The following is a 55406-nucleotide window of genomic DNA, read 5'->3' on the forward strand; positions in this document are numbered from 1 at the left end:
CACGACTATCCTGGTGGTCACCCACGACCGGGCCCTGGCAAACAAGACCGACCGGCGTTTCCGGCTGCAGCAGGGCAGGCTGACGGAAGAGCCGGTCCTCGGCCGGGCAGTTGCCGCCACCGTCTGACGTGCGCGAAAGGGGCCAAAGGTACGGGCCACACCGTCCCGCCCTTGGCCCCTTTGAGGTTTCCTTCCCGCCCCCCGCCGCAAGTTCCGTAACCCTGGCACGCCCCTGTGACAGGATTGCAGCTATGACTGCTCCCATCGCCACGCCATGGCTTTTCAGCCAGCCTGACCAGGATCCCCGCTCCGCCACCGGGGCTCCCCTGCGCTGGGGAATCATTGCAACGGGCGGCATTGCCCGTGCCGTTTCGGAAGATCTTGCGCTGCTTGAAGACGCCGAGCTGTATGCGGTCAGTTCCCGGGCGCAGGACAGCGCGGACGCCTTTGCCGTGGCTTACGACTTCGCAAAGGCCTACGGGGACGACGGCGGTGTGCCCGGCTACCAGCGGCTGCTGGCCGATGAGGCCGTGGATGTTGTCTATGTCGCCACGCCGCACGCACAGCACCACGAGATCGTTCTCGCGGCACTGAACGCCGGCAAGCATGTGCTCTGCGAAAAGGCCTTTACCATCAACGCTCGGGAAGCAGCGGAGCTCATCGACGTCGCGCGCCGCAAAAAGCTTTTCCTGATGGAGGCGGTCTGGAGCCGGTTCCTGCCCTCGATGCAGCGTGCTTTCGAGATCGCGGCCTCCGGTGAACTGGGCGACATCCATTGGATCACGGCAGACTTGGGCTTCCCGGCGCCGTACTCCCCCACAGCCAGGCTGTGGGCGCGGAAGGACGGCGGAGGCGCCTTGCTGGACTTGTCCGTCTACCCGCTCCTGTGGGCGCTCGGCACCCTTGGCTTTCCCCAAACAGTCAGTGCCACGGGCTTTGTCAATGACGAGGGCGTGGATGCCCAGAATGCCATGACCCTTGGCTACGGCCACGCGGCCCAGGTCCAGCTGACCTCTTCCCTCCTGGCCCACGGACCCCGCACTGCCACCGTGGCCGGAAGCATGGGATTCCTGCAGAGCGTGGGTTCCATCAACAACCCCCGCGAACTCGTCATCGCCAACGGGTGGGAGGAGCGCCGGACCGAAACCTTCGACGTTGCGGGCAAGGGCTACGCCTACGAACTGCGCGAAGTGATGCGGTGCGTCCAGCAGGGGCTGACTGAAAGCCCGGTAATGCCGCTTGAGGACACGTTGAACACCATGCGCCTTTTCGACGGTGTTCGCGCCCAGCTGGGTGTGACGTACCCTAACGACGGTCACTAGCGGGAACAGCCCACCAGCGGGACGTTCCAGGGGACACGACGGCGGTGTTGCGGCTTAAACGGTTCGGTCAAGGATGTGACGGCTCTCCTTTCCCCTTGACCCTTCCCAAGAATGTTGTCGCCTTTTTGTAAAATCCCTTTAGCGGAGTCTGGACTTCCGGCAATACTCGGTCTTAGGCTTTAGCCAGCATCGATTGCAACCGGTCACTGGGGGGTGGTACGCATGGCTCGAATTAGTTCGCCATGGCGCGCTGTGCGCCCAGCGCTTCTTGCCGGGGTAGCAGCACTTAGCTGGATGACGCTTTCGTCAACGGCTGCGTCTGCTGACGCGGGGCCGGATTCTTCGTCCCTCCTCGGCAATGTCACCAGCCCGGTTTCTTCTTTGACCCATGATCTTGCGGATGCGGTTCTGCCGTCTCCTGCCGGCTCCCCCTCCGGATCCGCTGCAACTCCCGGGCTGCTGCAGCCTCCAGTAACGCAGGTTTCCGGACTGGCGGATAACCTTCTAGCCGCCGTTCCCGTGACGGCCGGAGTGGTGCAGGTTGTTGTAGCCCCTGTCACCGAGGCAGTTCCGGTTCTCGATCCGGCGCTCCAACCGGTTTCTGATCTTTTGACCGGCGCTGCTCCGCTGCCTGTCCCACCCATGGGAGCCGTGCAAGCGGAACTTCCTGCCGTACTAACTCCTGCTCCGTCAGGGGCTCAGCCTGCAGCTTTGGAAACGACAACGGTTGCCCTCGAAACGGCACCGGAACCGGACCCGAATGCGGCGGCACTGCCCAGCGCATCGACTGCCGGCAGCAACGCAGGCCTTGAAACTGCACGGACTGCAGTCCTGGTTGGCACATCCACTCCGCAGCCTGCCGCGTCTGATCTTGCTAATACTGCTTCGGAGCAGACCCTTCCCCTTGGCCCATCGCCGCTGCCTGCCCAGGTTCCTGCCGCACCGGGGTCCGGCACGGGCAGCGGCGGAGCATCCGGCAGCCCGTCCGGTGCCGCGGCATGGCTTAGCCCCTTTGACTTTGGCTTTGAACGTCCCGGTGCTGTTCACGCGGGTGAGACCTCTGAGCACGCCCCTGCACCGGTGTCCTTCGACCCCGGTTCTTCTCCTGACTAGTTGAGGCCGCCTGCCTTTTTACGGGCAGCACGTGGCTCTACGGGCAGCTGACCAGCGCCCCAACAACCTCAACTTTTCAGGAGTAACCACCATGAACTGCACCCTTCGCAGGGGGCTGCTTAGCACCCTCTTTGCCGGCGGCCTTTTGGCCTTCGGCTCCGCTGCCGCGAACGCAGCGGACACCACCAGCGGGACGGACCTTTCCGCCTCCGCCCTTATCTCGGCGGCGGCACCCGCTGACTCGACGTCGTTGGGCCTGCTGGGTGACCCAACGCCGGCCAGCTCAACAGGTGTCGCCGCCGCAGTGGACGTCAGCCTCGGACTCGGTGACATCACCAACGGCACCGGAACCACGGCAGACCTCGCCGTCGATGCTGCCGTAAACCTGGGCCTCGGCGGCCTCACCACCGGCACCACTGACGTGGCAGCGGCAGCAGCCGTAGACCTCGGACTCGGCGGCATCACCAACGGCACCGGCACCACCAACGGCACCACGGCAGATCTCGCCGTCGATGCAGCCGTAAACCTGGGCCTCGGGGGGGTCACCACCGACCCCGGCACCACTGACGTGGCAGCGGCAGCAGACGTCAACCTCGGACTCGGCGGCATCACCACCGGCACCGGCACCACCGACGGCACCACGGCAGATCTCGCCGTCGATGCAGCCGTAGACCTCGGACTCGGCGGCAACACCAACGGCACCACTGACGTGGCAGCAGCCGTAAACCTGGGCCTCGGCGGCATCACCAACGGCACCGGCACCACCGACGGCACCACGGCAGATCTCGCCGTCGATGCAGCCGTAAACCTGGGCCTCGGGGGGGTCACCACCGACCCCGGCACCACTGACGTGGCAGCGGCAGCAGACGTCAACCTCGGACTCGGCGGCATCACCAATGGCACCGGCACCACCGACGGCACCACGGCAGATCTCGCCGTCGATGCAGACGTCAACCTCGGACTCGGCGGCATCACCAACGGTGAGACGGCTAGTGGGGTCGACGCTGGTGTAGACGTTGGTGCTGATCTGGGCACCGGAACCGTAGGCAATGGCGGGCTGGATGCTGTTGTGGACCTTGGCATCGACCTGGGTATCGGACTCGGCGGTGACAGCGGCACCGGCACCCCGGGTACGGACACACCCGGCACCACTGACCCGGGCACCACCACCCCGGGCGACGGCACCACCGGAGACACAGGCGCCCTTGATCCCGGGACCAGCAGCCCGGGCTCAGACAACCCCGCAGGCAACGGCGGCGGTACCAACACCGGCGATGATTCCACCGGCCTCAACGACGCCACCGGCACTACAGGCACCGGCAACTTCTCGGCAGCACCCGCCGGCTCCACCGCAGTAAGCGGAGCCATCGCCACCGTGACAGCACCCCGCAGCACCCCGGCCAACGGCAACTCTGCCCTTGCCAACACGGGCGCTGCCCACACCGGCCTGGCAAACACGGGCTGGGACGGAACGCTGGTTCCCGTGGCCCTGCTGCTCCTGGCCGCCGGACTCCTGATGCTCCGCAAGCGCAAGGTGTCGTAGGGACCTCAAGGCAGAACGTAAGCGCCCGCGCATGTGCGCCTGAAGCGGCGGCACCCTGCGGGCTGACGGAAGGAGGACGGCAGCCCCGAAACGAAACAACCATACAAAACATGTCATCAGCACACATGTCCTTGTAGCCAATGGTCCGGCGGCGAAAGAGTTTGAAATCGCCGCCGGACCGTCGGCGTGTCGAAACGCGAAAGCCTAGGTCAATCCCTTCTTCCGCCGCGCCGCCCGTATAATTTGAGGTACGACAGTGCCGCAGCGCACCGGGAGGAACGGTCATGGTGGCGGAATCGCCTAGCTCCATCAAGAATGAAGTTGTCGGCGGTCGCTACCGTTTAGCTGATGTAATAGGCCGCGGCGGAATGTCGTCGGTGTACTGTGCGCGTGACGAAAACCTGGGCCGTGATGTGGCGTTGAAACTCTTCGCCCCGCAGGCTCCGGACGCGGACGAGCTTAAGCGGCAGGAAGCCGAGATCCAGCTTCTTGCCACCCTGAACCACCCCGGCCTGGTAACGCTCTTCGATGCGGGCATCGATGACCGCATCCCAGACGAGCCACGCCCCTTCCTGACCATGGAACTCGTGGAGGGGCAGGACCTGCGCGGCCGGATCCGGCACAGCCGGGTGCCACTGGAAGAGCTGTCCGTCATCGGTGCAGGCATCGCCGACGCGCTGGCGTACGTGCACGGCCTGGGTATCATCCACCGCGATATCAAACCGGGCAACATTCTCCTGGTCCAGATCCGCCCGGGCGAGTCGCTGCGTCCCAAGCTCACGGACTTCGGCATCGCCAGGATCGTGGATTCCACCCGGCTCACGGCCACGGGCACCATGGTGGGTACGGCCGCTTACCTCAGCCCGGAGCAGGCCCTCGGAAAACCCCTGTCTTCGGCCACGGACATTTACTCGCTGGGACTGGTGCTGCTGGAGTGCATCAAGGGCACCGTGGAGTACCCCGGCAGTGCGGTGGAGTCCGCTGTTGCCCGTCTGCACCGCGCCCCGGAAATCCCCGACGACGTCCCCTCCGAATGGGCAGACCTCATCCGTTCCATGACCGCCATCGAGCCGCTGGAAAGGCCGGCGGCCGCGGATATTGAAACGGCACTGCGCCAGGCCTTGGTCTCCCCGGCCTCGACTCCCGGAGAACTGGCACCGGAAACCACGCGGGTACTGCCTGCCATGCCCTTCCACCCTCCCTCCATCACCGCCGAAGAATCGGTGGACGAAGTGCGGGAGGCGGCGGAAGCCATTGGGGCCGACCCGGCATCTGTTTCCGGACGGGCAGCGCACCCGGCCGCTACCAAGGCTTCCCGCAGGCCCCGCCTGTCCCGGAGCCAGCGGACTTGGCTGGCCGTCGTGCTCGGTGTCCTGGTGCTTGCCGCAGCCACCGCTGCGGTGCTGATGAGCATCTCTGCCAGGCCTGCCGACGTCGTCCCGTATCCCACGGTGACCGGCGTCCTGGGCGACCATCTGAAGGAACTCCAGAAAAGCGTAGAGCCGTGACGTTGGGCCAGGCTATCCCGGGCCGGCTGTTCCTGGCCTGCTCAGCCGCTATCCTGACGGCAAGTTTCCTTGGCGCATGCGCCTCACCCGGGAACGCGCTGCACCGCGAAGCCGCAACACAGCTCCAGGCAAGGGTGCTGGAAGTGACCCAGGCGTCGTCCCAGAACGATACCGCATCGGCGCTGAAGGCGTTGGAGGGTCTTGAAGCGGACCTCTCGGCAGCGCAGGCGAAAGGCCAGGTGTCCGAGGAACGGACCCGCAGCATAACCACGGTGGCCACCGCAGTGCGGACGGACCTCAAGGAAGCCGTGGCGGCTCAGCAGGCGGCGGCCGCGAAGGCTGCCGAAGATGCCCGTATTGCCGCCGGCCAGGCGGCGCCAAGCCCCTTCCCCACACCGGAAGCACCCGCTTCACAGGCAGCTCCTGCGCCAGCACCGGCGCAAGGCAATGCGGCCGGCAACGGCGCGGACGCGGGCAAGAACAACAGCGGCGACAAGGGCAAAGGCAAGAACTGAGCCTGCGCCAAAACACAAAAACGCAAAAGAAGAGGTGCTCCGGTGAATACCGGAGCACCTCTTCTTTATGCCAAAACGGCCGGTACTAGGCCAGGCCGGCGATGACCTCGTTCAGGGTGGCGGAAGGACGCATCACGGCGGAGGCCTTGGCGTCATCCGGGCGGTAGTATCCCCCGATGTCCACGGGCGAGCCCTGGACCTTGGCCAGCTCGCCCACAATCGTTTCCTCCTTGGAGGACAACTCGTTGGCGACCGCGCTGAAGGCGGCGGCCAGCTCGGCGTCGTCCGTCTGCTTGGCCAGCTCTTCTGCCCAGTAGCGGGCCAGGAAGTAGTGGCTGCCACGGTTGTCCAGCTCGCCGGCGCGGCGGCTCGGGGACTTGTTCTCCAGCAGGAACGTGCCGGTGGCGCGGTCAAGGGTGTCGGCCAGGACCTGCGCGCGGGCGTTGCCCGTGGTGGTGGCCAGGTGCTCGAAGCTGACGGCCAGTGCCAGGAACTCGCCCAGGCTGTCCCAGCGGAGGTGGTTTTCCTTGAGCAGCTGCTGGACATGCTTCGGGGCGGAACCGCCGGCACCGGTCTCGAAGAGTCCGCCGCCGTTCATCAGCGGAACAACCGAGAGCATCTTGGCGCTGGTGCCCAGTTCCAGGATGGGGAACAGGTCTGTGAGGTAGTCGCGGAGCACGTTGCCCGTGACGGAGATGGTGTCCTCGCCCTTGCGGATGCGCTCCAGGGTGAAGGCGATGGCCTTGACCGGGGACATGATCTGGATGTCCAGGCCCTCGGTGTCGTGGTCCTTGAGGTACTCGTTGACCTTGGCGATGAGGTTGGCGTCATGGGCGCGTTCCTCGTCCAGCCAGAACACGGCAGGGGCCTGTGAGGCGCGGGCGCGGGTGACGGCCAGCTTGACCCAGTCGCGGATGGGGGCGTCCTTGGTCTGGCAGGCGCGCCAGATGTCGCCCACGGAAACCTCGTGTTCGATCAGGACGTTGCCTGCGCCGTCCACGATCTGCACCTTGCCGGGCTCCTGGATCTCGAAGGTCTTGTCGTGGCTGCCGTATTCCTCGGCCGCCTGCGCCATGAGGCCAACGTTCGGCACGGTACCCATGGTGGTGGGGTCGTAGGCGCCATTGGCGCGGCAGTCATCGATGACAACCTGGTAGATGCCGGCGTAGGAGCTGTCCGGCAGGACGGCCAGGGTGTCCGCTTCCTTGCCGTCGGGGCCCCACATGTGGCCGGAGCTGCGGATCATGGCAGGCATGGAGGCGTCCACGATGACGTCGCTGGGCACGTTCAGGGTGGTGATGCCCTTGTCCGAGTCCACCATGGCCAGGGCGGGACCGTCCTCCAGGCCCTTCTTGATCAGGTTCTGGACGCCGTCCCGGACATCCGCCGGCAGATCCTCGAGGCTGCTCAGGATGGCGGCCAGGCCGTTGTTGGGGCTGATGCCGGCTGCTGAGAGCTGCTTGCCGTAGGTGTCGAACAGTTCCGTGAAGTATGCCTTGACCACGTGGCCGAAGATGATCGGGTCCGAGACCTTCATCATGGTGGCCTTCAGGTGGGCGGAGAACAGCACGCCTTCTTCCTTGGCGCGGGCCACCTGGGCCTTCAGGAATTCGTCGAGGGCGGCGGCGCGCATCACGGTACCGTCGATAACCTCGCCGGCCAGGACCGGGAAGGCCTTCTTCAGGACCTTCACCGAGCCGTCTTCGCGGACCAGCTGGATGGCGATGGTGCCCTCGGACTCGATGACTACGGACTTCTCGTTGGAGCGGAAGTCGTCCTGGCCCATGGTGGCCACGTTGGTCTTGGAGTCAGCACTCCAGGCGCCCATGGAGTGCGGGTTCTGGCGGGCGTAGTTCTTGACGGACAGCGGCGCCCGGCGGTCCGAGTTGCCTTCACGCAGGACCGGGTTCACGGCCGAGCCCTTGATCTTGTCGTAGCGCGAGCGGATGGCGGTTTCCTCGTCGGAGGAGGGGTTGTCCGGGTAATCCGGCAGCGCGTAGCCCTGGCCCTGCAGCTCGGCGATGGCGGCCTTCAGCTGCGGGATGGAGGCGCTGATGTTGGGCAGCTTGATGATGTTGGCTTCCGGCGTCTTCGCCAGCTCACCGAGTTCAGCAAGGGCGTCACCGATCTGCTGCTCCGGGGTGAGGTAGTCACCGAAAACGGCGATGATGCGGCCGGCGAGCGAAATGTCGCGGGTCTCCACCTCCACACCTGCGGTCGAAGCGAACGCCTCGATGATGGGCAGGAACGAATAGGTAGCCAGCATCGGCGCTTCGTCGGTGTGGGTGTAGATAATCTTGGACATGCGCGGGCGTCTCCCTGTGGGTCGGCTTGGTTATGAAATCTTTGTCTATTTCACCAACTACAAACTTACCCGAGGACACCGCTTTGAACCGTACCGGAGCCCGAGCGTTACCCCCGCGGTGAGCAGGATTACAGCGATGGAGAACGGCCGACGGCGGCACGCACCCAGGTGCCGGGCCGACGTCGCGCTTTCCCTCCCCGGGGGTATAGGGCGCGGCCGCGCGGGACGCTACATGATACGTCACTACTATTTACAAGCTTGTCATATGACGGTAAGTTTGGTACGTCACTCCCTACCCGGGCCCAACCCCGTTCAGACAGGACAACAATGACTCGCACCCGGTTCCTGGCTTCCGGCCTCCTGAGCCTCTCAGCAGCCGCCGTGCTGGCGCTGACCTCAGCCGGCGGAGCTTCCGCCGCCCCGACCCCATCCGATACAGACTCGAATCCGTCCGTCGTCAGCGTCAACGTCGACGCCGCCGGCGCGGCCGACTACTGGACCGCCGAGCGCATGCAGGGTGCGGTGCCCGGCGACGCCCTGGCCGGCAAAGCCCTGGAACGCGGCAACCGCTCCAGCACCGCCGTCGTGGAGAAAGGCAAGCCTGCTTCCACCAAGGCGACGAAGGGCAAGGCCACCACCACTACCGCCCAGAGCGAGAAGCCGGTGAGCCATATCGGCAAGGTGTTCTTCACCCTGGGTGGCGCAAATTACGTCTGCTCCGGCAACGCCGTGGCATCCACCAACGGCAGCACGGTAGCCACGGCCGGACACTGTGTGAACGAAGGCCCCGGCGCGTACGCCACCAACTTCATTTTTGTGCCGGCCTATGAGAACGGTGCAGCCCCCTACGGCAAGTGGTCTGCACGCGCCCTGTATGCCCCGAGCCAGTGGGTCTCGAACGGCGACATGACCTACGACACGGGCTTTGCCGTCGTGAACCGCAACGCGCAGAAGCAGACCCTGACGTCTGTGGTGGGCGGGTCCGGCGTCGCGTTCAACCAGGCCCGCGGCCTGACCTACAAATCCTACGGTTACCCCGCCGCTGCACCGTTCAACGGCGAGACCCTCAAGAGCTGCGCCGGCACGGCAACCAACGATCCGAACAACCCCCAGTTCGGGACCCAGGGCATTCCCTGCGACATGACCGGCGGCTCCTCCGGCGGGCCGTGGTTCATCGGCACCAGCTCCGGTGGCGTGCAGAACTCCATCAACAGCTACGGCTACAACCGCTCCGCGGTTATGTATGGTCCGTACTGGGGCTCCGTTATCCAGGCCACGTACAACAGTGCAGCAGTCTCCTAAGGAACCGACGCCGGCCGAGGACGCCGTCAGCCACGTTGAACTGAACCAGACACACGAGGACATACTCGAGTACTGGACAAAGCAGCGGATGGCTGAAGCCAAGCCCCGGGAGATTCAACTTCCGGAGCCCGGCCCGCGTCCAACTGACCAGGACTAGGCACAATGCCGACGGCGCCCGTCCCCTTTGCAGGGGGCGGGCGCCGCTCGTATATTCAGGGGCCGGTGTGGTCCGGCCGGTGGATCAGTGGAAGAAGTGGCGGGCTCCGGTGAAGTACATGGTGATGCCGGCCTCGTTCGCTGCCGCGATCACCTCTTCGTCGCGGACGGATCCGCCTGGCTGCACCACGGCACGGATGCCGGCGTCGATCAGGATCTGCAGGCCGTCGGCGAACGGGAAGAACGCGTCGGAGGCGGCCACTGCGCCACGGGCCCGCTGGGGTGCGCCGGCACCGCTGGCGTTCGAGGCACCGCCGGCACCTTCGACGTCGGACTCCACCTGGACGCCCAGCGTGTTGGCCCGCTCCACGGCCAGCCGGCAGGAATCGAGCCGGTTGACCTGGCCCATGCCGATGCCCACCGCGGCGCCGTTCTCGGCGAGGAGGATGGCGTTGGACTTGGCGGCCCGGCAGGCGGTCCAGGCGAAGGCGAGGTCCGCGAGGGTCTTCTCGTCTGCGGCATCGCCGGCGGCGAGGGTCCAGTTAGCGGGGTTGTCGCCTTCGGCGTCCACCTTGTCGGACACCTGGACCAGCATGCCGCCAGATACCTGGCGGAATTCCGTGGGGTAGCGGCCGTAGCCCTCGGGCAGGGCCAGCAGGCGGATGTTCTTCTTCTTGGAGAGGATCTCCACGGCTTCAGGTTCGAAACCAGGCGCGATGACGACCTCGGTGAAGATGTCCTTCACGGTGTTGGCCATGCCTGCTGTCACGGTGCGGTTCGCGGCAATGACACCACCGAACGCCGAGACCGGGTCGCAGGCGTGCGCCTTGGCATGGGCGTCCGCGATGGGGTCTGCGGCGTCCTTGGAGCCGACGGCCACACCGCACGGGTTGGCGTGCTTGATGATGGCGACGGCGGGTTCGCTGAAGTCGTAGGCAGCGCGCAGGGCGGCGTCGGCGTCCACGAAGTTGTTGTAGCTCATGGCCTTGCCGTGCAGCTGGTCCGCCTGGGCGATCCCAACCGGCGCAGCCTTGTCCACATACAGCGCAGCCTGCTGGTGCGGATTCTCGCCGTAGCGCAGGACCTCTGAGCGTTCCAGGGACAGGCCGGCGTAGGCGGGCCAGTCGATGACTCCGTCGCCGTCCTCATCCAGGAACTGGCTGGCGGTCCACGTAGCCACGGCGTTGTCGTAGGCGGCGGTGTGGGCGAAGGCCTTGGCAGCGAGGCGGCGGCGGGTCTTCAGGTCGAAGCCGCCGGCCGCGGCAGCCTCCACCACCTGGCCATAGAAGGACGGATCCACCACAATGGCGACGGCGGCGTGGTTCTTGGCGGCCGAGCGCACCATGGCGGGGCCTCCGATGTCGATCTGCTCCACGACATCGTCCTGCGCGGCACCGGACTTGACGGTCTCCACGAACGGGTAAAGGTTCACCACCACCAGGTCGAAGGCTTCGATGTCCATGCTGGCAAGGGTTTCCATATGGGCCGGAACCCGGCGGTCCGCCAGGATGCCGCCGTGGACGCGCGGGTGCAGCGTCTTGACGCGGCCGTCCAGCATCTCGGGGGAACCGGTTACCTCCTCCACCTCCTGCACGGGGATGCCCGCGGCGGCGATTTTCCTGGCCGTGGATCCGGTGGAGACGAGCTTCACGCCCGCTGCGTGCAGGCCCTGGGCGAGCTCCTCCAGGCCGGTTTTGTCGTAAACCGAGATCAGGGCCCGGCGGATGGGTACACGGTCGATGGATACGCGCTCATGCTGCGTGAAGCTCACAAATGTCTCCGTCTTATCTCGCGGAACAGGGCCGCGGTTGGTGGGGATAGGGCCAGTTTATCGCGAAGGGCGCGGTTGCCGGGCGTGCCCGCCGGAGTGTGAACGGCGTAGTGCCGGGCTAAAGTTTTGGACAGGAGGCGGCGATGAATACTTACACCACTGTGCCCAGCGGCGAACAGGTGGTCCAGGAACTTCCCTGGCGATGGAAAGTCCAGGGCAGGATCTTTTTGATCGGGGGCCTCGGCTTCATGTTCGATGCCTGGGATGTGACCCTGAACGGCATCCTCATTCCGTTGTTGTCCAAGCACTGGTCGCTCTCCGCCGGGGAGGCGGCATGGGTGGGCACGGCCAACCTGATCGGCATGGCCCTGGGTGCCTTCATCTGGGGAACCATCGCGGACACCCTGGGACGCAAGAAAGCCTTCACGGCCACCCTGCTGCTGTTCTCCGTGTTCACGGTGTGCGGCGCGTTCGCCCCCGATTTCGCCTGGTTCTGCATCTTCCGGTTCCTGGCCGGATTCGGGCTTGGCGGCTGCATTCCCGTGGACTACGCGCTGGTGGGTGAATTCACGCCGCGGAAGCAGCGCGGCAAGGTGCTCACCGCCATGGACGGGTGGTGGCCGGTCGGCGCCGCCCTGGCAGGGTTCGTGTCAGCCGGACTGGTGGCCCTCTACGGCGACTGGCGCCTGACCATGCTGGTGATGGTCCTGCCCGCACTGCTGGTCTTCTGGGTCCGGCGCAGTGTGCCCGAGTCCCCGCTGTTCCTGATCCGCAAAGGCCGGAGGGAGGAAGCGGCCCGGATCATCGACGGGCTGGTGGAGGCCACCGGGGCAGAACAACGCGCCTACAGCCTTCCTGATGCCAGGGACGTGCCCCGGCTCTCCGCCGGCAGCGCCTGGACGCAGCTGCGGTCCGTATGGCAGTTCAACTGGAAGATCACCACTGCGGCCTGGGCGCTTTTCTTCAGCATCCTGCTGGTGTACTACCTGTCCCTGACCTGGATGCCGAAAATCCTGATCGGCGCCGGGTTCGCGGAGTACAAGGCATTCGTCACCACAGCCTCTATGGCCGCGGTCGGGTTCCTTGGCGTGGTGGTGGCAGCCCTCCTGGTGGAGCGGGTGGGCCGCAAATGGATCCTCGCCATTACCGGTCCACTGTCCGCCCTGACCCTGGTGATCGTGGCCTTCGTGGTGGACATCCCCACGGCCGCGGTGTTCTGGCTGCTGGTGTTCGGGTTCGTGGTGCAGGTAGCCATCCCCGTGCTGTATGCGTACGTGTCCGAGCTCTATCCCACCGAACTGCGGGGCACCGGGTTCGGCTGGGCGTCCACGTTCTCCCGGCTGGGTGCCGGCTTTGGGCCGCTGATTTTCGCCAACTACTTCTGGCCGGAGCTCGGGCTGGCCACGTCGTTTGCGCTGGCGGGAGCCCTGGTGCTGGCGTCCGTGCTGTGGATGGCGTTCTTCTCCCCCGAAACCCGCCAGCGCCGCCTGCAGTAGAGGGCTTGGGGCCAGGACTTCAACCGTGCAGGCTGGCTGCTGGTGAGGATCTCTCCTCGCGGGCGATATCCCTAACGATCTGTTCAGCCTCGGAATGGGCCCTCGCCATCGTATTCCACCGCAACCCTGTTTTCGGATAGCCAAGGTCAGGCTGGCGAACGACCCCGGGGAGCAGTTCGATGTGCACGTTCAGAACCGGGTCAGGCAGGCCCGCCGCATTTATAGCCAGCCGGAGCCGCGTCTCCGGCGCCGAGTCCGAACCCACCCGCGCCAGTTCAAGGGCAAGGGACAGTTGTTGTCGTTTTGAAGGTTCAAAACGACAACAACTGTCAGCTAGTTGGGAGGGATTAGGGGGCTAGGAGTACGAGGGGTCTGCGGCGAGGGCGGCCAGGGTGGAGACCAGGAGCCGTCGCTCCACCACCTTGATGCGCTCATGCAGGGTTTCCTCGGTATCGGAGTCCTGGATGGTCACGGCCTCCTGGGCAATGATGGGTCCAGTGTCCACGCCGGCGTCCGCCCAGTGCACGGTGCATCCCGTTACCTTCACCCCGTACGCCATCGCGTCCCGCACTCCGTGGGCGCCCGGGAATGCCGGGAGCAGCGCGGGGTGCGTGTTGAGGTACCTGCCATTGAACGCGTCGATGAAGCCCGGGCTGACGATCCGCATGAATCCGGAGGAAACCACCACATCCGGTTTGTAGGCGGCCACGGCTTCAGTCAGCGCGGCATTCCAGTCGGCACGGTCCGGGAAAGCCTTGAAGTCCACCACGAACGTGGGGATTCCCGCCGCAGCCGAGCGTTCGACGCCGTACGTTCCTTCGCGGTCGGCGCCCACCGCAGCGATCTTCACGTCGAGTTCGCCCTCCTTGACGGCGTCGATCACTGCCTGGAGATTGGACCCGGTGCCGGAGACGAGGACGACGATACGCATTGGTCCAGCTTAGGTGCAGGCTCGCGTACGCTGGAAAACATGAACACCGAACCGGGCCGGAGCGGGCGGGTCAAGCCACCGCTCAGCGAGGCGGCTAAAGCGTCCCTCGCCAGGACCCACACCCTGTTCCGGATGTTTGTGGTCTCGGTGCTCGGTGCGTTCTTCGTGTACCAACTGGACGTCGGCTACCTCTGGCTGACAACGGTGCTCACTGCCGCGAGCCTGGTTCTGGGGATATTCCTGCTGGTACGGGCAGTCCGGTTCAAGGAATCCAAGATGGTTCTCTTCGGCACCATTTCAGGGCTGGTGGTGGCGGCCGTCATGGTGCTGCTGATTGTCACCACCATGGTCCTGTTTGACCAGGTGCGCGAGTATCAGGCCTGCCTTGGCCGGGCGCTGACAGACCGCGCCACCCATGCCTGCATGGTTCAGTTCCAGGACGTCCTGCCCACCAAGGTGCGCTGACCCTGCACCGCGTCCTAGTGGACCAGTTGCGCGTCCTGTTCGGCGGCATCGGTTCTCTCGCGTTCCAGCCATGGTCCGGCCGCGTAGCCAATCACGACGCCGGCGCCCACCTCGGCAGCCACCCACAGTGCCGTCCATAGCGGGTCGGGTCCGATGGCGGTCAGGCGGCCAAGGCCGGCTGAGCCCCTGGCAAGCCAGGCGAGGCACAGGGTCACCAACCCGGCGGACAGCCCGGCCAGCACGCCAAGAACCAGGGTGGAGACTGTCGCCGTGAACCAGCGGGCATGGACCTTGATGGCGAGCCACTCGTCAAAGTGGTTTTCTCCCTCCCGGAGGAACCACCAGCCTCCCATGACACCTGCCAGCACCGGAACGATCATGGCCACAAAGGCATAGTCCAGGGGCCCCGACGGGATGGCCGCGAGGACAGGTATGGACGGAAGCGGCCCGACGGCGGTGCCCATCGGACCCACCTGGGAACCCACACCCATGGCGAAACCGGCGCCCGATGTCCACGCGAGGGCGAAGACCACAAGGTTGGGCAGGAAGCCGAGCTGCGCGAGGGTGAGGGCGGCACCTCCCACCGGGCCGGCGTCGAGCGCTTCATAGACGGACACCACAAGGTTCCAGTGGATGAACAGATCAACAGCCAGCAGCGCCGCCGCCAAAGTCAGCGCGGAAACCACCGCCACGAATCCTGCCTTCGCCGCCGATGCGAAGTACGAGCCCGCCCAACGGGAATGCTGGCTGGTGCGCGAAAGCCAGTCCACCGCGTCGACGCCGATGAGCCGGCTCCAGGAGCCTGCTTCCCTGCGCGCGCCAATCACCATGCCGAGCCCGTATGGGACCAGGGGAATGAGCATGGCGTACCAAAGATTGATGCCGACGTCGGCGTTGCGGCAGACGAATCCGGTGGCCGCGCCGAACGCTGCATAGACTGCCCACGAGCCCAGCAATGCCTGCCAGAGCTGGTCAGTGTAGGAGGCGCGGGCCAGCCGGCGCCCCGCGCGCCAGGCCAGCAGGAACGGGATCAGGGTCAGCCCCAGTGGAATCAGGCTCAGCACGCCGAATCCACCGTGGCTGGCCTGCTCGGGTCCCGCTCCCGGAAGCTCCAGTGGCACGCCGTGGACCAGGAGCCAGGACTGGCCTGCCAGCCGCGCCAGGACCTCGAACTGCCCGTTCTGGAAACCCGCAGTGGCCCAGACCGCAACGATGGGGGCCACCACCGCCAACGCGGAAATGATAGCCGCCTGCGCAGTTTCAAGGGCACCTTGCATCCACAAGGGCATGGGAAGGCCATGGTTTCCGGTCTGATCAGCGCGCAGTTTCATCGTGTTCCATGGTGTCACGCCGGGTGCGCCCTGCCCGCGAACGACAGGCTCCGCGGCGGTACCGGTGAACAATGCATTGCCCGCCAGCCGGCGCTTTTTTCACTGCCCCGCCGTAAAATTGGTAAAAGCCAACACCCGCCGCCCGCCGAGGGCTTACTGCGATTTCTGCTGGCCGGAGTGATCAGCGCCAGCCGAGGACCCGGATTCCGTAAACCGGGAAAACAGGAGCCGCGAATGAGAGATGAACCGTAAGTTCTGAAGATATTCGTCCTACTGGCTGGTGCAGTCACGGCCTTCATCGCGGCTGCACCAGCGTTTAAAACACTGCGGCGCCGGGATCCCCCCAAAGGAGGCTCCCGGCGCCGTTCACCGTGTCAGTGCCGCTGATTCACTCAGCCTGGCAGCAGAACTGGTGACTGAACCGATCAGCGGCGGTTGTCACCGTCTGTTTCGATGTTCTCCTTGCGGACTTCCTCGTTGACCGTGACATCGTCGCGGACAACTTCCTTGTCCAGGCGGACCCGCTCCACCGGAACGGCTTCCTTCTCCACTACCGGACGCTCCTCGTGGAGGATCACTTCGTGCTCTTCTTCGCTGATGTCCGGTCCGTTAAGGGCCGCACCGCGGTTGCCGTCCGTGATGGGCTCACGTTCGATCCGGACTTCTTCGCGCTCCACCGGGATGGTCTTGGTGACGTTCTCGGTGGTGACATACTTGCGCAGCCGTGCCCGGCCTGTGGCCTCGCGTTCCGTGCCGACGTGCAACTGCTCCTCGGACCGCGTCATGGCGTCGTCCGTGGTGGGGCCGGAGGTGTCGTGGCCAACCGTTCCGCGTGCGCTGGTGTCCCGGTCGACGGTGTCACGATCACGGCTGATGCCCGCCGTGGGGGTGCCGGCGTTCAGGTCGGCGTCGCCCTGCAGGTCAACGTCGCCGGCGGTTCCGGTGCGTGCCTCGGTGTAGGTCCGTGCGCCACGTTCGTAGTACGTGTACAGCCGGTCCTCTTCTTCGGGGGTGAGGTGGCCGTCGGCATCCACCCGGGGCGCGTCCTTGACGTGCTCCTTCGTGAAGGGAACCACCAGGTCTTCACCCTGGTTGTGGGCGCCCTCAACCGGCACAAAGGATTCGGAAGTACCGAAGAGGCCCGTCTTTACGGTGACCCAGGTGGGCTCACCCGTGTCGTCGTCTGCGTACAGCTGACCGATCGAACCGATTTTCGTGCCGTCGGAACCGACGACGTTGCCGCCCTTGGTGAGCAGGTTTTCAAGGTTTTCCCTGTTAAGCATGACGTCTCCTTGGATTGTCGTTGCACTGGGTCTGCCAGCTATGGATAGTCCGGGCCGGACTGTGTCCGGCGTCCAACTTCCGCCCCGGCTGCTTGAGGCTCTGCGCTGACTGCCCCACTACCGTAAGCATGCTTAGCATCGAATGCAAAGCCTGCTTAGTAATTTTTTTGGCAGCCGGGGCAGCTGTTCACCCGGCATTCTCCTCCGGGTAACGCTTTCTCCCCCGCCATTTCAGGGAAGACGGCCACGGTTGAGGGGTGCGCAATCGTTGCCGAATCATTTCACCGCTCATGAACGGCGAAACCCCTTGGAAGGCATGTACCGGGTCAAGCGAATCCTTGCCGAGTACATAACGGATGAGGTAAATCCTGCCCAGCTACGCCGCCCTGGAACCGGGCGGAGAACATATCGGTTTCCTGGTCGGCGGGGACATGGCCAGGGCGGTGGCATCCTTCGATCTGTCAGTCGGCAGGCTGATCCCCTTCATTCCAGGAGCCCCAACTCGGCGAAGGCCAGCGCAACACCGCCACCGGCCGGTCCTGCTGTGGTCCTGTCCGCCACGGCCAGAACGCTGGGGTGGCCGCCTTCCACCGCAATGCCCACACCTGCGTACTCCAACATTTCAATGTCGTTGGCGCTGTCACCGATGGCCACGATGTCCGCCCTGTCGAGGCCGAGCCGGGCCTGCACCACCTGGATGCCCACCGCCTTGTGAGTGCCGGCCATGAAGATCTCCCCCGCCCGGTCGCCCAGCGCCGAAAGGGAACTCGGGATCAACCCCACCTCCGGGCCGAAGGACTCCGTCAGGCGGGTCAGCGGCACCGGCGAGTCGAAGACGGAGATTTTGGCATAGGAGATAGCGCGGAGGTCATCGCTGTACTGCATCGGCCCCAGGATGTCCTCGATTGGATCCACGTCCGTGCTGAGGACTCCGTCGTGCTGGGGACGCCCGGCGAAGATGGGGCCCAGCACCTCCCTCAACCGCCGGTCCACGCCGGTGCGCCCATGGAGAGCCTCGGGCGCCTCCAGGATGTAGGCGGCGCTGTGGGCATCCAGGGTTTCCACGATGCGTGCCGCCAGGTTCGGCTCGAAACGGGCATCCCTGAGGATTTCACCCTTGACCTCCACCCTGGCACCTGCGCCCGTGATGGTGCCGTCAAAGCCTGCGTCCAGGATGTGGGCGGGGACCATGGACAACGGCCGCCCGGTGCAGACAAAGACGAGGTGGCCCACTTTCCGGGCGGTCCGGACGGCGTCCACATGCACTGCCGGGGCGAGCCCGTGGTCGGCGTACGTGCCGTCGATGTCGAGGAAGATGGCGCGGGGCCTGGCGGTCTGGCTGGGCATGCCTGCGCTCCTTGGTCAGTTGCGGGACTTGTAATTTTAGGCGGACGCGGTGCCGGCTGCACTGGCAACTGACGATCGGCCGCACCCGGAATGCGCGCGTAGTCGGCCATGCCACGAAGCCACCGGTCGGAAAATCAAGGACTTCAACACCCTTATGGATAAAAGTTCCATATTCCTGTCAGGAAACTGATAGTCGTCCTGTGATATTCAAAGTCTTGCACACTAGTAAGCGTGCTGATTGAATGATGGAACCGGAAATGGGGGCCCGGCACAACTTACTGAGAAGGAGTGGCAACATGGGCATTATCGGATTTCTCATTTTGGGCCTGATTGCTGGAGCCATTGCAAAGGCCATCCTGCCGGGCCGTCAGGGCGGCGGCTGGGTAATAACCCTGGTTCTCGGCGTGGTCGGGGCCATCTTGGGCGGCTGGATTGGATCGCTGATCTTTGGCGGCGGTCTGGCCGAATTCTTCGATCTCAGGACGTGGCTGCTGGCCATTCTCGGCTCGATCATCGTTCTGCTGATCTACGGAGCAGTCACCAACCGCAGCGGACGCCGGGTGTAGCCGCAGCACATAATTCACTCAGTAAGAAGCGCCGGACTCCCGAAAGGAGGACGGCGCTTTTTGCGTCCAACGCGGACTAATTGCAGCCGCTGGTAACCGCCCATTTCCCACTGATGGCCTTTATGATGGCGAAGGGGTGGTGTAATGACCGGTTTTACGGGCCATGGCAACGATGTGGCATTACAAACTTTTGGCGTGGTCATGGACGCAAGCCCGGACGCACTGCTCGCCTTGACCGCGGATGGGATCATCCTGGCAGCTAACTCAGCGGCGGCGAGGCTCTTTGGTTTACCCCAGGAGGCCTTCTCCGGCCTGGACCACCGCCCCTTGATTGCGGAGGACTTCCGCGACGAGGTGGGCCACCTGTTTCAGCAGCTCCTCGCACAGCCGGAAGAGCATCCACTGCCGCGGGAGATCTGGGGACTGCGCCACGACGGCATCGAGATCCCCATTGAAGTGGCGGCCGCGCTCCTCCCCCAGCCCACGACAGCCAAGGCTGGGGACCGCCCCGGAGTGGCAGAGCCGGCCCGGGCACGGCTGCTGCTTTCCGCCCGTGGTACAGCACACCGCAAAGCCGCGGACGAGGGCCTGCGCGAGGCCATGTCGATGCTGACGGCCACACTTGAATCCACTGCGGACGGCATCCTGGTCATGGGCAATGACGGCAGGGTGGCCGGATTCAACGAACAGTTCCTCACCATGTGGGGCATCCCGCCCGAGCTGATGGAAGCAGACAGCGACGAGCCGGCAATGCGGCTTGTCATTGGCCAGGTGGCGGATCCCGTTCCCTTCGCTGCCCGGCTGGGCGAACTCCAGGCGGACATAGCCGCGGAAAGCCACGACGTCGTGGAGCTCCGCGACGGGCGCACGCTGGAGCGGGATTCCCGCCCCCAGCGGGTGGGCGACAAGATCGTGGGGCGGGTATGGAGCTTCCGGGACGTCACCCCGCGGCGGAAAGCGCAGGAGCAGGCGCAGCGGGCCATCATGGACCTGGCCATCCAGGCTGACAAGCTGCGGGCCATGGCGTTCCAGGACCCGCTGACCGGGCTCGCGAACAGGGCTGTGTTCAACGACGCCCTGGCCGAATCACTGCAGGAGCGCAGGCTGAAGACGGTGGACGTCCTGCTCCTTGACCTGGACGACTTCAAGGAAGTAAACGACATCCTTGGCCACCAGGCAGGCGATGACATGCTCATCGAAGTGGCACGCCGGCTCCGCGGCTGCGTCCCCACGGCCGACGTTGTTGCACGGCTGGGCGGCGACGAGTTCGTGGTGCTTTTGACGGCCTGCCCGGACGCCGACGCGATCGCGGCGTGCATCGTGCGCTGCCTGCACGTCCCCGTGACCATCAGCGGCACGGTCCTGCGCCCGAGGCTCAGCCTGGGCCTGGCCTCGCTGGGGCAGGACAGCGTTGGACCCTCGGAACTGCTGCGGCACGCGGACATTGCCATGTATGCGGCAAAGGCTGCCGGCAAAAACCGGTTCCTGCGCTTCCACCCGGACATGATGCAGGCCCTGGTGCAGCGCACACACATGGAGAGCGGGCTGCGGCTGGCCGTTCCGCGCGGCGAAATCACCCTGGACTTCCAGCCGATCGTTTCTCACCGCATGGGACAGGTGGTCCAGTTGGAGGCCCTGGCCCGGTGGGACCGCGGTGGTGAGCGGGTGCCGCCGTCGATCTTCATTCCGCTCGCTGAGCGCACCGGGCTGATCAGCGAGATCGGGGCCGAGGTGATGGCCTCCGGAATGGTGCAGCTGGCGGGGTGGCTCAGCGAGGATCCGTCGCGGTCCCTGGCGGTCAACGTCTCCGGGGTCCAGCTGCAGGAACCGGACTTCGCCGAGACCGTTCTGAGGCTGGCGAATGCCAGCGGCGTGGCGCCCTACCAGCTGGTCCTGGAAGTCACCGAGAGCGTGTTTTTCGACGCCGACTGCAGCCTGATCCAGCAACTCAGCACGCTGCGGGACGCCGGCGCCAGGGTGGCACTGGATGACTTCGGCACCGGCTACTCCTCGCTGGGCCGGCTGCAGGACCTACCCGTGGACACGGTCAAGATCGATCAGTCCTTCGTGTCCATGGTGCGGACCGGCAATGAGCGCCTGCCCATTCTGAGCTCCATGATCAACATGGCCCACAGCCTGGGTTTGACGGTCACTGCGGAAGGGATCGAGACGGCGGCGCAGGCGGATTATCTGACGGCATTGGAGTGCGATTCGCTGCAGGGCTACCTGTTCTCATTGCCGGAGCCGGGTGACCGGCTTGGCCAGGCACTGCACCATGCGGAAGAGGCGCTTAATGCTCTGAAGGGGCGGTAGACAGGGCGGCTTTGGCACCCAGCCTGCGTCGCCTAAGCTGCTTCCTGCCGGCCCGGGCGCTGCGGCTTGGTGGCCGTGGGCTGGGAGGGATTGGGCTGTGCATGAGACGGCGGCACCTCAACGGCACCTTCGTTGCTGGTTTCCCGCACGGGTGCGGCAGCGCGGTTGCGGCGCCAGCGGCGAACCAGGTCGCCGGCTGCCAGCAGTCCTGCAAGCGGGGTCAGCACAGCGGCCGCGTAGACGAACAGCATCCAGGTCAGGGTGGTCAGCGGCGGCTGGTTGTTGTTGAGCAGGGACAATCCGCCCAGCATGCCCACAACCCAGAACAGCACCACGACCGTCAGTACGGCGCCGGCAGGAAAATACTGGTTGGTCACGACTTTTTTCAGGGATTCCATGCGCTTCCTCCTGCCTGGCCGGGGGACGGCAAAAGCCGCTCAAAGACAAGTATGGGGCCCGGCCGGCATGAAACTGTGCAAGACGACACGGCGAGTGATGAAGCTAACGTCACCACCCGCCGTCGTACAAATTACCGGGCCGGAAAGCGGGTCCCTGCGCCCTTCCCCGAAAGGGGTTGGGCGGATACCGTTGTGCCTGTCCGCCCGAACAATGGAGTCTCCCATGCGCAAAGTCACTGCCGGCCTGTTCCACTCCGTGGACGGCGTGGTGTCCGAACCTTTCAAGTTCCAGTTCGACAGCTTTGATGAGGAACTCGGCGCGGGCTTGACCAGGATGATCGGTGCGGTGGACACGGTGGTCCTGGGCCGCGTCAGCTACCAGGAGTGGGCCGGTTACTGGCCGACTGCCTCTGCAGACCAGGACTTTGCCGGGTTCATCAACCCCGTGGAGAAGTTTGTTGCCTCACGCACCCTCACCGGGCCGCTGGAATGGCAGAACTCGCAGCTGATGGACGCGCCGCTCAAGGATTTCGTGGCCGGGCTGAAGGATCGCGACGGCGGCGAAATTGCCGTGTGCGGGAGCATCTCCGTGGTGCGGCAGCTGCTGTTCGCCGGGCTCCTGGACTCGCTGCAGTTGATGACGCACCCGGTCATCGCCGGCAGCGGCCGCAGGCTGTTCGAGGACGGCGACCCGTTGACCCGGCTGGTGCTGCAGGACCAGTCGACCACAAGCAAGGGCAACGTGCTGAGCACATACGGAGTACGCGGGGAATAACGCTGCGCCGGATGGGGGCGGTGGTCCCACGCGGGTCAGGCGGCCAGCGGCGCCCCGAAAAGCTCCTCCGCGAGACGGGCCAGGTGATCCGGGATGTCCGCTTCGGCTCCGTGTTCGCCGCGCCCCAGGAAGACCGCGGTGCCCCTGATCCCGTCAAGGTCCAGGCCGCATTCGTGCATCAGCTGCCCGGCCCGGAAGTTGACCGGCAGGAGCATGGTGACGCTTTCCGCGTTCAGGTAGACATGCCAGTCGCCGCGGATCACTGATTCCAGCGGCCCGTCCACCAGGACTTCCAGGGACTTCAGGTCGGCGGGCACCTGCTCCATGCGGATGGGTTCGGCATTGCTTGCCGGTACTACCAGTGCTGTGTAAGTTCTGTTGTTCATCGTTCGTTCTCCATAGGTTTTAACACCGGTGGAGGCGGTGGTGTTCCCGCCGCCCGGCAGGACCCTGGAGAGCTAGGCCCTGGCAGCCAACGCGGCAATGTCGCGGGGCGTGGTCCGGCAGCAGCCACCCATGATGCGGGCACCACGCTTCCACCAGTCCGGGGCACCTGCGGCAAGGCTCGAAGGGGCGGCGCCACCTGCGGCGGCAAAGTCCGGGGCCCACGTCTTTGTCGCAGGATCATAGGTTTCCCCGGAGTTCGGGTAGGCCAGCAACGGTCTGTCGGTGTGCAGGCGCAGGGCTGCGAGCGCTGGGCCCACCAGGTTGAGCGGGACGCAGTTAACCCCCACTGCGGCAACATGGGGCTGACCGTCAAGGAGCCGGGCCACATCCGCCAGCGGGGTTCCGTCGCTGATGTGCCCGCCGTCGCGCAGTGAAAAGGAGAACCAGGTGTCGACGCCGTGTTCCCGGCCCAGTGCCAGCAGGGCTTCCGCTTCGGTGAAGGAAGGCAGCGTTTCAAAGGCCAGGAGGTCCACGCCGGCGTCTACCAACGCGGCGATGCGGGGGCCGTGGAAGTCCCTGAACTCCGCGGGGCTGAGGACGTAGTCTCCGCGGTATTCGGAACCATCGGCCAGGTAGGCACCGTAAGGCCCCACGGAGCCGGCAACCAGCAGCGGCCCGGCGTCCGGATGCTCGGCCAGGTGCTCCCGCCGCGCATCGGCCGCCAACTGGACGGACAGGCCAACCAGCTCCAGGGCTTCCTTCTCCCCGATCCCCCGTGCGGCAAAACCCTGGGGCGTGGCCTGGTAACTGGCGGTGGTGGCGATGTTGGCACCGGCCGCAAAGTAGTCGCGGTGGACCTCCCTGATAAGACCAGGCTGTTCCAGCAGGACCTTGGCGGACCACAGGGGATCGTCCAGGTTGCAGCCGCGGGCCTCGAGTTCCGTTGCCAGGGCGCCGTCGGAAATCAGGGACGCGCCGGATTCCAGCCAGGCGGACAGGGAGAAAGCGGGAGGCATGTGATCACTATAAGCACCAATTCATGCTTTTACTGAGTGTTACTTCCTTCGTGCGAGCGGGGACACTGGACCTGCGGACGGGCCACGAACCTGGCCGCTAAACTCAGGTCCATGTCGAAGACCTCCAGCATGGGCCGCGGAGTCGAGGCCCTTTTGGCTGTTGGGGCGCGCCATGCCGACGGACTTCCCGGCGGAACGGTGGCTGATGTCGCAGCCGATCTGGGCCGGGACCGCAGCCAGGTGTCGCGCAGCCTGCGCACGGCGGAGCAGGAAGGCTTCCTGGCACGGACGCTCAAACGAAGCTACGCCCTGGACTGGCAGGTCTTCACCGACGCGCAGCTCCTGACCGAACGCCGGCTGGAGTCTGACGGCGGAACCGTGCTGGATGCCCTGGCCGCCGAAACCGGGGAAGCCTGTTTCCTGGGAGTGCTGCGCGGGGACAGCACCGTGACCATCGGTGAGAGCGTGCCGTCCGGAAGCAACCTGGTGGGCTCGTGGCTGGGCCGCCCCTACCCCGCCTACTGCAGCGATGCCGGCCAGGCGGTCCTGTGGGAAGCGCCCGAGGCGGAAGTGCGCAGCGTCTTCTCGAAGGTGGAGTTCATCCGGCATGGTCCCAACACGCCAGCCGGCGTGGATGAGTTCCTCGCACGGCGGCAGGCCGCCCGGGAGCGTGGCTACTCGATCGTGGATGAGGAGGCGGAACCCGGACTGTACTCGCTGGCCGTCCCTGTCCGGGACTTCAAGGGCGAGGTGGTGGCGGCCCTGCAGATCGTGGGGATCAAGGAACGGCTGGAGCCGCGCCGGGAGCCCTGCGCCGCGGCGCTCGTGGCACAAGGACAGTGGCTCGAGTCCAGGCTGGGCTACCGGGGCTGACGCGCTACCGGGGCCAACGCCGGGGCTGGCTAACCCTGGGACTGACTAACCCTGGGACTAAACAGTGCCGAGGCGTTGGGCCGCCCGCGCAAGTACCGCTGCGGCTGCCGCGCCGTCCGTCCCGAGCTCTGCCCTGCTGCCAAGCACACTGAGTGAGGCGATGATGGAACCGCCCGCGTCCCGCACAGGGACCGCGAGCTCCACCACCCCGTGCTCAAACTCCTCCGCCGCGGCAATGAAGCCGGCAGCGCGGTCACGGACCAGGAGATCCCAGATCCCCTCCGTTGAGTGGGCAGCCCCGGGGCCGCCGATGCCGATGTAGTTCACGCCTTCCAGCAGGTCCTCCAGGGCAGTGCGGTCGAAGTCCCACAGCAGTGCCCTGCCGGCGCCGGTGCACCACACGGGCGTCACCAGGCCGGGTGCCACGAAACTGCCGGGGACGGCATCGTTGCTGGAGGCTCGGAGCAGGATCACGCGGAATCCGTCACGGACGGAGAGCCGCACCCGCAGCCCCAGTTCGGCCACCAGCGCCTCGAGCTCCGGCCCTGCTTCCCGGACCCAGCCGGAGTTCAGCGAGGCCGCGAGGCTGAAAAAGCGCCGGCCTATGCGGAACGGCCCGCGGTCCGGGCGTTCAAGCAGTTCCAGGCTGCACAGCTCCTGCGACAACCGCGACACCCGGCTCTGCTCCATGCCCAGCTCTATCGCGAGCTGTGACACCCCCAGCGGCTGCTGCCCCCGCTTTTCCCGGTCCGCCACCAGCCGCACAATCCGCAGTCCCTGCGCCATCGACGACGCCTCGGCGGTCAATTCCACGCTTCCCTGCCCCTCCGGCCACTGATCACGCCCCATTGTTCCACGCTGCCCGCCGGCCTGGACGGCGGGCCGGGGAAAGGAACCAACGACGACGCCGTCCCCGTCGCAGGTGCCACGGGCACCTCCCCGGGCTGCCGGCGTCGTCCGTTCCCCGCTTAGCGCACCGCACCCGCGGTGCGGGCGTGCCGGATGTGGAAGTAGAGGTAGCAGGCGGCGACGAAGGGGATGCCGAAGTAGAGGGCTGCCACCTGGGCGGGGTCGAACGCGATGCCGATCAGGGAAATGACGCAGAGGGAGAACGCCAGGATGGGCACCAGCGGGAACAGGGGCGCCTTGTAGGCCAGGGCAGAGACGTCACCGCCATCCCTGACGAAGGCGCGGCGGTGGAAGTAGTGCGAGGCAGTGATGGACATCCACACGCCCACCACGGCGAAACCCGCCACGGACACGAGCACCAGGTAGACCGTCTCCGGCGCCACCACACTGCTGATGAGGGAGGCGAGACCGCCCACCATGCTGACGGACAACGCCACCAGGGGGATGCCGCGGCTGGTCAGCTTCTTCAGTGCGCGCGGGGCGTGGCCCTCGTCGGCGAGCGAGTAGAGCATGCGGGCGCAGGAGAAGAGGCCGCTGTTGCCGGCGGACAGGAGGGCGGTGATGATGACGAAGTTCATGATGTCCGCGGCGAACGGGATGCCGATGGCGGAGAACACGGTCACGAACGGGCTCTCATCCAGGCCCACTTCCGTGTAGGGAATGGTGGCGGCGATGACGGCGATGGCGCCGACGAAGAAGATCAGCAGCCGGACTACGGTGGTGCGCAGGGCCTTGGGGATGGCGGTGGCGGGGTCCCTGGTTTCGCCTGCTGCCACGCCGATCAGTTCCGAGCCGGAGAAGGCGTAGAAGACAGCGAGCACGGTGACCAGGATCCCGGTGGCTCCGTTGGGAAACAGCCCGGATTCGGTGGCGAAGTTCTGGAACAGGAAGGGGTGGCTGCCGCCGCTGAGCGGGTGGAAGCCGGCCAGCGCCGCGCCGCCCAGGACGATCAGGCCGATGATGGCCGCCACCTTCACGATGGCGAACCAGAACTCGGCCTCGCCGAAGAACCTGGAGGATATGGCGTTGAATCCGAAGAGAACGGCGGCGAAGACCAGGCACCAGACCCACACCTCGACGCCAGGGAACCAGCGCTGCATGAGCAGCCCCGATGCGGTGAACTCCGAGCCGATGGCCACCGCCCAGCAGAGCCAGTACAGCCAGGCGGTGGCGAATCCGGTGGCCGGCCCGATGGAGCGCGCGGCGTAGATGTGGAAGGCACCGGACACCGGGTAAGCGATGGCAAGTTCACCCAGGCAGGCCATCACCAGGTAAACCACGAAGGCGCCAACAAGGTAGGCGATGACTGCACCGAGCGGACCGGCCTGCGAGATGGTGTACCCCGAGCTGACGAACAGGCCGGAGCCGATGACCCCGCCCATCGCGATCATCACCAGGTGCCGCGACCCCATGGAGCGCCGGAGGGCGGACCCGGCCCGCGGCTGCGCTGCCGGCCTGTGATCCAGGGTGAGCGGGGGTGAGGGTTCCACGGGGTCTCCAAACGAAGAATTGCACGATGTAAGTGCCGAAAGTAGCACGGCGGCCGAATTTAGCAGCATCAAAAGCATAAAAGCATGCTCATATTGCACGGTGTTACTTCTGGTGGGCACAGGGGAAGGCACGACGACGGCACCTTGCCGCGTGCCGCCGTCGCACCTTCACATCGTGACCGGGACAGCGGCCGGGTAAACTTGTGCAGTCATGCGCTGCTCCTACTTTGATGCCGGCACCTGCCGCTCCTGCACCCACATGGGCAGGCCCTACGGTGAACAGCTGGCCGGCAAGCAGCTGCACGTCAAGGCCCTGCTTGCCGGCCACACCGAGCTCGAATGGCTGCCGTCCGTGGCGAGCCAGGAGTCCGGCTTCCGCAACAAGGCCAAGATGGTGATCGGCGGAAACGCGCACAACCCGACCATCGGGATCCTGGACGCCGACGGCCACGGCGTGGACCTGCGCAAGTGCGGCATCTGCTCCCCCGGTCTGCGGGCCTGCTTTCCGGTGCTGGCAACCTTCATCCGCAGGATCCGGCTGACGCCCTACGACGTTCCGCGCCGGACCGGAGAGCTCAAGCACGTCATCATCACCGAATCCCCGGACGGCGAGGTCATGCTGCGGCTGGTCCTGCGCTCCGAACAGGTGGTGCCGCGCATCCGGAAGCACCTTCCGGAGCTCCTGGCCGCCCTGCCCCAGGTGAAGGTGGTCTCGGTCAACCTGCACCCGGAGCACAAAGCGGTACTGGAAGGCGACCGGGAGATCCTACTCACGGAGCAGTCCACCCTGAGCATGCGGGTCAACGACATCAACCTGCACCTGCGCCCGCAGAGTTTCTTCCAGACCAACACCGAGATGGCCGCGGCCCTGTACCGCCAGGGGCGCGAGTGGGTCAACGAACTGGCCCCGGCCTCGGTGTGGGACCTGTACTGCGGCGTGGGCGGGTTCGCCCTGCACAGCGCCGCCCCGTCCCGTACGGTCACGGGCATTGAAGCCAGCAGCGAAGCGATCGTGTCGGCCCGGATCAGCAGTTCCGAAGCGGGCCTGGAGGGGATGGACTTCCAGGCTGGCGACGCCACCGCGTTTGCCCTCGCCAGCAAGCAGTCACCGGACCTGGTGATCGTGAACCCGCCCCGGCGCGGGATCGGCAAGGAGTTGTGCGGCTGGCTGGAATCGTCGGACGTGCAGCAGGTTGTGTACTCGAGCTGCAATGCGCAGTCGCTGGCCCGCGACCTGGCCGCGCTTCCCTCGTTCACCGCGCGGCGTGCCCGGGTCCTGGACATGTTCCCGCAAACCACGCACTACGAGGTGATGGTCCTGCTTGAACGGGCGGCCTGAACAGCAGCCGCGCTGGCGTCGCGCCCGCAGGCCCGCAGCCCCGCCGCCACTCCTTCAGCATCCGGATCAGTGCGGTTCTGGCTCAATTTCTCCTTCGCTTCGATCCGGCTGATCACCAGTTCCACACCAACGATCGCCCGCAGTTGCCCGGCAATGAATTTCTCCGGGGCATCGTCCACGCTCCAGGGGTGTTCCCGCCCGTTCTCGTGCAGTCCGGTCAGGTGCCGGACGTGCTGTGCCAGCCAGCCGGCGTCGTCATGGATCTCCAGCCTGCCGTACACGTGTGCGGTGCTGTAGTTCCAGGTGGGGACCACGCGCCCGTGCTCGGCTTTGGAGGCGTACCACGACGGCGAGATGTAGTCGTCCGCGCCCTGAATGATGGCGAGTGCTTCACCGGTGGGCGCACTGGACCACTGCGGGTTGTTCCGCGCCATGTGTGCCTGCAGGGCGCCGTGCTTCCCCACCGCGGGATTGAAGGCGATGGGCAGCAGTGTGGCCAGCAGGCCCTGGTCCGTCATGGTGACCAGGTTGGCCGCGCCAGGGTTCGCGAGGAGGTTCCGGACGGACTCGGGGCCGGCGGCAAAGTGGGCCGGAATGTACATGGGGTGTCCTTTCGGGGTGATCAGGAGTTTGCGGCGGGCTTCAGCCGGACGCGGACGGCCGCGGCGGCGCAGGCCACGGCGCCGAGCAGCAGGAGGTCGGCCCAGTGCAGGTGCCCCACACCGCCGGATTGCAGGAAGGCGAAGGAGACCGCCGCCAGCGAGCCGAGCACCATCACCACCCAGAAGGCTGCCGGGGGCCGCTCGCCGGCGCGCAAGACCGCTACCGTTGCCGTGGCGGCCGGCAGGAGTGCGATGACCACGGCGCCGTGCCCCGCAGGCACGGCAGTAAGTGCATAGGACGTCAGAAGCGGAAAGCCGACGACGACGCCCCCGGCTACAAGGGCAAGGCGCCGCCAGACGCGGGGTTGCGGCAGCCGCTGGCGGGTAAGTGCGAGGGCTGCGGCGGCAAGTCCGGCAGCAATGACGGCCCGTCCCGAACCGATGAACAGCGGCGGGATCCCGGCGACGGCCACGCGGGTGAACGGAACCGTGAAGGAGAATGCCGCCACGCCAAGGAGGCCCCACCAGATTACGGTGGCTCTTCGCGGCGGTATCACTGCGCGCTTTTCGATAGTAGCGCTACTATGTTCTTTCATGAATAACGATAGCAGTTCGCGCATCGTTGCGGCACTGCGGCAATGGATGGCGGGCGCTGCTCCGGGCGCACGGCTGCCGTCCACCCGGCAGCTGGTGGCCGAGTACCAGGCCAGCCCGGTGACGGTGCAGAAAGCATTGCAGGCGCTGACCGCGCAGGGGCTCATCGAGAGCAGACCCGGCGTCGGCACGTTCGTCCGTGCCGTGCGGACTGCACGCCCCTCGGACTATGGCTGGCAGACGGCAGCGTTGCGGTCGCCGTCGTCACCGATGCCGTCGTCGTCGAGCACCATGCGCAACGTTCCCGGCGACGCCATCTGGTTCCATTCCGGCTACCCGGACCGCGAACTGCTGCCGGAACGGCTGGTCCGCGCCGCCCTGGCGCGTGCTGCCCGTGGTGACGCCGCACTGTCACGGCCGCCGGCCGCCGGCATGCCGGCGTTGCAGCAATGGTTCGCCCAGGAACTGGGATCGGCAACGCCGGTGGGCATCACGCCCCCAACCCCGAATGACGTGATCGTGCTGCCGGGAAGCCAGAGCGGGCTCAGCTCCATCTTCCGCGCACTGGTGGGCGCGGGGCAGCCGCTGCTCATGGAGTCGCCGTCCTACTGGGGCGCCATCCTGGCCGCCGCCCAGACCGGTGTGCGGGTGGTCCCGGTGCCCACCGGTACGGACGGGCCCGATCCTGCGGACGTGGACCGCGCCTTTGCCGAGACCGGGGCCAGGGCGTTCTACGTGCAGCCTAACTATTCGAATCCCACCGGGGCGCAGTGGGCGGTAGGCCGTGGCGACGACATCCTGGACGTGGTGCGCCGGCATGGCGCGTTCCTGGTGGAGGACGACTGGGCCCACGATTTCGGCATCACCTCGGACCCCGTCCCGCTGGCCACCCGCGATGATTCCGGGCACGTGGTGTACATCAGGTCCCTGACCAAGAGCGTTTCCACCGCCATCCGCATTGCCGCCGTGATCGTGCGCGGACCGGCGCGGGAACGCATCCTGGGCCAGCGCGCCGCCGAGTCGATGTACGTGAGCGGGCTGCTGCAGGCAGCCGCGCTGGACGTGGTGACCCAACCCGGGTGGCAGACGCACCTGCGAAGCCTCCGCCAGCAGCTCCAGTCGCGCCGCGACCTGCTGGCCACCAGCATCCGCGAGCACGTTCCCCAGGCGCACATCGACACACTGCCCAAGGGCGGACTGAACCTGTGGCTGCGCCTGCCGGACGCCACGGACCTTCCGCGGCTGGTGCGTGACTGCGAGGACGCCGGAGTGATCATCGCCGCCGGAACGGAGTGGTTCCCGGCCGAGCCCGCCGGCGCCTTCATCCGGCTCAACTACTCCGGGCCGAACCCGGGCGCCTACCCGGAAGGGGCGCGCGTGATCGGCGAGGCCCTGGCACAGCAGGGCTAAGGGAATCGCATGCCTTTGGAGTTTTTGGGCAGATATGAAGGCCAAACGTCGGTACAAGTCCTCATATCTGCCCAAAAACTCGGGGCAGTTGTAGGACTAGACGAAGACCTTGACCAGCTCTTCGCTCTTCTCCCACAGGCCCTGCGCCAGCTCGGCGTCGTACGCCTGGGGATTGGCTTTGGCCAGGGCGCGCTTGGCGTAGTAGGCGCCGGAAATCCAGTCCGTCCCGGGGGTCCCGTTGATGAGCCAGAGCATGGTGTCGGCGCCCTGGTCCGGAGTGAGCATGAAGCGGTTCAGCACCGTCTTGTAGGCATGGCGGAACCAGCTGCTGGACTCAGCCGCGAAGTTGGTGCGGACCACGCCCGGGTGGAACGCCGCCGTCGTGATGCCCTTGTCATGGAAGCGGCGGTGCAGCTCGGATGTGAACATGATGTTGGCGAGTTTGCCGGTGCCGTAGGCGCGGTTGGTGCTGTAGCCCTGCTCGGCCGTGAGGTCGAACAAATCCATTTTTCCGAAGTTGTTGGCGGCGCTGGAGGTGTTGATCACCTTGGCGTTGCTGGCAGTCAGGGTGTCCATGAGCAAGGTGGTGAGCAGGAACGGCGCCAGGTGGTTGATCTGGAAGGTGGCTTCATTGCCGTCCACGGTGATGGTCCGCTTTCCCATGATCCCGCCGGCATTGTTGGCCAGGACGTCGATGCGGGGATACTTTTCCTTGAGCTGGGCCGCGAGGGTGCGCACCTGCGCCAGGTCGGCGAAATCAGCCACATAGTGGTCTGCACCGATTTCCCCGGCAAGCGCCCGGGTCTTCTCGGCGGAACGGCCGACGACGACCACCTGCTCCCCCGCCTTTGCCAGTGCCCGTGCGGCTGCGGCTCCGATGCCGTCGCTGGCGCCGGTGATCACAATGGTGCGAGGAGTCAAGGGGTGTCCTTTGGTCAGCGGGGTGGCGAAATGAAAAGCACGCCAAGGGAAACAACGACGGCGGGGCGGCCGGTGTTCCCACCAGCCGCCCCGCCGCCATGCCAAGCGGGTGTCAGCCCACGGCGCCGGCCACCAGGAAGATGACCGCTGCGATGGCGAAGCCCATGACGCCGATCAGGGTTTCCATGACGGTCCAGGTCTTCAGGGTGGTCTTGACGTCCATGCCGAAGAAGCGGCCCACCAGCCAGAAGCCCGAGTCGTTGACGTGGGAGACCACCACAGACCCGGCGGCCACGGCGATGACCAGGGCGGCAACCTGCATGCCGTTCAGCCCGCCCGCAGCCACGGCGGGGGCAATGAGGCCTGCTGTGGTGGTCAGGGCCACGGTTGCCGAACCCTGGGCGATGCGCAGGATGGCGGAGATGAGGAAGCCGGCCAGGATCAGCGGGATACCCACGCCGCCCAGGACGTCGGCCAGTGCCTTGCCGATGCCGGAGGTGCGCAGGACGCCGCCGAACATGCCGCCGGCACCGGTGATCAGGATGACCGAGCAGACCGGGCCGAGGGACGATTCCAGCAGCTTCTCAAGGGTTGCGGCGTCGCGTCCCCGGCGCGTGCCCAGCACGAACATGGCCACCAGTACGGCGATCAGCAGCGCAACAGGGGTTTCACCGATGGTCCGCAGGACCTGGAACCACTGTTCCTTCTTGACGTCCGCGTCCAGGACGCCGGAGGACGCCAGCGTGTTCAGGCCGGTGTTGATGAAGATCAGGACCAGGGGCAGCAACAGCAGTCCCACGATGGTGCGGAAGCGCGGCGGGTGGGACTCCGCCTCGGCGCTGGCGTGGCCCAGCAGTTCCGGGACGGGGAGGACGAGCTTCCTGCCCGTGTACAGGCCATAGAGGTAGGCGGTGACGTACCAGGTGGGGATGGCGGTGATCAGGCCGGCGATCAGGACCAGGCCAATGTTTGCGTCGAAGAAGGTGGCGGCGGACACCGGCCCCGGGTGCGGCGGCAGGAAGATGTGCATCACGGAGAAGGCACCCGCGGCGGGCAGGCCGTAGCGGAGCACCCCGCCACCGAGGCGGTGGGCAACGGCGAAGACGACGGGCAGCATGACCACCAGGCCTGCGTCGAAGAAGATGGGGAAGCCGAAGATCAGTGAGGCCAGGCCCAGGGCGAAGGGGGCACGCTTTTCACCGAAGACGCCGATCAGGTAGTCGGCCAGCACCTTCGCGCCGCCGCTGGTCTCCACGATCCGGCCGAGCATTGCGCCCAGGCCCACCAGGAGCGCCACGGTGCCCAGGGTGCTGCCGAAGCCGTTCACCAGTACGGGGACCACCTGGCTGGCGGGGATGCCGGTGGCGAAGGCGGTGGCCAGGCTGATCAGGATCAGCGCGACCAGGGCATGCATCCGCAGCCGGATGATGAGGAACAGCAGCACAAGTATCGCTGCCGCGGCGATGAGCAGCAGCGGTCCTGCGCCCAGCGTCTGGGTCCATCCTTCGATGGTCATGGTTCTCCTTTGAAACAGGGTTGGGGGTTAGGGGGTCAGGACGCTGTGGGCGCCTGGCCGGCAGAAAGGTCAAGGGCCTGGACGACGGCGGCGACCAGCTCGTCAGGTGAGCGCGAGATATCCAGGCGGAGACTGCCGGCGTCGAGCTCTTCCCGGCTGAGCGGCTCAAGGGCGGCCAGCTGGCTGGGCAGCAGGGCGGGCGGCATGAAATGCCCAGCACGGCCCTGCATGCGTTGGCTGATCAGGTCCGCGCCGCCGTCGAGGTGGAGGAAGACGACGCGCCCTTCGGCCTGGGAGAGTAGTTCCCGGTAGCTGCGCTTGAGCGCCGAGCAGGTGAGGACCGTGCTGCTGCCGGCGGCGGCCTGGGCAGTCATCCAGTTGCGGATCTCCGCCAGCCAGGGCCAGCGGTCCTCGTCCTGGAGGGGAATGCCCTGCGTCATCTTGGCGATGTTCGCGTCGGGGTGGAATTCATCCGCTTCGGCGCAGGCCCATCCCAGCAGCCCGGAAAGAGCGGCCGCCAGGGTGGATTTGCCGGAACCGGCAACGCCCATGACCACAAGGTGTGTGGCTGGATACATGTCATACCTCCGGAGAAGACGTCTTTGGCTTTCGAAGAAGCTCGCTGCGAGCCCGATGTTCTTGGGCTACGCGATAAGGTATCACCTTTTTTGCTGATAGATACTATCAATTCGTGTCACAAGTCATACCTTTGCCTCATGCGCGGGTATCCTGAGAGGGCGCAGCAGCGCCTGAAGAACGGGGTAATCATGTCGACGGCGACAATCCAGGATGGCGGTGAAGGGCACGACGGCGGGTCCTCCCCCGCGGTGCAGGGCCGGGTGCTCGAGGCGGTAGGGGTGGCCATAGCCGCCGGGGAGCTCGCGCCTGGCACACGGCTCACCCTTGAAGGACTGCAGCACGAGTACGGGATTTCCCGGACCGTTGCCCGGGACACCATGAAGGTCCTGGAATCGATAAACCTGGTCTATTCGCGGCGGCGCGTGGGCATCGTGGTGCAGGAACCGTCGTTATGGAACGTTTTCGACCCCAAGCTGGTGCGGTGGCGGCTCGCTTCGGACCGGCGGGACCTGCAGTACAGCAGCCTTACGGAGCTGCGCATCGCCGTCGAACCCATCGCTGCTGCCGGCGCGGCACGGCGGGCCAGTGCCGCGGAGCGCGCCCGGCTGGTCTCCCTGGCCGCTGACCTCCGCCGGCTGGGTGAGGCCGGTGACCTGCAGGGCTTCCTGGCCGCCGATATCGCGTTCCACCAGCTGCTGCTGCGAAGCTGCGGCAATGAAATGTTCCGCGCACTGGAGGGGATGGTGGCGGAGGTCCTGACCAGCCGGACCCGGCAGGGGCTCATGCCGTTCAAGCCGAGGAGCGAGGCGCTGGAGGCGCACGAGGACGTTGCGGCCGCCGTGGCAGGCGGGGACACTGCGGAGGCGGAACGGGCCATGCACCACATCCTCGATGAGGTGCGGGAGGCGATGGGGCTGCACTGACCCCGGAAAGGCAAGCGGCCCGCGCACTAGGACCGGCCTCGGCCCGCATAACCGGTGCTGGCCCGCACCGGTTATGCGGTTACGGGCCGGTCCTGCGCCGAGGGCCATACATGACTTCCAGGCCGCGGAAGTGGCACGGCCGGGTTAAGCAAAAGCAGGGCCTGCCGATGAACGGCAAGCCCTGCTTGGAAACCTAACGGTCCCGGATCCCTAAGAAATTAGAGAGCCTGGATGTTGGTAGCCTGGGGACCCTTGGGGCCCTGCTCGGTGTCGAAGGAAACCTTCTGGTTCTCTTCGAGGGAGCGGAAGCCGTTGGAGTTGATCGCGGAGTAGTGCGCGAAAACGTCCTGTGAGGAGTCGTCCGGGGAGATGAAGCCGAAGCCCTTTTCAGCGTTAAACCATTTGACGGTACCAGTAGCCATTATTTTTGTCCTTCGTGAAGGTGGAGGGAAAGTCCCGACTTTCGGGCCCTCCGGCGTGGGGTGTTCAAAAACCGCTACTTCAGAAGAACACGGACTTCCGACCGTGCGTACTGCCTGAACTACCAACTGCATAAACACAACAACAAGTTCCACACTACAGGAAATTGTGCGGATACCTAATTCCGTCCCTGTTCAGCGCCACTAAACCTGCCCGGCGTCCTGCAGCGCTGTGCTGTAACGGGTGTATCCGGGGCGGAGCCGGACGGAGCGGGAGCCCACCATCGCAATGTCCTCCCACAGCACCAGGAACGAGCCGCGGTGCCGCCAGCGGAGTATCCGGGCCAGCAGCCAGGGCCGGGTGAGGCCATTCCGCTCGTAGCCCAGGAACGACGCCGCACTGTGCGGGCTGATGACCAGCCCCAGCAGCCGCGGCTCAGACATCAGCTGGTGCGGGGTCCCGTCCAGCGCGAACCGGGCATCAGCCACCCGGCCCAGCCATCCGCCGTCGGCATCGCGGACCGGGGCACCCAGCAGGTCACCGAGGATCATGGCGGCCTCCCGGTATCCGCGCGATGATCTTGTCCCGCACCCACCGCTCCACCCAGCGGGCATCCAGCGGCTCGCCACTCACGCCCAGCCGTACCACCACGCCCACGTCCGCCACATCTTTCCAGGGGATGCGGATCAGCCTGGACGACGGCGGCCTGCCGCCAAAGATGCGCGTGCCCAGCACCGCCCCGGTCAGCAGGGCGGTGATGACCGGCGGCTCCGTCCCCGGCGGAATGTCCACATCCAAGGCAGGCCCGCTCACCTCGAGGTCGTCCACGGTGGTGACCGGGACGCCGTCGTGGTCCAGGACCTGCCGGTCCAGGAGGTGCAGCTGGGCGTCCAGGATCCGGCCGGCCACGTGCGGGACCGGGGGCAGCGGGGCGGACGGGGATTTCATGCGCCGGCTCCTGTCACAACCATGAGCGGAATGGCGGCAAGGGAGGCCACCAGGATGATCACCAGGTAGACCATTCCCAGCACGTTCACCACGCGCCCGTTCACATGCTCGCGCATGTATTGGGGATCGTTGGCCACGATGAGGATGGGCAGGTACGTGAGCGGCAGGGCGATGGCGGAGAACACCACGGAGTATTCGGTCACCTGCACCGGGTCCACGCCGGTGGCCAGCACCGCCATGCCGACAAGGAGGCAGATGATCATGGCCAGGTGGAAGCGGGCGGCCTCTGCGGGGCGACGGAACTTCCCCCAGGACCAGCCGAAGAACTGGGCCAGGGTGTAGCCGGACGAGAGCGTTGTTTCCAGGGCGGCGCCGAACGTGGCGGCCACGATGCCCACCAGGACGAACGCCAGCCCCAGCTTTCCGGCTCCCTCCGCCACGGGCAGGATCACCTGGGACAGCGAGGTCACCGAGATGCCGGCGGGCAGGAGGACGACGGCGGCGCACGCGGCGATGGCCACGGACAGCAGGCCGCCCAGCGGGAAACCGACCAGGACGTTGATGCGTTCCTGCAGCAGGTCCTTCACGGTCCAGCCTTCCTCCACGGCTCCGGAGGAAAAGAAGAAGACTTCGTAAGGCGTCATGGCGGCGCCGAACAGGGCGATGGCGTAGTAGCTGTACGTCCATACCGTTTCCTGGTCCGGCACGGCGGGCGCCAACTGCCCGGCAAGCGAGCCCCAGTCCGGCTTGAGGAGGAACAGCGCCACCGCAAAGACAATCAGCGTCAGCCCCAGCAGGCCGGTGACGTTTTCCATGATGGAGAACCGCACCCGCCAGATCACCAGCCACACCGCCACCGCGGCCACAGGAATCCACAGCAGGTAGTACACGCTGCTGGCCAGCTGCAGGGCCAGGGCAACACCGCCGATCTCCGCGGTGACCGTCATCAGGTTGATCAGGAACGACGCCGAGAGGTTGGCCAGGCCCGCCCGCGCGCCGAGGCGTTCACGGATCACCTCGAACGTGGCCCGGCCGGACGCTGCTGCCACCCGGCCGGACATGTTGGCGAACAGGCAGATGCCCAGCACGCCGACGGCCACCACCCACACCAGGGAGAGGCCGAAGCGGGAGCCGACGACGGCGTTGGTCACCAGGTCCCCGATGTCCACGAACCCGCCGATGGCGGTGAGGACCCCGAGAGCGACGCCGAGGAGCCGCTTCATTGGGGCCCCACCGTGCCTTCGAGCTGCTTCAGGGCGTCCTGCGCGTCAGCGAGCGCCCTGTCTCCGTCCGGGAGCGAGGGGGCGCCGCCGTCGTTCGCTGCCAGCGCGGCGCGCGCCGTGGCAAAGCCGGCGGCGCACTGGTCCAGCACGTCCAGCGCCTGCTTTTGTGTAATGCGGTCCTCAAGCGTGGACGGCGAGAGCTTGAGGACGGTGCTCCGGCTGCTCTGGATCTCTTTGAGCCCGTCATCGAGGGTGGTGGAGGCCGCCGCTTTCGTAAGCTTTCCCTCCATGTCCTGCCGGAGGGCGATCCGTGCGGTGGCCACCGCAGAGGAACTGTCCTGTACAGCCGTGGACACCGACTCGCTGGTGCCGCCGCTGCAGCCGGTGAGGAAGGCGAGCGCGGCGAAGGCCAGGAGCGTGGACGTGGCGGCGGACCTGGGATGGCGGTTGGCGGGCCGGGCGGGAACCTTTGCGGCCGGGGCGGAGGCTGGCGTGTTCAGCACCGTTGCCTCCAGCCCCCGGAAAATCCTGGATACATGCGACCTGGCAAGGCAGCCAAAAACAGTTGCCTTGAGCTATATATAGCACTCCTCCGGGAAGTTTGACCTGCTCAGGAGGGGATTTGTTGCCGGCTGCGGTGCGGTTTCCGCGGCCCCTCGACCCCGCCGCCGAATGGGCATATCCTGCATCCAGATCCTGCGGGAACACCCTGCCACCGGGAGATGCAGCCATGGAGATGCCCAAGGCAACCGAAGAAGAAAAAGAGCGGTTCCGCCGTGTGGTGCCGGACCATCCGGGGGTGGTGGTGAAGCCGATGTTCGGCAACCTGGGCGCGTTCGTCAACGGCAACATGTTCGCCGGGCTGTTCGGTTCCACCATCGGCGTGAAGCTCTCCCGGGAGGACAAGGAGTTGCTGGAGTCCTCCGAGCGGACGGTGCCTTTCGGGCCCGCTGACCGGCCGATGGGCGGGTACACGGGCCTGCCGGAAGTGTGGAATGAAGAGGGCGACGGCGATGACACCAGGGGGCGGGCATGGGCCCAGAAGGCGTTGGACTACGTCGCGTCCCTGCCGCCCAAAGAGCGCAAGGAGCCAAAAGCCCGGGCGCCCCGGACCAGCGGAGCGCGGGCGGCGGTGAAGTAGCCATGCGCGCCCCCGTGGTTTCCCGTGAAGAGACCAACACGGTGGTGGTGGGCGCCGGACAGGCCGGGCTGGCCACCAGCTACTGGCTGGCGCAGCGCGGCGTGGAGCACCGGCTGCTGGAACGGCGGCCCGCCCTTGGCGGCGCCTGGCAGGACCGGTGGGACTCGTTCTTCCTGAACACCCCCAACTTTTCGCTGGCCCTGCCGGGGACTTCCTACGACGGGCCGGAACCGGACGCGTTCATTCCCCGGGACTCCACCATCGACTTCTTCCGCGGCTACGCCCAGGACATCAAGGCCCCGGTGGAGCTGGATACGGAGGTCACGCGGATCAGTCCGACGGATGCCGGGTTCACGCTGGAGACGGGCCGGGGCACCTGGGCGGCCCGGAATGTGGTGCTGGCCAGCGGCGCGTTCCAGCGCCCGCGTATCCCGCCTGCCGCCGCCGGTCTCTCCCCTGACGTCCTGCAGCTGCACAGCCACCATTACCGCAGCCCGGCCCGGCTGCCGGACGGCGCTGTGCTGGTGGTGGGGACCGGGCAGTCGGGAGGGCAGATCACCGAGGACCTGCTCGACGCCGGCCGCACCGTGCACCTGTCCGTCTCGTCCTGTCCCGAGGCGCCCAGGAGGTACCGGGGCCAGGACATCTTCCACTGGATCGTCGCGGTGAACGTCCACGGCCCCGAGTACGGGATCAATGCGCTGCTGGTGGACCAGCTGCCCTCCCCCGCCGGACGCTTCCTGTGCAACCCGCTGCTGTCCGGCAACGGCGGCGGGCACACCGTGCACCTCCGCGAACTGGGCCGGCGCGGCGTCCGGCTGCACGGGCGGTTCGAGGGAATGCACGATGACGACGCCCTCGTCTTCACGGACGATCTTCCCCAGCGCCTGGCCATGGTGGAGGCCGGGTTCGGGCAACGGCTCAAGCTGCTGGCCGACGCCTACATCAGGGCGGCCGGGATCGATGCCCCTGAGGCGGACGTGCCAGAGCCGGATGGCTGGCTGCCTGAAGAGTCCGGCTCCCGCCTGGATCTTGCGGCGGAGGGGATCACCTCCGTCATCTGGTGCACGGGTTACGGGCTGGACTTCAGCATGCTGGACCTTCCGCTCCTGGACGAGTGGAACTACCCCCGCCACGTGAAGGGCGTGACGGAGCACCCCGGCCTGTACGCCGTCGGGCTCCCCTGGCTCACGCGGCACATCTCCGCCACCCTGGTCGGCGTGGGCCCGGACGCCGAGTACGTGACGGAACATCTGGCAGCGCGGGGCTGACTGGCGCCAGCGAAAGTCACAGCCATGGAACCAATTCGCGTAATCATGCTTCCGGGGAGTGTCCTTCCCGCCGGCCCTGCCTACGGCGGCCTGCTGGAGGTCCTGGGTCCGGGCGTGGACGCCGTTGCCAAGGACCTGGAGCTCTACGCCGGGGATGCGCCGCCGCCGGGCTGGAGCCTGGATACCGAGGCGGACGGCGTGCTCCGCGAGGCCGACCGCCGTGGCTGGAATACCTTCCATCTGGTGGGTTACTCCGGCGGCGGTGCTGCCGCGTTGGCCCTCACGGCCTTCCATCCCGAACGGCTCCGCAGCCTGGCGCTGCTCGAGCCCGCCTGGGCGGGAAACTGGGACTGGAGCCCTGCGCATGCCCGTCTGTGGCAGCGCTACGGTGAGTTGGCGTCCCTTCCGGAGGATGAGTTCATGCCGGCCTTCATGAGGCTGCAGGTAAAGCCCGACGCCGTCCTGCCGCCTCCGCCGCCCGGCCCGCCGCCGCCGTGGATGGCCAGGCGCCCGGCCGGGGTCAGCGCCTTCCTGACGGCGTTCAACACCTACGACCTGGACCGCGCGCGCCTGGCCGCCTTCACGAAACCGGTGCTGTTTGTGCTGGGCGGCATGAGCAGCCCGGACGAGCAGGGCGACAACGCGGACCGGCTGTCCCGGGTCTTTCCCGACTACCGTCTTGAAGTGTTTCCGGACCGGCACCATTTCGACCCGCCGCACCGGAAGGAGCCGCAGCGGGTTGCCGCGCTGCTGCTTAAGCACTGGGCGAGGGCCGAAACGGACCCCTGAGGGCCAGCGTGGGCAGGGCCGGCGTGGGCAGGGCCGGCGTGGGCAGGTCCGTCGCCGCCCGGTGCGCCGGGAGGCAGGTGCGCCCGCCAGCCCGCGCTAACCGGCCCGGTGCGCCGGGAGGCAGGTGCGCCCGCCAGCCCGCGCTAACCGGCCCGGGGCCCGGGGCTGTGCGCCTTCTGCCGTCCGCCGCGGTGGGCGACGTAGGCGTAGACCATCAGGGCGATCCCCGCCAGGATCATGACGGCCGGGAAGGCGAAGTCCAGGGAGATGAACAGCACCGTGGCCTGGAGGGCAAAGATCAACCCCATGACCGTAAGGATGCCGGCCGGGATCAGCGGCCAGCGCATCCTCCCGGTGGTGTGGCCTCCTGCAAGGGTGTGGTCACCCGCAGGCCCGGGGTTCCGGACCGGGACCAGGGAAAGCGCAGCGAAGGTGGCGGCCAGGCCCAGGAAGAGGACGGCGGCAGTCGGCGTACCCTGCATCTCCTGCGGCAGGGCCACAATGGCCGCGAGCGTGAACATGACGCCGGACGGGATCAGCGCCCACCAGTTGGTTCGTTCCCGCAGGAACACCGCGGCGAATCCGGCCCCCATGAAGAGGAACAGGAAGGCTGCACCCCAGGCGCCGCCCGTGAGCTCGCTGGCGGTAATCACCGCCGCCAGGCCCAGGAAGACTGACCCGGGGATGGCCGCCCACCAGTTCTCCCGGCGCCGGACGAACACGGAAAGGAACAAAACCCCTGCGGCCGCGAAGATCAGTGGCGCAACGATGGCTGCACTGTCCATGACACCGAGCCGGTCCAGCAGCAAAAGCCCGCCCAGCCCAATGAGGACGATGCCTGCAATGATGCTTGTGTTCGCCGATTTCACCGTGCGCCTCCCGGTTCCAGGCAGCAGGCTGTGCGCGCGCTGCTTATCCTCACGCTACGGGCGGCGAGGAACGGGAAACAGGGCACAAAGCCCCCGCCAACAGCTCGGCCCATCGGACAGCCCTGCCGATGTTGGGACTTTCAGCCCTAGAACAGGGCCCGGACGCTTGGCATCCTTGTAGAAGCGCCGTCCGGGTCCTCAGGTTGCGAGGCCGGAGCGGCTTTCCCTATGACCCCCAGTGGCACACACCCCAGTGACATTCCGCCGTATGGCCTTCGGCCAGTGGCGACGCACATGACTCCCGGCAGTGTGCAGGCAGACCCTGCAGGCTGCGGAACTTTGAAAGGACCGGCATGCCTCACATCCGCACGCCCCGTCCCGCCCGGCTGTCGCAGGCAACCGCCCGACTGTCATCGAGGGCGCCCGCCCGGCTGTCGCAGGAGGAAGCCGCGCGCCGACGGGCGATGCTCCTCCATCCCTCCAACTTCAAACCCTCACCATCCCCGGGCAGCGATGCGGGTGCGAGGGCCCAGGAACTCAGCAGCAGGTTTAAATACCTCCATGAGGACCTGGTGTGCCGGGGATTGCCGGGGAATCAAGCCCGGACGGAAGTGGCACGGATTGCGGCCCGGGAGGTATGGGACGGGTTTGCCTCGCAGTTGCGCCGGCACAGGGCCGCTGGCCGGCAGATGGACGCCAACGTCCTTGCCGTCGCACTGACCTCGATCCAGGGAATGACGCTCGCACTGCTCCGCCACCAGGGTGACCTGTCCTATGCCGGTCGTGCCGTGTCCACGGCCCTCCGTCGGCTCCAATACAACGGAGGCCTGCTGGACCGCCTGCACCCGCATGGCAGTCCGGCCTTCAAGGACGCAACGGTCACCCTCCAGTCGCTGGAGGCCTTCCTCTCCCACAGGCAGGCGGAGTCGTCCTGAACGCGGATTGGGAGCTGAGGAAGATGCCAACCGTGGACGAGTTCAGGGCAGTGTACGGCCGAAACGAACCCCTGGCCGGCCAGGGAAATCCTGACGATCTCGGGAACGGCGGGTGCAACGAGATCCGACGGGACACCGGCGGAGTAATCGGCCGCTGGAGCTCGTGGGGGATGGCCAGCCGGGCCCTCAACCGGCTCCAACAGCTGGGCGGCAGGTTTGAGTACCGGCTGGAGGAATCCCACCACTGGGTAGAGGCGCTGGGAGACAGCGCCACGTGCTCCCGTTGCCGCGTCACCCGGCAGCTTCCGGGCGCTTCCGTAACGCTGACGGCACCTTATAACGGCTGGTAAGAAGCAGGACCGGACTTTTGACCCTGCTGTCAGGGCCGTGGGCTGCGACATGATTGGTCGAGGATCCTTCCGGACGGGGCGGCCGCAGTGACACAGCGGCTGGGACGGCCATCGACCTGATGAGAGCGCCTTCATGGATACACCCGCAACACCCCGGGATGACTTTCCGTCCCCGGTCCGGCCCGTCCGGATCTTCATCCTCAATGACCATGAACCGGTGCGGCGGGGGCTCAGGGACCTGCTCGAAAATGAGGGATTCGCGATCGTCGGTGACAGCGGATCGGCCGCAGAGGCCAGCCGCCTCATCCCCATCCTGAATCCGGACCTCGCGGTCCTGGACGACAGGCTGCCGGACGGGACCGGGATCGAGGTCTGCCGCAATCTCCGTGCCACCGCCCCGGCGATCCGATGCCTGATCCTGACCAGTTGGGATGAACAGCATGCTGTGCGGGCGGCGGTTCTGGCGGACGCGTCCGGTTACATCCTGAAGCAGGTGAGGGACAACAGCGAACTGGTGAACGGCATACGCTGCGCGGCCGCCGGCAGTCCACTGCTCCCGCCGGGTGTGCGGGAACGGGTTGCCGAAAGCCTGTACGCGGCTTCCTCTGCCTCCTGGCTGGACATCCTGACGGAAACGGAGCGGGACGTGCTTGCCTTCATGGCCCGGGGCCTTTCCAACCGGCAGATCGGGCAGGAGCTGACGCTGCCTGATGAGGAGGTGGTTGCCTGCGTGTCCTCCGTACTGCAGAAGCTGGGTTTCCGGCGCCGTAAACAGCTGATCCCGGCTCCTATCCCGCTCGCATGGGAACTGTTGCTCTGACACCCGCCAGGCTGCCTGGCCGTCACCCGGTGGCCTTCTCCCGGAGCAGGCTGGAAGCCTTCCACCCTTATTCAGGGAGGGGCGCCGCCCAGGTCACGCTGGTGCCCTTGCCGGGGGCGCTGTCAATAACGCAGCTCCCGCCAAGACGGGAGGCCCGGGCCTTCATATTGTTCAATCCGCTGATCCGGTCAGGATTCGTAAAGCCGCAGCCATTGTCGCGGACAGTGAGGACCACGTCGCCGTCCTGCACCGAAAGGTGGACGTAGATGTCCTCGGAGCCGGAATGCCTGACGGCGTTGCTGACGCTTTCAGAGAGCACCGGCAACAGTTGTTCGGCCACGTCGTCGTTTACTACGTCATCGACGGGGCCGGAGAGCTGGACCCTCGGAAGGAATCCGGCAGCGTTGGCAGCTTCCTGGACTGCGCGCAGGACGCGGCCGCTCAGAAGCTCCCGGTCTTGTTCCCTGGCTTGAAGGGCGTAGATGGTGTCGCGGAGCTGGTGGATGCAATCGTCCAGCTCCGTGGTGATGCCGGCGATGCGCCGCTCGTGCGCGAGAGGATCCCCTGTATAGCGGCGCAGTCCCTGGATGCTCAGCCCTGCCGCGAACAGCCGCTGGATGACCAGGTCATGCAGGTCCCTGGCGATGCGTTCCCGGTCGATGAACAGTGCGTGTTCTTCCCGCAACTGGTTGGCCCGCAACAGATCCAGCGTCAGGCCGATCCGGGAGGCGAACACTGCGCTCTGTTCAACGTCGACCTCCGTATAGCGCGGTCCGCCGGAGGGCCTGGCCAGGATCAGCACGCTGTCCCGGTGGCCGTCATTGTTGTTGCCCAAGGCGGCCAGCAGGACGGGCCCCAGCTTTTCGTCGGACGTGCCGTCGAAGACCTGGAGCGGGTCCGTGAGGGTCCTGGACTCCCCCGTGGCCAGCACCTGGGATACGGCATCACCAACGGGCAGCTCCTGCCCGGCGGGTATCGACTGGACGCCCAGCGAGGTCCGGCACCGCAGGCTCCCGTCTCCGGCGACCGACGCGATAACGGACAACGCCGAGGCTGAGGCGTGGAGCGCACGCTCAGCGATCATGTCCAGGTTGTTCTTGTCGGACCGCGGATGGGCCTTGAGCCGGTCGCTGACCTCCATGCCCGCTTCCAGCCAGCGCTGGCGGCTGTTGCTGTCCTCGAACAGCCGTGCATTCTGGATTGCCACGCCGGCGGCGGAGGCGAGGGCAACGGCCAGGTCTTCGTCCTCGGCCGTGAAGTTCTGGCCGTCGATTTTTTCCGTCAGGTACAGGTTCCCGAAGACTTCGTCCCGGACCCGGACCGGAACGCCCAGGAAGGTCTTCATTGGCGGATGCTCGGACGGGAAGCCCACGGCAAAGGGATGCTCGCCAAGGTCCTGGAGGCGTACCGGGTTGGGCTCGCGGATCAGATGTCCCAGCACGCCATGGCCGGTGGGAAGATCACCGATGACCCGGGCACCTTCTTCATCGATGCCGACGGTGATGAAGTGGCTGAGCTGCTGGTCATCACCGATGACGCCCAAAGCCCCATACCGGGCACCGACGAGTTCGCATGCGGACTGCACCACCCGGTCCAGCACCGCTTCCAGGCTCAGGTCTTCTGCCAGGGAAACGACCGCACCGAGCAGGCCCTCCACATGTTCCTGCGTGCGGACCAATTCATCTGCCCGGTCCACGAACTCGCGCAACAGTTCTCTGGTCCGCCGCCTGATTGGTTCACGCCACATAAGAAAACACCTCAGTCATAAAGCAGGATCACCCATGGCGGGCTGCATCGCCCTGGATCCAAAATGTGACAGCCCCCAGTGTCTCTCACCACCATGCTAACAACACTGGCAACCGCCTGGCCTAAGTTACGGCCTGGCTGGCTCCCGCTGCGCCCGCCGTGCCCGGCGCCGGCTGGCCGGCGGCACCGCGGGCGGGGGCACTTTGACGGGAATGCTGAACCTGAAGGCCCTGCGGGCAATGTGGTGGGTCGCGTGCCGGCGCCGGACCGGCGGTGGCGGGGCGGGCAGCTGCTGGGCATCGCGGGCGAAGAACCACTGCTTGGCCAACTCCACCAGAACCAGATAGACCACCACCATCCCCAGCAGGGCCAGGAAGAACGGGACGGGCAGCGGGTCGAAGCCGAGCAGGCCGCCCAGCGGCGAGAGCGGCAGGAAGATCCCCAGGGCCACCACGCCAAGGGACGCGGCAATCAGCCCGGCCGAGGGCCGGCTGCGCAGGAACGGGACGCGCCGGGTGCGGATGGCGAAGATGATCAGCGTCTGGGTGGAGATGGACTCGATGAACCAGCCGGCGCGGAACTCTCCCGGCACGGCGGTGAACACGAAGAGCATCAGGGCGAACGTGGCGAAGTCGAACAGTGAGCTGATGGGGCCGAAGAGAAGCATGAACCGCCGGATGAACGCGATGTCCCAGTGCGACGGCGCCCGCAGCTGTTCCTTGTCCACCCGGTCCCCCGGGATGGCCAGCTGCCCGGAGTCATACAGCAGGTTGTTCAGCAGGATCTGGCCCGGCAGCATGGGCAGGAAGCTGAGCACCACGGAGGCCGCTGCGGCGCTGAACATGTTGCCGAAGTTGCTGGACGTGCCCATCAGCACGTACTTGATGGTGTTGGCGAAGATCCGCCGCCCCTCCATCACACCGTCGGCCAGTACGCCCAGGTCCTTGTCCAGGAGGACGACGTCGGCAGCGTCCTTGGCAACATCCGTTGCGGTATCGACGGAGATGCCGATGTCCGCCTTGTGCAGTGCCAGGGCGTCGTTGACGCCGTCGCCCATGAAGCCCACCGACCCGCCGCTGAGGCGCAGCAGGGCAATGATCCGCGCCTTTTGTTCCGGCGAGACACGGGCGAAGATGGTGGCCGTCCGCGCGGCGGCGGCCAGGTCGTCGTCGGACATTCCCTCAACCTGCGCGCCGGTGAGGGTGCCGCCTGAAACCACGTCGAGGTCGGCGCAGACCTTCTCGGCGACCTTGGGATTGTCCCCGGTGGCGATTTTGACGGCGATGCCCAGCGCCTCCAGCCGGTCCAGCGACTGCCGGGCGTTGGTTTTGGGCCGGTCCAGGAACACCAGGAACCCGGCCAGGCTGAGGCCGCGCTCGTCCGCCGGCGCCAGCGTGGCCAGCCCCGGGGCAGGGCGGGTGGCCACGGCAACCACCCGGGAGCCGGCGTCGAACTGTTCATCCAACAGGGCCTGCACCGCGGGTGGAGTCGGCCCGCACAGGGCCAGCACGTCCTCGGGCGCACCTTTGGTGACAAGCTGCGCCGGCGCGCCCAATTCGCGGACCAGCACGGTGGTGCGGCGGCGCTGGTGGTCAAAGCTGACCAGGTCCAGGCGTTCAAAGCGTGCCGGTTCGAAAGCGGCAGCGCCCGGGCTCTCCCACAGCGCCGCGTCCAGCGGGTTCTGGCCTGCGGAGGAAACCTTCGTTCCGGAATAGTTCGCCTCCGTGGCCAGCAGGCCCAGGGTGAGAAGACTGCCGGCGGACACGTCCGGGGTGGCCGGGAGGGCAGCGGTGAAGCTGATTTTTCCTTCCGTCAGGGTGCCGGTCTTGTCCGTGACCAGGATGTCCATGTCCCCCAGGTCCTCGATGCACACCAGCCGTTTGACCAGGACTCTTCGCTTTGCCAGCTGGCGGGTGCCGGTGGCCAGGCTGGTACTGACGACGGCGGGAAGCAGCTGCGGCGTGATGCCCACCGCGATGGCCAGGGAGAACAGCAGCGATTCCAGGAGGGGGCGCTGCAGAAGCAGGTTGGCCACAAAGATCAGCGACGTGAGCACCACGGCCACCTGCAGCAGCAGGAAGGAGAAGCGTTTAAGGCCCAGCTGGAACTCGGTTTGCGGCTGCCGTTCGCCCAGGCCCAGCGCGATCCGGCCGAACTCCGCGCGGCCGCCGGTGGCCACCACCACGCCGCTGCATCCGCCGGACTGGACCACGGTGCCCATGAACGCGCAGGAGGCGAGGTCAGCCAGGGGTGCGCCGGCAGGCACCGGGGCCGGGTCCTTGGTTGCGGGCTGGGACTCCCCCGTGAGGATGCTTTCGTCACAGAGGAGGTTGTTGGTGGTGAGGAGGCGGATGTCCGCCGGGACAATGGCGCCCAGGGAAAGATGGACGACGTCGCCGGGAACCAGGGCGGTGACGTCAACTTCCCTGGTGGTCCCTTCGCGCTGCACGGCAGCCTTGTGGGTCACGCGGGAATGCAGTGCCTCGGAGGCGCGTTCGGCGCGGTATTCATTGGTGAAGCCGAGGCCCACGCTGACCAGCAGGATCACGCCGATGACGATGGAGTTGGTGGCGTCACCCAGGAACAGGGACAGGCCCGCGGTGACGATCAGGAGGATCAGGATAGGGCTGGCGAACTGCCGGCCAAGCACGGCCAAGGCGTTGGCGCGGTGCGTGCGGACGGCGTTGGGACCCAGGCTTTCGAGCCGCGCGGCTGCTTCGTCCTCCGACAGGCCGTCCGGGCTCGAGCCCAGGCGCTCCAGCGTCTGCGCGGCCGACAGGCTCGCAGCACCGGCGATCGGCAGCTGGAGGGGGCTTCGCTCCTTGACGTTGAGCTCTGTCATGCCGGATCCGTTCGGACGCGTCGATTTGGTACCGCTACCTTAGGGCAAGGGTACGACGCCGGGACCTCCCCCACAGCACCGGGCTCGCTTGGGAAGGCGACCCGATGTGAAGGCGCGTCGGCACGTCCCTTCAGCCAGCATGGCCCGGGCTGGTGGCGGTACCGAGAATGTGGGCGATGGGCGGATTCAGCCGCTGCACAGCGAAGCCGAAGCGCTGGTTGTCCTGGACAGTGAACCCTGCTGCGGTGATGGCAGCCAGGGTGTCCCGGTTGAGGTGGCATCCGCCCATGAACCGCCCCCAAAGCGGAGTCAGTACGTCTTCTGCCCTGGCCACCGCGGGGTGCCCGGACCGGACGTGCTCGTAATAGGCCAGGGTTCCGCCGGGGCGCAGGACGCGGCGGATCTCCGCGAGCACGGCCGCCTGGTCCTTGACGCTGCAGAGAACAAGGCTGGACACCACGGCGTCGGCGCTGCCGGTTTCTGCGGGGATGTGCTCTGCAGCCGCGGCAACAACGGTCACCGGGACGCTGGCGGCTGCTGCCGCTTCCTGCGCCACATTCCGCAGGTAGTCATCGGGCTCCAGGGCCAGGACGCGGGTGACGGCGGGAGGGTACAGCGGGAAGGAGGATCCGGCTCCCGCCCCGATTTCGATCACCGAGCCCTGCAGCCCGGCCAGGATGCGGCCGCGGTGCCCGGCAGCCCCGCGGCGGTCCATTCCGCCCACGGCACCGGCAAGGGCCCGGGCGAAAAATGGGTGCTGCAGGCTGCCCGGCCCCTCGCCATCCTCTGAACCGCCAGGTTTGCGTTGCATCCGGATACCTCCTCGGCACTGTCTGGCTCCCATCATGGCACCGTCTGCGGGGCCGGGGCAGTCCGCGAAAGGCTGGGCAGGTGTTCACCGGCGCGGCCCGGGCAGGAGCCCGGGCCGCGGGTGCTGCTGGTGAAGGCAGCCGGGGCTACAGGCAGCTGGGCTGGTACGCCGGGTCCGCCGGGCCGGAGGGCTGGGCCAGTGCGTTCGCCACGAACTGGTGCACCACGGGGTCGTTCGGTGTCTGGTCGTGTTCGAAGACGTCGGCCGGGCACTTGTCCTGGATGGTGATGTTGGTGACCTGCCGGGACGGGCCAACCAGGAACTGGCTGTTGTAGGGGATCACCACTTCGTCATGGATGGTGGAGATCACGGTGTAGGAGGGGCCGCTGACGGTGTCGCCCTTGGCGTTGAGTTCCTGCATGAACGCCGATCCGGCCTGCTGGTCCGCGCACGCCGCGCAGCCCAGGGTGGTGTAGGCGGGGTCGGGCACGGCGTCCGGCGGCGGCACGATCAGGCCCTGCGTTCCATGGTTGGAGGGCGCAATGCCCACCAGGTGGTGGACGTACTTGGCGCCACCCAAGAATTGCATGTAGTAGCGCGGCATCATGCCACCCTGGCTGTGGCCCACCAGGTCCACTTTCTGGGCGCCGGTGGCTGCGCGGACGGCGTCGACGAACGGGGCGAGTTCCTTGGCGGAGTCGGCTACCGGGGCGGTGGCGTAGACGCCGTTGGTTTCGCCGTAATTAAGGGCGTAGACGCAGTACCCGGCGCTCTTGAGGTAGGGCGACAGGGTGGACCAGTTCTTCGCCATGCTTTCGAAGGTGCCGGGCACGAGGACCACCGGATAGGGGTGCTCAACGGAGGGCTTGCAGGACCAGTCGTTGGCGCCGGGCGGGGCGATGTCCAGGGTGTCAGCCTGGGCGGGAACCACGGAGAGCGAGCCGGCCAGGACGGCGGCTGCGGCTACGGACAGGGCGCGTTTCAGCAGTGACATAAAAACCTCTTTGTTCGCGTGTCAGCAATGGGACGCAGCGGCGGCGGGCTTCAATCCGATGCCCAGCGCACCGGCTGCGGTCCTTGAAATGCTAGGCAGCAAAGACCGTCAGGTGGCCGCATCTGAACGAACGTGCGCGGAACGGAATCGGGGCCTGATTGCTTCAACCGGGCCGGCAGCAGGACTCCGCGGGGCTCATTGTTACTGGTGAGTAGCTTGTTCCGGATGGCGGCACCCGCGCGGCACCAAGGTCAGCACATTGCAAACCTGCCCTGAAGGACTGCACGAATGTGCACGTACGGGCGGGCAGCCGGCAACTACTTGACGGCGTTGGCGGCGTTCACCCGCCCGTACGCCCAGTAGGTGCCCGTCCCCGAGATCCTGTCCGCGGTCGATTCCAGCTTGGCCCGTACCGAGGCGTTGGTGGCGTCGGTGTGCGAGCTCCAGGCCAGGGCGGCGGTGGCGGCCACGATGGCGGAGGACATGGAGCTGCCGTTGCCCACGTCGTATCCCTTGGAACGGTTGTTGGGAACTTCCAGGGCAAAGTCGTGGTTCGGGAAGGTGGAGTAGACATTGACGCCCGGTGCTGCCACGTCCACCCAGCTGGCACCGTAGGTGGAGAACGAGGCTTTGAGGTCCTTGTTGTCCGTGGCCGCCACGGCGATGACGTTCGCGTAGGAGCCGGGGTAGATCTTGGTTTGGTTTCCGCCGTTTCCGGCCGCGGCCACCAGCACGGTTCCCTTGTTCCAGGCGCTGTTGACGGCGGCCTCCAGCGTGCGTGACGCGCGGACTCCGATACTCATGTTGATCACCTTGGCGCCGTTGCTGACGGCCCAGTTGATGCCGTTGGCAACGCTTGAGCTGGACCCTACCCCGCTGTCGTTCAGGACTTTGCCGGCCAGGATGGTGCAGCCCGGGCATACACCGGCAACGCCTGCCGAGTTGTTCGATGTTGCGGCAACAATGCCGGCCACATGGGTGCCGTGGCCGTAGTAGTCCTCCGCCAGGGGGTCGCCGGCTTTGGTGGCTGCGTCGCTGAAGTTGGCGCGGGCCGCCACTTTCGGCGCGATGTCCGGGTTGTCGCTGGCCACGCCCGAGTCCAGGACGGCCACCTTCATGCCGGTGCCGGTGGTGACGTTCCAGGCTTCAACGGCGTCGACGTCGGCGTCCGCCGTGCCTGCCGGTACCTTGATGTCGCCGCGGGTGTTGGTGAAGGACTGGCCGGTGTTCTGCAGGGCGTACTGGCGGGGGAAGTACTGGTCGCTGGTTGCCGCGCGGGCCGGCTCATCCGGCTCGGCGTACTCAACGGACGGGTTCCGGCTGAGGGCTTCGATGAGCCGGGTTTCCTGGCCGGAAGGCACCGTGACCAGCCGCGCACCCGTGCCGCCCACGGCGGAGCCGGCCGAAAGTCCGTACTGGCGGAGCACGCTGGGGGCCGCGCCGTCGTCGTACGTTTTGACCAGAATCTGTCCCGCCTCCGCCGGGGACATTGACGGCGCCGCGCTGACGGCGGGCGCCGCGGTGAGTGCGCCAAACGAGAGGACTGCCGCCGTGAGACCTGCGATGACCATTTTTTTCATGGGGTTATGGTGCGATGCCGCGGACGGACCTGGATAGGGGCAAGGGCCCCTATTTTTGTCCCGCGGGCGCTTGCGGCAGCCAGGCGTTGCGGGCCGCGCGGACGCCGCAGGAGTCGGTTGCGGCGTGCGCAAGGGACACATACAGCAGCGAGCCGCTGCGCTGGGCCGCCCACCCGTACCCCACTCCGATCAGGCCCGCGCCCAGCAGCACGGGCCAGCGGCCCCGCGGATGGGGGCGGACGGCCAGCGGGACCAGGTGCCAGGCGGTGAAACCGAGGGAGGGCCAGAGCCAGCCCAGGATTTTCCGGCCCGGGAAGACGGCCAGCGGCACGCCGCGCCACAGGGCTTCCTCGGCCAGCGCGTTGGTAAGGCCGATGCCGACGGCGGCGAGCGCCGCCGTCGGGCCCGCTTTCCTGGCGTTGGGAATCAGTTCCGTGGCGATGGCCCCGGCCGGCGGGACGAGCAGGATGCTCCACATCACCAGCCTGCCTTGGGGTGCGGGGCCCGGAACCCGCCACAGATCCACCAGCCGGCGGCGGCCGGCCACCGCGAGCGCGAGACCCCAGCACAGCGCCCAGTAGGCGCCGAACCCGGCCTGGTAGCCGCGCCGCTTCCCAAACCGGCGGACGGTGTACCGGAACACGGGAACCATCAGGGCAGGCACCACCGCCGGCATCACGGCAGCGGCTGCCCGGCGCCACGTGGCTGAGGCTTCCATCCCCGGGCCTTACTTAAGGCTCAGCACCTCGTCGATGGGGCGGTTGTTAACGTATACCTGCGCGCTCGTTGCCCCGGACGCGGCCATGGCCGTGTATTCCAGCTGCGCCTTGGCCCGCGGGATGTCGCATACGCCGCCGAGCATGAACTGCCCGGAGAGCCAGATGGTGATGGTGCTGCCGTTCAGCTCGCCACCCAGATACGTCAGGGTCGACTGGTACAGGACGTTGATGAGTCCGGACTGGCCAACGTCGCGGCTCTTGTTGGCCAGCAGGGTCCCGACGCTGGGGCCCACCTGGTCGGTGAAACGGACGGGCGCGGTGGTGGTGGCCACCAGGCTGTCGCCGCAGCCGATCGCGGGCCCGGAGACGCCGTTGTCACCAACAGCCACGTAGTAAATGGTCAGCGGGGCCACCTGCTCCGGCAGGCCGGTGGGCGTGGGTTCCTCCGTCGCGGGCGGGCTGGCAGGAGCGGACGACGGCGGCGCGGCAGCTGGGGAGGTGGGCGCGGCTGAGGTGCTGGCCGGGGTGGTGGGGGTGGCCGATGTGGTGGGGCTCGCCGTCGTGCTGGGGCTGGTTGTCCTGGTGGGGCTGGCGCTGCTGGCTGTGGGGCTCGGGGCGGCGGAACTGCTGGAGGGGGCCGGCGCCGGCTGGCCGGAGCAGCCCGTGAGCACGATCAGTCCGGAAAGTCCAAGAACGCTGAATGCAGAAAACCTGGGCTTGGTCATGATGCCCCCTCGAATGCGGGTGACGCGGCTGCGGACCCACTTTCAAGCTACGCCTGAGGGTTACTCCACAACAGGGACTTAAGTCCGGGCGGTGGCTTGTAGGTCCCGGGGCTCACCAGACTGAGTCGCCGCGCAGCACAGCGTCGCTGCCGCCGTCCACATAGACGATCTGCCCGCACAGATGCGTGTTCTCCGCACTGTTGAGCCACGCCAGCTGGCGGGCCACGACGATGGGCTCGGCGATGCCGTTGAGCGGCATCGGGACCACATTCAGCAGCGCCTTCCGCGCTTCCTCCGTGCCGATGAAGTCGGCAGTCATGGGGGTGACGATGACGCCCGGCGCCACGGCGTTCAGCGGGATGCCGGCCCCGGCCCATTCCGCCGTGGCGGCGTGGCGCCGGACCCACCGCGAGAGCGCCAGCTTCGTGGACGCGTAGATGAGCTGTCCGGTCGTCGTTGGTTCCTTGGCCAGGACCTCGGCGCGGGCCATGGCCGCCTGCTCGTCCCCGGCGGCCAGCAGCGCAACCAGATCCTCGTCGCTGGCCAGGAGAGCCGCCATCGACGAGACCACCACCGCCCGTGGGGCTTCCGATCCGGCCAGCAGGGGCCGGAGCCCCTCTACCGTGGCGACAGCGCCGAAGAAGTTCACGGCCACGGTGGCGGGGGCCGGGACGGCGAGGCCCGCGTTCGCGTAAATGGCATCGATCCTGCCGCCGCTGACCTTCCGCACCGCATCCGCCAGGGCGCTGCGTCCTTCTGTGGTGGACAGGTCAGCCACCACTTCGGAATCGTGGATGTCCACGCCGATGACGCGTTCGCCGCGTTGTTCAAGCAGTTCCTTGGTGGCCTTGCCGATACCGGAGGCGGCGCCGGTGATGACGGAGGTGCGGGGCATGGAGTCTTTTCTCCCTGGCTGGGTTGGTCCAGTTGCGTGGGCTAAATCCCACTCTGCCGAGCGGGACTCCGGCACTGCCAGAGTCCAAAGCCCTCTCCCGGTGCGGGGCCGGGCTGCCGGATGACAGCTCTTGTCGCGCCGTTAACCGGTCATTCACATCCTTCTCAAAACCTGTCCACCAGCTCTCAATAGCGTGGCAGCCATGGACAACATCTCCCGCAGAACCGTTATCTCCGCCGGCATCGGTGCCGGCCTTGTCGCCGCACTGCCCAGTGCCGCAGTCGCCGTTTCAACCGCGGACGACGCCGGCCTCCGCACCGATCCCTTCATGCTCGGCATCTCGTCGGGTGAGCCCTGGCCTGACGGCTTCGTCCTCTGGACCCGCCTGGCCGTGAACCCGGTGGCGGAGGACGGGCTGGGCGGGATGCCGTCGCGCCCGGTCGCCGTGCAGTGGGAGGTGGCCGAGGACGAGGGCATGCGGAAAGTGGTGGCCCGCGGCACGGAGCAGGCGCGGATCGAGACCGCCCACTCCGTGCATGTGGAGCTGCGCGGACTGAGGCCGGGCCGCGAGTATTTCTACCGCTTCCGCAGCGGCAGGCACGTGAGCCGGGTGGGCCGCACCCTCACGAGTCCGGGGCTGCATGAGACACCGGCCGCCCTGGCCATGGCGTTCGCCAGCTGCGCACAGTACGAACACGGCTACTTCACCGCGTACCGGCGCCTGGCCGAGGACCACCCGGACCTGGTGCTGCACCTGGGCGACTACCTCTACGAGTACAAGAAGGACAGCTACGTGATCGGCGGCGGGAACCCGCGCCGCCACGAAGGGCCCGAGACCGTCACACTGGAAACCTACCGGCAGCGGCACGCCCAGTACAAGGCCGACGCCGACCTGCAGGCCGCGCACGCGATCGCGCCCTGGGCAGTGGTGTGGGATGACCACGAGGTGGACAACAACTGGGCGGACGACGTGCCGGAGAACAGCGATGCCGGCCAGCTGAATGACAGCGTGGAGCACTTCCGGCAGCGACGCGCCGCCGCCTTCCAGGCGTACTACGAGAACATGCCGCTGCGCCCGTCCTCCCTCCCCGCCGGGCCGGACATGAAGATCTACCGGCGCATCCAGTGGGGCCAGCTGGCCAACTTCCACATGATGGATACGCGGCAGTACCGTGACGACCAGCTCGCGGGCGACGGCTGGAAGAAGAATGTGGCCGAGCGGCTGGCGGAGAACCGCAGCATCACCGGCAACGAGCAGGAGAAGTGGCTGCTGGACGGCTTCCGCAGCTCCACGCAGCGGTGGGACATCCTGGGCCAGCAGGTCTTCTT

Annotated in this window: 53 protein-coding genes and 1 pseudogene (2 of these 54 cut by a window edge); 24 read left to right on the top strand and 30 right to left on the bottom strand. The window is 66.7% G+C overall.

The window, feature by feature from the left end; translation table 11 throughout:
- The 6 genes from QFZ57_RS18940 to QFZ57_RS18965 form a co-directional block, all read left to right on the top strand.
- Positions 1 to 127, top strand: the end of a protein-coding gene (locus tag QFZ57_RS18940; protein WP_306901310.1) for an ABC transporter ATP-binding protein. It extends 578 nt beyond the left edge of the window; 127 of the gene's 705 nt are visible here — the last part of the coding sequence; its start codon lies off the left edge, out of view; the stop codon is at positions 125 to 127.
- A 124-nt stretch (positions 128 to 251) separates the two neighbouring features.
- On the top strand, positions 252 to 1322 hold the full coding sequence (locus QFZ57_RS18945; protein WP_306901312.1) for a Gfo/Idh/MocA family protein: 1071 nt from the start codon (positions 252 to 254) through the stop codon (positions 1320 to 1322).
- A gap of 711 nt (positions 1323 to 2033) precedes the next feature.
- Positions 2034 to 2435 carry a hypothetical protein gene (locus QFZ57_RS18950; RefSeq protein WP_306901314.1) on the top strand — a complete coding sequence of 134 codons (402 nt, stop codon included), beginning with the start codon at positions 2034 to 2036 and terminating at the stop codon, positions 2433 to 2435.
- A gap of 91 nt (positions 2436 to 2526) precedes the next feature.
- The gene (locus tag QFZ57_RS18955; protein ID WP_306901316.1) at positions 2527 to 3978 is read left to right on the top strand and encodes a hypothetical protein; all 1452 of its coding nucleotides are present in this window, start codon (positions 2527 to 2529) and stop codon (positions 3976 to 3978) included.
- A gap of 284 nt (positions 3979 to 4262) precedes the next feature.
- Positions 4263 to 5486, top strand: a complete 1224-nt coding sequence (locus QFZ57_RS18960) for a serine/threonine-protein kinase (RefSeq protein WP_306632019.1) — start codon at positions 4263 to 4265, stop codon at positions 5484 to 5486.
- Positions 5483 to 6001 (top strand): hypothetical protein, encoded by a 519-nt coding sequence (locus QFZ57_RS18965; protein ID WP_306901318.1) that lies wholly within the window; start codon positions 5483 to 5485, stop codon positions 5999 to 6001. The genes QFZ57_RS18960 and QFZ57_RS18965 overlap by 4 nt, the downstream gene beginning before the upstream one ends.
- Positions 6002 to 6086: 85 nt before the next feature.
- On the opposite strand, the gene QFZ57_RS18970 is transcribed toward QFZ57_RS18965, so the two are convergent.
- A complete protein-coding gene (locus QFZ57_RS18970; RefSeq protein WP_306901319.1) occupies positions 6087 to 8306 on the bottom strand; it encodes an NADP-dependent isocitrate dehydrogenase in 2220 nt (739 codons plus the stop codon).
- 327 nt (positions 8307 to 8633) lie between these two features.
- On the opposite strand from QFZ57_RS18970, the gene QFZ57_RS18975 reads away from it, so the two are divergent.
- A complete protein-coding gene (locus tag QFZ57_RS18975; protein ID WP_306901320.1) occupies positions 8634 to 9608 on the top strand; it encodes a trypsin-like serine peptidase in 975 nt (324 codons plus the stop codon).
- 241 nt (positions 9609 to 9849) lie between these two features.
- On the opposite strand, the gene purH is transcribed toward QFZ57_RS18975, so the two are convergent.
- On the bottom strand, positions 9850 to 11535 hold the full coding sequence (gene purH / locus QFZ57_RS18980; RefSeq protein ID WP_306901321.1) for a bifunctional phosphoribosylaminoimidazolecarboxamide formyltransferase/IMP cyclohydrolase: 1686 nt from the start codon (positions 11533 to 11535) through the stop codon (positions 9850 to 9852).
- A gap of 143 nt (positions 11536 to 11678) precedes the next feature.
- Between purH and QFZ57_RS18985 the strand changes: the two genes are divergently transcribed.
- Complete coding sequence (locus QFZ57_RS18985; protein ID WP_306632024.1) at positions 11679 to 13031, top strand: MFS transporter; 1353 nt, start codon at positions 11679 to 11681, stop codon at positions 13029 to 13031.
- Between the two features lie 355 nt (positions 13032 to 13386).
- Here QFZ57_RS18985 and purN read toward each other — a convergent pair whose 3' ends face one another.
- Complete coding sequence (gene purN, locus QFZ57_RS18990; RefSeq protein WP_306901322.1) at positions 13387 to 13962, bottom strand: phosphoribosylglycinamide formyltransferase; 576 nt, start codon at positions 13960 to 13962, stop codon at positions 13387 to 13389.
- 39 nt (positions 13963 to 14001) lie between these two features.
- Here purN and QFZ57_RS18995 point away from each other — a divergent pair, with 39 nt between their 5' ends.
- Positions 14002 to 14427 carry a hypothetical protein gene (locus QFZ57_RS18995; RefSeq protein WP_306632026.1) on the top strand — a complete coding sequence of 142 codons (426 nt, stop codon included), beginning with the start codon at positions 14002 to 14004 and terminating at the stop codon, positions 14425 to 14427.
- 14 nt (positions 14428 to 14441) lie between these two features.
- On the opposite strand, the gene QFZ57_RS19000 is transcribed toward QFZ57_RS18995, so the two are convergent.
- The 3 genes from QFZ57_RS19000 to QFZ57_RS19010 form a co-directional block, all read right to left on the bottom strand.
- Positions 14442 to 15758: a cell division protein PerM gene (locus QFZ57_RS19000; RefSeq protein ID WP_306901323.1), complete on the bottom strand. Its 1317-nt coding sequence runs from the start codon at positions 15756 to 15758 to the stop codon at positions 14442 to 14444.
- A 425-nt stretch (positions 15759 to 16183) separates the two neighbouring features.
- The gene (locus QFZ57_RS19005; RefSeq protein WP_306901325.1) at positions 16184 to 17041 is read right to left on the bottom strand and encodes a PRC and DUF2382 domain-containing protein; all 858 of its coding nucleotides are present in this window, start codon (positions 17039 to 17041) and stop codon (positions 16184 to 16186) included.
- A gap of 483 nt (positions 17042 to 17524) precedes the next feature.
- A complete protein-coding gene (locus QFZ57_RS19010; RefSeq protein ID WP_306901326.1) occupies positions 17525 to 18388 on the bottom strand; it encodes an HAD family hydrolase in 864 nt (287 codons plus the stop codon).
- Between the two features lie 296 nt (positions 18389 to 18684).
- Between QFZ57_RS19010 and QFZ57_RS19015 the strand changes: the two genes are divergently transcribed.
- Together QFZ57_RS19015 and QFZ57_RS19020 are read left to right on the top strand one after the other, a co-directional pair.
- Positions 18685 to 18954 carry a GlsB/YeaQ/YmgE family stress response membrane protein gene (locus QFZ57_RS19015; RefSeq protein WP_306632030.1) on the top strand — a complete coding sequence of 90 codons (270 nt, stop codon included), beginning with the start codon at positions 18685 to 18687 and terminating at the stop codon, positions 18952 to 18954.
- Between the two features lie 144 nt (positions 18955 to 19098).
- Positions 19099 to 21267, top strand: coding sequence for a putative bifunctional diguanylate cyclase/phosphodiesterase (locus tag QFZ57_RS19020; protein ID WP_373461284.1), 2169 nt, complete (start codon positions 19099 to 19101; stop codon positions 21265 to 21267).
- Positions 21268 to 21299: 32 nt separating this feature from the next.
- Here the strand turns inward: QFZ57_RS19020 and QFZ57_RS19025 are convergent, their stop codons facing one another.
- A complete protein-coding gene (locus tag QFZ57_RS19025; RefSeq protein ID WP_306901327.1) occupies positions 21300 to 21665 on the bottom strand; it encodes a hypothetical protein in 366 nt (121 codons plus the stop codon).
- Positions 21666 to 21888: 223 nt separating this feature from the next.
- Between QFZ57_RS19025 and QFZ57_RS19030 the strand changes: the two genes are divergently transcribed.
- A complete protein-coding gene (locus tag QFZ57_RS19030) occupies positions 21889 to 22440 on the top strand; it encodes a dihydrofolate reductase family protein (RefSeq protein ID WP_306901328.1) in 552 nt (183 codons plus the stop codon).
- Between the two features lie 35 nt (positions 22441 to 22475).
- Here QFZ57_RS19030 and QFZ57_RS19035 read toward each other — a convergent pair whose 3' ends face one another.
- Positions 22476 to 22826, bottom strand: a complete 351-nt coding sequence (locus QFZ57_RS19035; RefSeq protein ID WP_306632034.1) for a DUF3846 domain-containing protein — start codon at positions 22824 to 22826, stop codon at positions 22476 to 22478.
- A gap of 72 nt (positions 22827 to 22898) precedes the next feature.
- Positions 22899 to 23843, bottom strand: a complete 945-nt coding sequence (gene mmuM / locus QFZ57_RS19040) for a homocysteine S-methyltransferase (protein ID WP_306901329.1) — start codon at positions 23841 to 23843, stop codon at positions 22899 to 22901.
- 111 nt (positions 23844 to 23954) lie between these two features.
- Between mmuM and QFZ57_RS19045 the strand changes: the two genes are divergently transcribed.
- A complete protein-coding gene (locus QFZ57_RS19045) occupies positions 23955 to 24716 on the top strand; it encodes an IclR family transcriptional regulator (protein ID WP_306632036.1) in 762 nt (253 codons plus the stop codon).
- Between the two features lie 57 nt (positions 24717 to 24773).
- On the opposite strand, the gene QFZ57_RS19050 is transcribed toward QFZ57_RS19045, so the two are convergent.
- Positions 24774 to 25565, bottom strand: a complete 792-nt coding sequence (locus tag QFZ57_RS19050; RefSeq protein ID WP_373461285.1) for an IclR family transcriptional regulator — start codon at positions 25563 to 25565, stop codon at positions 24774 to 24776.
- A gap of 119 nt (positions 25566 to 25684) precedes the next feature.
- Entirely contained in the window at positions 25685 to 27115 is a 1431-nt protein-coding gene (locus QFZ57_RS19055; protein WP_306901330.1) for an amino acid permease, read from the bottom strand.
- Positions 27116 to 27326: 211 nt separating this feature from the next.
- Between QFZ57_RS19055 and rlmC the strand changes: the two genes are divergently transcribed.
- The gene (rlmC, locus tag QFZ57_RS19060) at positions 27327 to 28454 is read left to right on the top strand and encodes a 23S rRNA (uracil(747)-C(5))-methyltransferase RlmC (RefSeq protein WP_306901331.1); all 1128 of its coding nucleotides are present in this window, start codon (positions 27327 to 27329) and stop codon (positions 28452 to 28454) included.
- On the opposite strand, the gene QFZ57_RS19065 is transcribed toward rlmC, so the two are convergent.
- Entirely contained in the window at positions 28418 to 29056 is a 639-nt protein-coding gene (locus QFZ57_RS19065) for an FMN-binding negative transcriptional regulator (RefSeq protein WP_306901332.1), read from the bottom strand. The two genes, rlmC and QFZ57_RS19065, sit on opposite strands and share 37 nt — an antisense overlap.
- A gap of 62 nt (positions 29057 to 29118) precedes the next feature.
- Positions 29119 to 29652: pseudogene (locus QFZ57_RS19070) on the bottom strand (DMT family transporter); the annotation flags it as partial.
- Here QFZ57_RS19070 and QFZ57_RS19075 point away from each other — a divergent pair.
- Complete coding sequence (locus QFZ57_RS19075; RefSeq protein WP_306901334.1) at positions 29651 to 31060, top strand: aminotransferase-like domain-containing protein; 1410 nt, start codon at positions 29651 to 29653, stop codon at positions 31058 to 31060. The pseudogene QFZ57_RS19070 and the gene QFZ57_RS19075 overlap by 2 nt on opposite strands.
- Positions 31061 to 31156: 96 nt before the next feature.
- On the opposite strand, the gene QFZ57_RS19080 is transcribed toward QFZ57_RS19075, so the two are convergent.
- From QFZ57_RS19080 to QFZ57_RS19090, 3 genes are all read right to left on the bottom strand, one after another.
- A complete protein-coding gene (locus QFZ57_RS19080; protein WP_306901335.1) occupies positions 31157 to 31981 on the bottom strand; it encodes an SDR family NAD(P)-dependent oxidoreductase in 825 nt (274 codons plus the stop codon).
- A gap of 112 nt (positions 31982 to 32093) precedes the next feature.
- Complete coding sequence (locus QFZ57_RS19085) at positions 32094 to 33497, bottom strand: GntP family permease (RefSeq protein WP_306632042.1); 1404 nt, start codon at positions 33495 to 33497, stop codon at positions 32094 to 32096.
- 35 nt (positions 33498 to 33532) lie between these two features.
- A complete protein-coding gene (locus tag QFZ57_RS19090; protein WP_306901338.1) occupies positions 33533 to 34075 on the bottom strand; it encodes a gluconokinase in 543 nt (180 codons plus the stop codon).
- Positions 34076 to 34264: 189 nt separating this feature from the next.
- On the opposite strand from QFZ57_RS19090, the gene QFZ57_RS19095 reads away from it, so the two are divergent.
- Positions 34265 to 34999 carry a FadR/GntR family transcriptional regulator gene (locus QFZ57_RS19095; protein ID WP_306901635.1) on the top strand — a complete coding sequence of 245 codons (735 nt, stop codon included), beginning with the start codon at positions 34265 to 34267 and terminating at the stop codon, positions 34997 to 34999.
- A 218-nt stretch (positions 35000 to 35217) separates the two neighbouring features.
- Here QFZ57_RS19095 and QFZ57_RS19100 read toward each other — a convergent pair whose 3' ends face one another.
- The 5 genes from QFZ57_RS19100 to QFZ57_RS19120 all read right to left on the bottom strand — a co-directional run bounded on the left by QFZ57_RS19100 (position 35218) and on the right by QFZ57_RS19120 (position 38093).
- Positions 35218 to 35421: a cold-shock protein gene (locus QFZ57_RS19100; protein WP_009372930.1), complete on the bottom strand. Its 204-nt coding sequence runs from the start codon at positions 35419 to 35421 to the stop codon at positions 35218 to 35220.
- Positions 35422 to 35622: 201 nt separating this feature from the next.
- Positions 35623 to 35970: a PRC-barrel domain containing protein gene (locus QFZ57_RS19105; protein ID WP_306632044.1), complete on the bottom strand. Its 348-nt coding sequence runs from the start codon at positions 35968 to 35970 to the stop codon at positions 35623 to 35625.
- The gene (locus QFZ57_RS19110; protein WP_306901342.1) at positions 35957 to 36367 is read right to left on the bottom strand and encodes a hypothetical protein; all 411 of its coding nucleotides are present in this window, start codon (positions 36365 to 36367) and stop codon (positions 35957 to 35959) included. Before QFZ57_RS19110 ends, QFZ57_RS19105 begins: the two co-directional genes overlap by 14 nt.
- Positions 36364 to 37590, bottom strand: a complete 1227-nt coding sequence (locus QFZ57_RS19115; RefSeq protein ID WP_306901343.1) for an Nramp family divalent metal transporter — start codon at positions 37588 to 37590, stop codon at positions 36364 to 36366. The genes QFZ57_RS19110 and QFZ57_RS19115 overlap by 4 nt, the downstream gene beginning before the upstream one ends.
- Entirely contained in the window at positions 37587 to 38093 is a 507-nt protein-coding gene (locus QFZ57_RS19120) for a hypothetical protein (protein ID WP_306901344.1), read from the bottom strand. Before QFZ57_RS19120 ends, QFZ57_RS19115 begins: the two co-directional genes overlap by 4 nt.
- A 227-nt stretch (positions 38094 to 38320) precedes the next feature.
- Between QFZ57_RS19120 and QFZ57_RS19125 the strand changes: the two genes are divergently transcribed.
- From QFZ57_RS19125 to QFZ57_RS19135, 3 genes are read left to right on the top strand one after another with little or no spacing between them, the layout of a single operon-like run.
- Entirely contained in the window at positions 38321 to 38731 is a 411-nt protein-coding gene (locus tag QFZ57_RS19125) for a TfoX/Sxy family protein (RefSeq protein ID WP_306632048.1), read from the top strand.
- A gap of 2 nt (positions 38732 to 38733) precedes the next feature.
- Positions 38734 to 40002, top strand: a complete 1269-nt coding sequence (locus QFZ57_RS19130; protein WP_306901346.1) for a flavin-containing monooxygenase — start codon at positions 38734 to 38736, stop codon at positions 40000 to 40002.
- A 24-nt stretch (positions 40003 to 40026) separates the two neighbouring features.
- Positions 40027 to 40791, top strand: a complete 765-nt coding sequence (locus tag QFZ57_RS19135; RefSeq protein WP_306901347.1) for an alpha/beta fold hydrolase — start codon at positions 40027 to 40029, stop codon at positions 40789 to 40791.
- Between the two features lie 143 nt (positions 40792 to 40934).
- On the opposite strand, the gene QFZ57_RS19140 is transcribed toward QFZ57_RS19135, so the two are convergent.
- Positions 40935 to 41660, bottom strand: coding sequence for a hypothetical protein (locus QFZ57_RS19140; RefSeq protein ID WP_306632051.1), 726 nt, complete (start codon positions 41658 to 41660; stop codon positions 40935 to 40937).
- Positions 41661 to 42013: 353 nt separating this feature from the next.
- Here QFZ57_RS19140 and QFZ57_RS19145 point away from each other — a divergent pair, with 353 nt between their 5' ends.
- From QFZ57_RS19145 to QFZ57_RS19155, 3 genes are all read left to right on the top strand, one after another.
- A complete protein-coding gene (locus QFZ57_RS19145) occupies positions 42014 to 42595 on the top strand; it encodes a hypothetical protein (protein ID WP_306901348.1) in 582 nt (193 codons plus the stop codon).
- 23 nt (positions 42596 to 42618) lie between these two features.
- Complete coding sequence (locus QFZ57_RS19150; RefSeq protein WP_306901349.1) at positions 42619 to 42945, top strand: hypothetical protein; 327 nt, start codon at positions 42619 to 42621, stop codon at positions 42943 to 42945.
- Between the two features lie 133 nt (positions 42946 to 43078).
- The gene (locus QFZ57_RS19155; protein ID WP_306901350.1) at positions 43079 to 43765 is read left to right on the top strand and encodes a response regulator; all 687 of its coding nucleotides are present in this window, start codon (positions 43079 to 43081) and stop codon (positions 43763 to 43765) included.
- Between the two features lie 67 nt (positions 43766 to 43832).
- Here the strand turns inward: QFZ57_RS19155 and QFZ57_RS19160 are convergent, their stop codons facing one another.
- The 7 genes from QFZ57_RS19160 to QFZ57_RS19190 form a co-directional block, all read right to left on the bottom strand.
- On the bottom strand, positions 43833 to 45512 hold the full coding sequence (locus tag QFZ57_RS19160) for a GAF domain-containing sensor histidine kinase (RefSeq protein ID WP_306901351.1): 1680 nt from the start codon (positions 45510 to 45512) through the stop codon (positions 43833 to 43835).
- Positions 45513 to 45638: 126 nt separating this feature from the next.
- A complete protein-coding gene (gene mgtA / locus QFZ57_RS19165) occupies positions 45639 to 48353 on the bottom strand; it encodes a magnesium-translocating P-type ATPase (protein ID WP_306901352.1) in 2715 nt (904 codons plus the stop codon).
- A gap of 130 nt (positions 48354 to 48483) precedes the next feature.
- A complete protein-coding gene (locus QFZ57_RS19170) occupies positions 48484 to 49164 on the bottom strand; it encodes a class I SAM-dependent methyltransferase (protein WP_306901353.1) in 681 nt (226 codons plus the stop codon).
- Between the two features lie 145 nt (positions 49165 to 49309).
- On the bottom strand, positions 49310 to 50158 hold the full coding sequence (locus tag QFZ57_RS19175; RefSeq protein WP_306901354.1) for an esterase/lipase family protein: 849 nt from the start codon (positions 50156 to 50158) through the stop codon (positions 49310 to 49312).
- 317 nt (positions 50159 to 50475) lie between these two features.
- Positions 50476 to 51738 carry a S8 family serine peptidase gene (locus QFZ57_RS19180; RefSeq protein ID WP_306901355.1) on the bottom strand — a complete coding sequence of 421 codons (1263 nt, stop codon included), beginning with the start codon at positions 51736 to 51738 and terminating at the stop codon, positions 50476 to 50478.
- Positions 51739 to 51787: 49 nt separating this feature from the next.
- Positions 51788 to 52456, bottom strand: a complete 669-nt coding sequence (locus tag QFZ57_RS19185; protein WP_306901356.1) for a CPBP family intramembrane glutamic endopeptidase — start codon at positions 52454 to 52456, stop codon at positions 51788 to 51790.
- A 9-nt stretch (positions 52457 to 52465) separates the two neighbouring features.
- Positions 52466 to 52846, bottom strand: a complete 381-nt coding sequence (locus QFZ57_RS19190) for a hypothetical protein (RefSeq protein ID WP_306901357.1) — start codon at positions 52844 to 52846, stop codon at positions 52466 to 52468.
- Between the two features lie 7 nt (positions 52847 to 52853).
- Between QFZ57_RS19190 and QFZ57_RS19195 the strand changes: the two genes are divergently transcribed.
- Complete coding sequence (locus QFZ57_RS19195) at positions 52854 to 53264, top strand: hypothetical protein (RefSeq protein ID WP_306901359.1); 411 nt, start codon at positions 52854 to 52856, stop codon at positions 53262 to 53264.
- Positions 53265 to 53294: 30 nt separating this feature from the next.
- On the opposite strand, the gene QFZ57_RS19200 is transcribed toward QFZ57_RS19195, so the two are convergent.
- Complete coding sequence (locus QFZ57_RS19200; protein WP_306901360.1) at positions 53295 to 54077, bottom strand: SDR family oxidoreductase; 783 nt, start codon at positions 54075 to 54077, stop codon at positions 53295 to 53297.
- A gap of 202 nt (positions 54078 to 54279) precedes the next feature.
- Here QFZ57_RS19200 and QFZ57_RS19205 point away from each other — a divergent pair, with 202 nt between their 5' ends.
- Positions 54280 to 55406: the 5' portion of an alkaline phosphatase D family protein gene (locus QFZ57_RS19205; RefSeq protein ID WP_306901361.1), read on the top strand. Its footprint extends 463 nt past the window's final position; 1127 of the gene's 1590 nt are visible here — the first part of the coding sequence; the start codon lies at positions 54280 to 54282; the stop codon falls past the right edge of the window.

The organism is Arthrobacter sp. B1I2 (assembly GCF_030816485.1).
Taxonomy (GTDB): Bacteria; Actinomycetota; Actinomycetes; order Actinomycetales; family Micrococcaceae; genus Arthrobacter.

Excerpts from the sequence above, each read along its gene's own strand:
- QFZ57_RS19015 (WP_306632030.1), top strand. The coding sequence starts at position 18,685 with ATGGGCATTATCGGATTTCTCATTTTGGGCCTGATTGCTGGAGCCATT.
- QFZ57_RS18955 (WP_306901316.1), top strand. The coding sequence starts at position 2,527 with ATGAACTGCACCCTTCGCAGGGGGCTGCTTAGCACCCTCTTTGCCGGC.
- QFZ57_RS19130 (WP_306901346.1), top strand. The coding sequence starts at position 38,734 with ATGCGCGCCCCCGTGGTTTCCCGTGAAGAGACCAACACGGTGGTGGTG.
- QFZ57_RS19170 (WP_306901353.1), bottom strand. The coding sequence starts at position 49,164 with ATGCAACGCAAACCTGGCGGTTCAGAGGATGGCGAGGGGCCGGGCAGC.
- QFZ57_RS19035 (WP_306632034.1), bottom strand. The coding sequence starts at position 22,826 with ATGAACAACAGAACTTACACAGCACTGGTAGTACCGGCAAGCAATGCC.
- QFZ57_RS19095 (WP_306901635.1), top strand. The coding sequence starts at position 34,265 with ATGTCGACGGCGACAATCCAGGATGGCGGTGAAGGGCACGACGGCGGG.
- QFZ57_RS19020 (WP_373461284.1), top strand. The coding sequence starts at position 19,099 with ATGACCGGTTTTACGGGCCATGGCAACGATGTGGCATTACAAACTTTT.
- QFZ57_RS18995 (WP_306632026.1), top strand. The coding sequence starts at position 14,002 with ATGAACACCGAACCGGGCCGGAGCGGGCGGGTCAAGCCACCGCTCAGC.
- QFZ57_RS19110 (WP_306901342.1), bottom strand. The coding sequence starts at position 36,367 with ATGAAATCCCCGTCCGCCCCGCTGCCCCCGGTCCCGCACGTGGCCGGC.
- QFZ57_RS19195 (WP_306901359.1), top strand. The coding sequence starts at position 52,854 with ATGGTCAGCGGGGCCACCTGCTCCGGCAGGCCGGTGGGCGTGGGTTCC.
- QFZ57_RS19175 (WP_306901354.1), bottom strand. The coding sequence starts at position 50,158 with ATGTCACTGCTGAAACGCGCCCTGTCCGTAGCCGCAGCCGCCGTCCTG.
- QFZ57_RS19045 (WP_306632036.1), top strand. The coding sequence starts at position 23,955 with ATGTCGAAGACCTCCAGCATGGGCCGCGGAGTCGAGGCCCTTTTGGCT.
- QFZ57_RS19115 (WP_306901343.1), bottom strand. The coding sequence starts at position 37,590 with ATGAAGCGGCTCCTCGGCGTCGCTCTCGGGGTCCTCACCGCCATCGGC.
- QFZ57_RS19085 (WP_306632042.1), bottom strand. The coding sequence starts at position 33,497 with ATGACCATCGAAGGATGGACCCAGACGCTGGGCGCAGGACCGCTGCTG.
- QFZ57_RS19000 (WP_306901323.1), bottom strand. The coding sequence starts at position 15,758 with ATGAAACTGCGCGCTGATCAGACCGGAAACCATGGCCTTCCCATGCCC.
- mmuM (WP_306901329.1), bottom strand. The coding sequence starts at position 23,843 with ATGCCTCCCGCTTTCTCCCTGTCCGCCTGGCTGGAATCCGGCGCGTCC.
- QFZ57_RS19160 (WP_306901351.1), bottom strand. The coding sequence starts at position 45,512 with ATGTGGCGTGAACCAATCAGGCGGCGGACCAGAGAACTGTTGCGCGAG.
- QFZ57_RS18945 (WP_306901312.1), top strand. The coding sequence starts at position 252 with ATGACTGCTCCCATCGCCACGCCATGGCTTTTCAGCCAGCCTGACCAG.
- QFZ57_RS19155 (WP_306901350.1), top strand. The coding sequence starts at position 43,079 with ATGGATACACCCGCAACACCCCGGGATGACTTTCCGTCCCCGGTCCGG.
- purN (WP_306901322.1), bottom strand. The coding sequence starts at position 13,962 with ATGCGTATCGTCGTCCTCGTCTCCGGCACCGGGTCCAATCTCCAGGCA.
- QFZ57_RS19005 (WP_306901325.1), bottom strand. The coding sequence starts at position 17,041 with ATGCTTAACAGGGAAAACCTTGAAAACCTGCTCACCAAGGGCGGCAAC.
- rlmC (WP_306901331.1), top strand. The coding sequence starts at position 27,327 with ATGCGCTGCTCCTACTTTGATGCCGGCACCTGCCGCTCCTGCACCCAC.
- QFZ57_RS19145 (WP_306901348.1), top strand. The coding sequence starts at position 42,014 with ATGCCTCACATCCGCACGCCCCGTCCCGCCCGGCTGTCGCAGGCAACC.
- mgtA (WP_306901352.1), bottom strand. The coding sequence starts at position 48,353 with ATGACAGAGCTCAACGTCAAGGAGCGAAGCCCCCTCCAGCTGCCGATC.
- QFZ57_RS19010 (WP_306901326.1), bottom strand. The coding sequence starts at position 18,388 with ATGCCCAGCCAGACCGCCAGGCCCCGCGCCATCTTCCTCGACATCGAC.
- QFZ57_RS18985 (WP_306632024.1), top strand. The coding sequence starts at position 11,679 with ATGAATACTTACACCACTGTGCCCAGCGGCGAACAGGTGGTCCAGGAA.
- QFZ57_RS19150 (WP_306901349.1), top strand. The coding sequence starts at position 42,619 with ATGCCAACCGTGGACGAGTTCAGGGCAGTGTACGGCCGAAACGAACCC.
- QFZ57_RS19050 (WP_373461285.1), bottom strand. The coding sequence starts at position 25,565 with ATGGGGCGTGATCAGTGGCCGGAGGGGCAGGGAAGCGTGGAATTGACC.
- QFZ57_RS19200 (WP_306901360.1), bottom strand. The coding sequence starts at position 54,077 with ATGCCCCGCACCTCCGTCATCACCGGCGCCGCCTCCGGTATCGGCAAG.
- QFZ57_RS18970 (WP_306901319.1), bottom strand. The coding sequence starts at position 8,306 with ATGTCCAAGATTATCTACACCCACACCGACGAAGCGCCGATGCTGGCT.
- QFZ57_RS19065 (WP_306901332.1), bottom strand. The coding sequence starts at position 29,056 with ATGTACATTCCGGCCCACTTTGCCGCCGGCCCCGAGTCCGTCCGGAAC.
- QFZ57_RS19125 (WP_306632048.1), top strand. The coding sequence starts at position 38,321 with ATGGAGATGCCCAAGGCAACCGAAGAAGAAAAAGAGCGGTTCCGCCGT.
- QFZ57_RS19135 (WP_306901347.1), top strand. The coding sequence starts at position 40,027 with ATGGAACCAATTCGCGTAATCATGCTTCCGGGGAGTGTCCTTCCCGCC.
- QFZ57_RS18960 (WP_306632019.1), top strand. The coding sequence starts at position 4,263 with ATGGTGGCGGAATCGCCTAGCTCCATCAAGAATGAAGTTGTCGGCGGT.
- QFZ57_RS19025 (WP_306901327.1), bottom strand. The coding sequence starts at position 21,665 with ATGGAATCCCTGAAAAAAGTCGTGACCAACCAGTATTTTCCTGCCGGC.
- QFZ57_RS19030 (WP_306901328.1), top strand. The coding sequence starts at position 21,889 with ATGCGCAAAGTCACTGCCGGCCTGTTCCACTCCGTGGACGGCGTGGTG.
- QFZ57_RS19180 (WP_306901355.1), bottom strand. The coding sequence starts at position 51,738 with ATGAAAAAAATGGTCATCGCAGGTCTCACGGCGGCAGTCCTCTCGTTT.
- QFZ57_RS19090 (WP_306901338.1), bottom strand. The coding sequence starts at position 34,075 with ATGTATCCAGCCACACACCTTGTGGTCATGGGCGTTGCCGGTTCCGGC.
- QFZ57_RS19185 (WP_306901356.1), bottom strand. The coding sequence starts at position 52,456 with ATGGAAGCCTCAGCCACGTGGCGCCGGGCAGCCGCTGCCGTGATGCCG.
- QFZ57_RS19105 (WP_306632044.1), bottom strand. The coding sequence starts at position 35,970 with ATGATCCTCGGTGACCTGCTGGGTGCCCCGGTCCGCGATGCCGACGGC.
- QFZ57_RS18975 (WP_306901320.1), top strand. The coding sequence starts at position 8,634 with ATGACTCGCACCCGGTTCCTGGCTTCCGGCCTCCTGAGCCTCTCAGCA.
- QFZ57_RS19075 (WP_306901334.1), top strand. The coding sequence starts at position 29,651 with ATGAATAACGATAGCAGTTCGCGCATCGTTGCGGCACTGCGGCAATGG.
- QFZ57_RS19100 (WP_009372930.1), bottom strand. The coding sequence starts at position 35,421 with ATGGCTACTGGTACCGTCAAATGGTTTAACGCTGAAAAGGGCTTCGGC.